This window comes from Streptomyces natalensis ATCC 27448, from assembly GCF_000935125.1.
Taxonomy (GTDB): domain Bacteria; phylum Actinomycetota; class Actinomycetes; order Streptomycetales; family Streptomycetaceae; genus Streptomyces; species Streptomyces natalensis.
The window spans coordinates 167,109-223,512 of the sequence record NZ_JRKI01000018.1 but is presented as its reverse complement, the minus strand read 5'-3'; the positions used below and the strand labels follow the sequence as shown (position 1 = coordinate 223,512).

General features: G+C 68.5%; 52 protein-coding genes and 5 pseudogenes (2 of these 57 only partly in view). 18 read left to right on the top strand and 39 right to left on the bottom strand.

The genetic code is table 11. From position 1 onward, the window contains the following. From SNA_RS13475 to SNA_RS13460, 4 genes are all read left to right on the top strand, one after another. Positions 1–165: the 3' portion of an NIPSNAP family protein gene (locus SNA_RS13475; protein ID WP_030063103.1), read on the top strand. It extends 156 nt beyond the left edge of the window; the window shows 165 of its 321 coding nt (coding positions 157–321); its start codon lies off the left edge, out of view; it ends in the stop codon at positions 163–165. Between the two features lie 57 nt (positions 166–222). After that, complete coding sequence (locus tag SNA_RS13470; protein WP_030063104.1) at positions 223–669, top strand: GlcG/HbpS family heme-binding protein; 447 nt, start codon at positions 223–225, stop codon at positions 667–669. 237 nt (positions 670–906) lie between these two features. Further along, positions 907–1,683: a DUF2306 domain-containing protein gene (locus SNA_RS13465; RefSeq protein WP_063752399.1), complete on the top strand. Its 777-nt coding sequence runs from the start codon at positions 907–909 to the stop codon at positions 1,681–1,683. 41 nt (positions 1,684–1,724) lie between these two features. Continuing rightward, positions 1,725–2,387 (top strand): TetR/AcrR family transcriptional regulator, encoded by a 663-nt coding sequence (locus tag SNA_RS13460; RefSeq protein WP_030063106.1) that lies wholly within the window; start codon positions 1,725–1,727, stop codon positions 2,385–2,387. A gap of 60 nt (positions 2,388–2,447) precedes the next feature. On the opposite strand, the gene SNA_RS13455 is transcribed toward SNA_RS13460, so the two are convergent. Next, on the bottom strand, positions 2,448–2,912 hold the full coding sequence (locus SNA_RS13455) for a MarR family winged helix-turn-helix transcriptional regulator (protein ID WP_198535030.1): 465 nt from the start codon (positions 2,910–2,912) through the stop codon (positions 2,448–2,450). A 178-nt stretch (positions 2,913–3,090) separates the two neighbouring features. Between SNA_RS13455 and SNA_RS13450 the strand changes: the two genes are divergently transcribed. Next, positions 3,091–4,059 (top strand): alpha/beta hydrolase, encoded by a 969-nt coding sequence (locus SNA_RS13450; protein WP_030063107.1) that lies wholly within the window; start codon positions 3,091–3,093, stop codon positions 4,057–4,059. Between the two features lie 342 nt (positions 4,060–4,401). Further along, on the top strand, positions 4,402–4,548 hold the full coding sequence (locus SNA_RS13445) for a hypothetical protein (protein WP_198535029.1): 147 nt from the start codon (positions 4,402–4,404) through the stop codon (positions 4,546–4,548). Between the two features lie 191 nt (positions 4,549–4,739). Here SNA_RS13445 and SNA_RS13440 read toward each other — a convergent pair whose 3' ends face one another. The 4 genes from SNA_RS13440 to SNA_RS43185 form a co-directional block, all read right to left on the bottom strand. Then, a complete protein-coding gene (locus tag SNA_RS13440; protein ID WP_044365135.1) occupies positions 4,740–5,954 on the bottom strand; it encodes an erythromycin esterase family protein in 1,215 nt (404 codons plus the stop codon). A gap of 452 nt (positions 5,955–6,406) precedes the next feature. Beyond that, positions 6,407–6,871, bottom strand: a complete 465-nt coding sequence (locus SNA_RS38275) for a hypothetical protein (protein ID WP_420823475.1) — start codon at positions 6,869–6,871, stop codon at positions 6,407–6,409. Then, complete coding sequence (locus SNA_RS45160) at positions 6,840–7,295, bottom strand: sigma factor-like helix-turn-helix DNA-binding protein (RefSeq protein ID WP_420823481.1); 456 nt, start codon at positions 7,293–7,295, stop codon at positions 6,840–6,842. The genes SNA_RS38275 and SNA_RS45160 overlap by 32 nt, the downstream gene beginning before the upstream one ends. Before the next feature lie 1,179 nt (positions 7,296–8,474). Further along, positions 8,475–9,029: a hypothetical protein gene (locus tag SNA_RS43185; RefSeq protein ID WP_030062783.1), complete on the bottom strand. Its 555-nt coding sequence runs from the start codon at positions 9,027–9,029 to the stop codon at positions 8,475–8,477. A gap of 296 nt (positions 9,030–9,325) precedes the next feature. Between SNA_RS43185 and SNA_RS43785 the strand changes: the two are divergent. Further along, positions 9,326–9,568: pseudogene (locus SNA_RS43785) on the top strand (hypothetical protein); the annotation flags it as partial. 99 nt (positions 9,569–9,667) lie between these two features. Here the strand turns inward: SNA_RS43785 and SNA_RS43780 are convergent. Continuing rightward, positions 9,668–9,943: pseudogene (locus tag SNA_RS43780) on the bottom strand (DUF3995 domain-containing protein); the annotation flags it as partial. Positions 9,944–10,766: 823 nt separating this feature from the next. On the opposite strand from SNA_RS43780, the gene SNA_RS13415 reads away from it, so the two are divergent. Next, positions 10,767–11,432: a rhomboid family intramembrane serine protease gene (locus tag SNA_RS13415; protein WP_157879899.1), complete on the top strand. Its 666-nt coding sequence runs from the start codon at positions 10,767–10,769 to the stop codon at positions 11,430–11,432. A 205-nt stretch (positions 11,433–11,637) separates the two neighbouring features. Here the strand turns inward: SNA_RS13415 and SNA_RS41215 are convergent, their stop codons facing one another. The 4 genes from SNA_RS41215 to SNA_RS13395 all read right to left on the bottom strand — a co-directional run bounded on the left by SNA_RS41215 (position 11,638) and on the right by SNA_RS13395 (position 14,566). Further along, positions 11,638–11,760, bottom strand: coding sequence for a hypothetical protein (locus SNA_RS41215; RefSeq protein WP_420823474.1), 123 nt, complete (start codon positions 11,758–11,760; stop codon positions 11,638–11,640). Positions 11,761–12,021: 261 nt separating this feature from the next. Beyond that, on the bottom strand, positions 12,022–13,200 hold the full coding sequence (locus SNA_RS13405) for an oxygenase MpaB family protein (protein ID WP_044365127.1): 1,179 nt from the start codon (positions 13,198–13,200) through the stop codon (positions 12,022–12,024). Positions 13,201–13,221: 21 nt separating this feature from the next. Then, positions 13,222–14,268, bottom strand: a complete 1,047-nt coding sequence (locus tag SNA_RS13400; protein ID WP_030063402.1) for a polyprenyl synthetase family protein — start codon at positions 14,266–14,268, stop codon at positions 13,222–13,224. Then, complete coding sequence (locus tag SNA_RS13395; protein WP_051877078.1) at positions 14,261–14,566, bottom strand: hypothetical protein; 306 nt, start codon at positions 14,564–14,566, stop codon at positions 14,261–14,263. The genes SNA_RS13400 and SNA_RS13395 overlap by 8 nt, the downstream gene beginning before the upstream one ends. Before the next feature lie 556 nt (positions 14,567–15,122). On the opposite strand from SNA_RS13395, the gene SNA_RS45155 reads away from it, so the two are divergent. After that, on the top strand, positions 15,123–15,587 hold the full coding sequence (locus SNA_RS45155) for a hypothetical protein (protein ID WP_420823473.1): 465 nt from the start codon (positions 15,123–15,125) through the stop codon (positions 15,585–15,587). Then, positions 15,530–16,438 (top strand): transposase, encoded by a 909-nt coding sequence (locus SNA_RS13385; protein ID WP_420823480.1) that lies wholly within the window; start codon positions 15,530–15,532, stop codon positions 16,436–16,438. The genes SNA_RS45155 and SNA_RS13385 overlap by 58 nt, the downstream gene beginning before the upstream one ends. 375 nt (positions 16,439–16,813) lie before the next feature. On the opposite strand, the gene SNA_RS13380 is transcribed toward SNA_RS13385, so the two are convergent. The 20 genes from SNA_RS13380 to SNA_RS13285 form a co-directional block, all read right to left on the bottom strand. Further along, positions 16,814–17,245 carry a DUF5990 family protein gene (locus SNA_RS13380; RefSeq protein ID WP_030063398.1) on the bottom strand — a complete coding sequence of 144 codons (432 nt, stop codon included), beginning with the start codon at positions 17,243–17,245 and terminating at the stop codon, positions 16,814–16,816. A gap of 290 nt (positions 17,246–17,535) precedes the next feature. Beyond that, positions 17,536–18,999, bottom strand: coding sequence for a cation:proton antiporter domain-containing protein (locus SNA_RS13375; protein ID WP_052808904.1), 1,464 nt, complete (start codon positions 18,997–18,999; stop codon positions 17,536–17,538). Positions 19,000–19,261: 262 nt separating this feature from the next. Then, the gene (locus SNA_RS13370) at positions 19,262–20,560 is read right to left on the bottom strand and encodes a benzoate/H(+) symporter BenE family transporter (protein WP_044365122.1); all 1,299 of its coding nucleotides are present in this window, start codon (positions 20,558–20,560) and stop codon (positions 19,262–19,264) included. After that, positions 20,557–21,522 carry a hypothetical protein gene (locus SNA_RS13365; RefSeq protein WP_030063394.1) on the bottom strand — a complete coding sequence of 322 codons (966 nt, stop codon included), beginning with the start codon at positions 21,520–21,522 and terminating at the stop codon, positions 20,557–20,559. The genes SNA_RS13370 and SNA_RS13365 overlap by 4 nt, the downstream gene beginning before the upstream one ends. A 1-nt stretch (position 21,523) precedes the next feature. After that, complete coding sequence (locus tag SNA_RS38270) at positions 21,524–22,687, bottom strand: ATP-grasp domain-containing protein (protein WP_157879898.1); 1,164 nt, start codon at positions 22,685–22,687, stop codon at positions 21,524–21,526. 71 nt (positions 22,688–22,758) lie between these two features. Further along, complete coding sequence (locus SNA_RS13355) at positions 22,759–24,288, bottom strand: FAD/NAD(P)-binding protein (RefSeq protein WP_157879897.1); 1,530 nt, start codon at positions 24,286–24,288, stop codon at positions 22,759–22,761. Between the two features lie 89 nt (positions 24,289–24,377). Then, a complete protein-coding gene (locus SNA_RS13350; RefSeq protein WP_198535028.1) occupies positions 24,378–25,535 on the bottom strand; it encodes an acyl-CoA dehydrogenase family protein in 1,158 nt (385 codons plus the stop codon). After that, entirely contained in the window at positions 25,532–26,005 is a 474-nt protein-coding gene (locus SNA_RS13345; protein ID WP_030063387.1) for a YbaK/EbsC family protein, read from the bottom strand. The genes SNA_RS13350 and SNA_RS13345 overlap by 4 nt, the downstream gene beginning before the upstream one ends. Further along, the gene (locus tag SNA_RS13340) at positions 26,002–27,591 is read right to left on the bottom strand and encodes an amino acid adenylation domain-containing protein (RefSeq protein WP_030063386.1); all 1,590 of its coding nucleotides are present in this window, start codon (positions 27,589–27,591) and stop codon (positions 26,002–26,004) included. The genes SNA_RS13345 and SNA_RS13340 overlap by 4 nt, the downstream gene beginning before the upstream one ends. Then, positions 27,588–28,343, bottom strand: a complete 756-nt coding sequence (locus SNA_RS13335) for a thioesterase II family protein (protein WP_030063385.1) — start codon at positions 28,341–28,343, stop codon at positions 27,588–27,590. The genes SNA_RS13340 and SNA_RS13335 overlap by 4 nt, the downstream gene beginning before the upstream one ends. Before the next feature lie 8 nt (positions 28,344–28,351). Continuing rightward, complete coding sequence (locus SNA_RS13330) at positions 28,352–28,612, bottom strand: acyl carrier protein (protein WP_030063383.1); 261 nt, start codon at positions 28,610–28,612, stop codon at positions 28,352–28,354. 14 nt (positions 28,613–28,626) lie between these two features. Beyond that, positions 28,627–29,580 (bottom strand): chlorinating enzyme, encoded by a 954-nt coding sequence (locus SNA_RS13325; protein ID WP_030063382.1) that lies wholly within the window; start codon positions 29,578–29,580, stop codon positions 28,627–28,629. 280 nt (positions 29,581–29,860) lie between these two features. Then, positions 29,861–30,940 carry a pyridoxal phosphate-dependent aminotransferase gene (locus tag SNA_RS13320; protein ID WP_030063381.1) on the bottom strand — a complete coding sequence of 360 codons (1,080 nt, stop codon included), beginning with the start codon at positions 30,938–30,940 and terminating at the stop codon, positions 29,861–29,863. Positions 30,941–31,005: 65 nt separating this feature from the next. Next, entirely contained in the window at positions 31,006–32,553 is a 1,548-nt protein-coding gene (locus tag SNA_RS13315) for an amino acid permease (RefSeq protein ID WP_030063380.1), read from the bottom strand. 33 nt (positions 32,554–32,586) lie between these two features. After that, complete coding sequence (locus SNA_RS13310) at positions 32,587–32,913, bottom strand: branched-chain amino acid transporter permease (RefSeq protein ID WP_030063379.1); 327 nt, start codon at positions 32,911–32,913, stop codon at positions 32,587–32,589. After that, entirely contained in the window at positions 32,910–33,599 is a 690-nt protein-coding gene (locus SNA_RS13305; RefSeq protein ID WP_030063378.1) for an AzlC family ABC transporter permease, read from the bottom strand. Before SNA_RS13305 ends, SNA_RS13310 begins: the two co-directional genes overlap by 4 nt. Positions 33,600–33,642: 43 nt before the next feature. Further along, positions 33,643–34,272: a 2OG-Fe dioxygenase family protein gene (locus SNA_RS13300; protein WP_051877076.1), complete on the bottom strand. Its 630-nt coding sequence runs from the start codon at positions 34,270–34,272 to the stop codon at positions 33,643–33,645. A 1,391-nt stretch (positions 34,273–35,663) separates the two neighbouring features. Beyond that, positions 35,664–36,083 carry a beta-eliminating lyase-related protein gene (locus SNA_RS13295; protein WP_030063376.1) on the bottom strand — a complete coding sequence of 140 codons (420 nt, stop codon included), beginning with the start codon at positions 36,081–36,083 and terminating at the stop codon, positions 35,664–35,666. Positions 36,084–37,100: 1,017 nt separating this feature from the next. Continuing rightward, positions 37,101–37,754 (bottom strand): response regulator transcription factor, encoded by a 654-nt coding sequence (locus SNA_RS13290; protein WP_030063375.1) that lies wholly within the window; start codon positions 37,752–37,754, stop codon positions 37,101–37,103. Between the two features lie 98 nt (positions 37,755–37,852). Continuing rightward, a complete protein-coding gene (locus SNA_RS13285; protein WP_420823479.1) occupies positions 37,853–39,598 on the bottom strand; it encodes a sensor histidine kinase in 1,746 nt (581 codons plus the stop codon). A 465-nt stretch (positions 39,599–40,063) separates the two neighbouring features. Here SNA_RS13285 and SNA_RS13275 point away from each other — a divergent pair, with 465 nt between their 5' ends. Together SNA_RS13275 and SNA_RS45150 are read left to right on the top strand one after the other, a co-directional pair. Then, positions 40,064–41,674 (top strand): alpha/beta hydrolase, encoded by a 1,611-nt coding sequence (locus tag SNA_RS13275; RefSeq protein WP_030063373.1) that lies wholly within the window; start codon positions 40,064–40,066, stop codon positions 41,672–41,674. Positions 41,675–42,377: 703 nt separating this feature from the next. Next, positions 42,378–42,635 (top strand): annotated as a pseudogene (locus tag SNA_RS45150) (nuclear transport factor 2 family protein); the annotation flags it as partial. A gap of 7 nt (positions 42,636–42,642) precedes the next feature. On the opposite strand, the gene SNA_RS39445 reads toward SNA_RS45150, so the two are convergent. The 4 genes and pseudogenes from SNA_RS39445 to SNA_RS13250 all read right to left on the bottom strand — a co-directional run bounded on the left by SNA_RS39445 (position 42,643) and on the right by SNA_RS13250 (position 45,057). Beyond that, a complete protein-coding gene (locus SNA_RS39445; protein WP_241779627.1) occupies positions 42,643–43,767 on the bottom strand; it encodes an NAD-dependent epimerase/dehydratase family protein in 1,125 nt (374 codons plus the stop codon). Positions 43,768–43,802: 35 nt separating this feature from the next. Next, positions 43,803–44,249, bottom strand: a complete 447-nt coding sequence (locus SNA_RS45145) for a BUD32 family EKC/KEOPS complex subunit (RefSeq protein WP_420823472.1) — start codon at positions 44,247–44,249, stop codon at positions 43,803–43,805. Positions 44,250–44,287: 38 nt separating this feature from the next. Further along, positions 44,288–44,638 (bottom strand): annotated as a pseudogene (locus SNA_RS45140) (aminoglycoside phosphotransferase); the annotation flags it as partial. Next, on the bottom strand, positions 44,635–45,057 hold the full coding sequence (locus SNA_RS13250; protein WP_241779637.1) for a histidine phosphatase family protein: 423 nt from the start codon (positions 45,055–45,057) through the stop codon (positions 44,635–44,637). The gene SNA_RS13250 and the pseudogene SNA_RS45140, both read right to left, overlap by 4 nt. Positions 45,058–45,092: 35 nt before the next feature. On the opposite strand from SNA_RS13250, the gene SNA_RS13245 reads away from it, so the two are divergent. Beyond that, on the top strand, positions 45,093–45,281 hold the full coding sequence (locus tag SNA_RS13245) for a hypothetical protein (RefSeq protein ID WP_241779625.1): 189 nt from the start codon (positions 45,093–45,095) through the stop codon (positions 45,279–45,281). 104 nt (positions 45,282–45,385) lie between these two features. Here the strand turns inward: SNA_RS13245 and SNA_RS38265 are convergent, their stop codons facing one another. Next, positions 45,386–46,030: a hypothetical protein gene (locus SNA_RS38265; protein WP_030063367.1), complete on the bottom strand. Its 645-nt coding sequence runs from the start codon at positions 46,028–46,030 to the stop codon at positions 45,386–45,388. A 534-nt stretch (positions 46,031–46,564) separates the two neighbouring features. Here SNA_RS38265 and SNA_RS13235 point away from each other — a divergent pair. Further along, positions 46,565–47,074: a winged helix-turn-helix transcriptional regulator gene (locus SNA_RS13235; RefSeq protein WP_198535027.1), complete on the top strand. Its 510-nt coding sequence runs from the start codon at positions 46,565–46,567 to the stop codon at positions 47,072–47,074. Between the two features lie 396 nt (positions 47,075–47,470). Here SNA_RS13235 and SNA_RS13230 read toward each other — a convergent pair whose 3' ends face one another. After that, a complete protein-coding gene (locus SNA_RS13230) occupies positions 47,471–48,397 on the bottom strand; it encodes an NADP-dependent oxidoreductase (RefSeq protein WP_030063365.1) in 927 nt (308 codons plus the stop codon). Positions 48,398–48,595: 198 nt separating this feature from the next. Here SNA_RS13230 and SNA_RS13225 point away from each other — a divergent pair, with 198 nt between their 5' ends. Next, complete coding sequence (locus SNA_RS13225) at positions 48,596–49,573, top strand: transposase family protein (RefSeq protein WP_044365101.1); 978 nt, start codon at positions 48,596–48,598, stop codon at positions 49,571–49,573. Positions 49,574–49,628: 55 nt separating this feature from the next. Next, a pseudogene (locus SNA_RS39440) lies at positions 49,629–49,919 on the top strand (tyrosine-type recombinase/integrase); the annotation flags it as partial. Here SNA_RS39440 and SNA_RS13220 read toward each other — a convergent pair. After that, positions 49,867–51,315 (bottom strand): peptidase C39 family protein, encoded by a 1,449-nt coding sequence (locus SNA_RS13220; RefSeq protein WP_044365099.1) that lies wholly within the window; start codon positions 51,313–51,315, stop codon positions 49,867–49,869. The pseudogene SNA_RS39440 and the gene SNA_RS13220 sit on opposite strands and share 53 nt — an antisense overlap. Positions 51,316–51,449: 134 nt before the next feature. Here SNA_RS13220 and SNA_RS41205 point away from each other — a divergent pair, with 134 nt between their 5' ends. Then, on the top strand, positions 51,450–52,049 hold the full coding sequence (locus tag SNA_RS41205) for a uridine kinase family protein (RefSeq protein WP_044365097.1): 600 nt from the start codon (positions 51,450–51,452) through the stop codon (positions 52,047–52,049). A gap of 490 nt (positions 52,050–52,539) precedes the next feature. Beyond that, positions 52,540–54,408 (top strand): AAA family ATPase, encoded by a 1,869-nt coding sequence (locus SNA_RS13210; protein ID WP_044365094.1) that lies wholly within the window; start codon positions 52,540–52,542, stop codon positions 54,406–54,408. 44 nt (positions 54,409–54,452) lie between these two features. On the opposite strand, the gene SNA_RS13205 is transcribed toward SNA_RS13210, so the two are convergent. Together SNA_RS13205 and SNA_RS13200 are read right to left on the bottom strand one after the other, a co-directional pair. Continuing rightward, entirely contained in the window at positions 54,453–55,532 is a 1,080-nt protein-coding gene (locus SNA_RS13205) for a hemolysin family protein (RefSeq protein ID WP_030067222.1), read from the bottom strand. Beyond that, positions 55,529–56,404, bottom strand: partial view of a hemolysin family protein gene (locus tag SNA_RS13200; protein WP_044365091.1) — the 3' portion only. The gene runs 474 nt beyond the window's last position; the window shows 876 of its 1,350 coding nt (coding positions 475–1,350); its start codon lies off the right edge, out of view; it ends in the stop codon at positions 55,529–55,531. Before SNA_RS13200 ends, SNA_RS13205 begins: the two co-directional genes overlap by 4 nt.

The window sequence follows — 56,404 nt, the reverse complement described above, 5'->3', positions numbered from 1 at the left end:
ATCCGCCGGTTCGAGGACGAGGCCCAGAGCGAGGCCCTGTACGCGGCGGTCTACCAGCACGACCGCTGGAAGAACGAGATCGGGCCGGTCGTCTACGGCCTGCTGATCCCCGAGAAGTCCGTCGTCACCCGCGTCACCCCAACCCCCGCCTCACCGTTGCGGTGACCCGGCCCTCACCGCTGCAGCGCCACCAGCACCGCCCAGTCCCGAAGGAAACCCGTCATGACCACTGACACGCTCCAGAAGTCAGCCCCAGCCGCCACGATCACCCAGGCCGCCGCCGGCGCACTCATCGCGGCGGTGCACACCGCCGCCGCCCGGATCGGCTTCACGGCAGCCGTCGCCGTCACTGACCACGGCGGACACCTGATGGCCTTCGACCGTGCCGACGGCGCGCCCTTCCTCGCCACCGAGGTCGCGCTCGACAAGGCCTGGACCGCGGCCTCCTTCCACACCCCGACCCACGTGTGGAACGACTACCTCGCCAACCCGCGCGTCGCGCCGCTGGCCGGCCACCCGCGCCTGATGGCCGTCGGCGGGGGCTATCCGATCACCGAGAACGGCCAGTGCATCGGAGGTATCGGCATCTCGGGCGGCACGTACGAGCAGGACCAGCAGGCCGCCGTGGAGGCCCTGACCGCCCTCGGGTTCGAGCTGCCCGCTCACTGACTGACCACCGGAGTGTCGGTCTGGCCGGCGCCGACCGGCCAGACCGACACGTGCACGATCTGGACCCATGTCACCTCGCTGCGGTCCTCGGGCGGCAATCCACCACCAGATCGGCACCCGCCGACTGCCGATCCATCCGGTCCAGGTGCGTCGACACGTCGAATGCACACTCCCTAATCTGGACGGTGTCCAGATTGATGGTTCTGCACCTCCGCCTTCCCCGAGAAAGGCACCGCCGTGACCACCACACCGACAGTGAAGACCCCGCCCGCGAGCAAGGACAGGGCCACGGGAAAGGGCAACCCCCGGCTCAACTGGACCTTCATGACCGTGCTCTCACTCGCCGTCGCGGGTTACTTCGTCGGCCAGTACGCGACCGCCGGCCTGCAGACGCTCGGCGCCCAGCGCGTCGGACTGGCGAACAACTACGCCCACCGCGCACTGCCGATCCAGATCGCCTTCTACCTGCACATCGTCTTCGCCGGCCTGGCCCTTTCCGTGGGGCCGTTCCAGTTCGTCCGCGCGATCCGCCGACGGTGGCCCGCCATCCACCGCTGGACCGGGCGCACCTACGTCGTCGCCATCGCGTTCGGCTCGGTCGCAGCGTTCGTGATGTCGTTCGTCAGCGAGGCCGGGCTGGTGGGCTTCTTCGGCTTCGGCAGTCTGGCGGTGCTGTGGGCGTGGACCACCTACCGCGGCTACCGCGCGATCCGCGGACACGACGTGGCCGAGCACCGGGCGTGGATGATCCGCAGCTTCGCCCTGACCTTCGCCGCCCCCACCCTGCGACTCTGGCTCGGCCTACTCATCGGCATCCAGGCCCTGATCGGCAGCCATGCGACGGACCAGCAGATGTTCGACAACGCCTACGCCGCCGTCCCGTTCCTGTGCTGGCTGCCCAACATCGTCATAGCCGAGCTCATGATCCGTCGCCGCAACCTGCCGGGTCTGCGCTTCACCCCCTCGGCCGGACAGCGGCGCTCCCAGGTCCAAGCCGCGCCCGTCTCGGAATGAGCTGCTGGCCCGCGGTGAACGTCCGTGCCAGGATCGACGACATGGCCACTCGTTCGACGCGCACCCGCTCCAGCTACCACCACGGAGACCTCCGGGCCGCGCTCGTCGGGGCCGGGGCCGAACTGGCCCGCACGGGCGGGCCCGAAGCGATCGTGCTGCGGGAGGTCACCCGGATCGTGGGCGTGGCGCCCAACGCGGTCTACACACACTTCGGAACGCTGGCCGAGTTGAAGTCCGCGGTCGCCCAGCACGCCCTGCGCGCGATGGCCGCCGCCATGCTGTCGCACCTCGCACAGGTCGACGAGCCCGCCGACGCACGCGAGGCGGCCGAGGTCCACCTGCGCGAAGTCGGCCGCGCCTATGTGCACTTCGCGCTCGACCAGCCCGGCCTGTTCCGGATCGCCATGGACGGCAACCCCGACGGGGTCGGCACCCCGGGACTCGGCGAGAAGCAGTCGGACTCCGCGAGCGAGGACCACCCGAAGCCGGACACACTGCTCATTGCAGCCCTGCGACGCCTGACCGAGGCGGGCCTGCTTCCGGCCGAGGAGACGGACGCGGCCGTCATGGCCAGCTGGGCGACCGTCCACGGCCTGGCCACCATCCTGCTCAACCTGCAGCCGTCCAGGTCCGTCGCCGAGCGCGAGGCCGCCGTGGACGCAGGCCTGCACTACCTGCTGCAGGGTCTCACCAGCCGCGCCTGACGCCGGTGAGGTTCCGACTTGTATGGCTGTAGCGGAACGCGGTCGGGTTGGCCGCGCCAGTCAGCCGGAGGCCGCCACCTGGGCGGTGAGGGTCCGTAGGATCCGCATCGCCTCGCGGTGGTCCTCGGGTGACAGTCCCATGGCGTCACCGATGGCTACGGGGACGGCGCGGGCCCGGACCCGCAGGTCGCCGCCTTCGTCGGTGAGGCTGACGAGGACCGTGCGCTCGTCGTCGGGGCGGCGCTCGCGGCGGGCCAGGCCGGCGGCCTCCAGGCGCTTGATCAGTGGAGTCAGGGTGCCGTAGTCGAGTTGGAGGGCGGCACCGATCTCCTTGATCGGAACGCTGCCGTACTCCCAGAGCACCAGCAGGACCAGGTACTGCGGATACGTCAGGCCGAGGTCGTCCAGGAGCGGGCGGTACCGCTGGGTCACCGCGCGCGAGGCCGCGTACAGCGCGAAGCACAGCTGGTCGTCCAGCAGCAGCGAGTACTCCTGGCCGTCGCGTGCGCCCCGGCTTCCGGACATCGGCACCCCTTCCAGTGATTCCACTGGTCGAGCCTACGGTCTCGAACGGGCAGTTTCAATGTGGGCGATTAGATTGTGCACAATGTAATCGTGCAATAGGTTTCTTTCTCGGCGGCGCCACGCACGGGCCGCCGATCTGGCAGTGCGTCACATCATCTCTGTGTGTGAGGAGTCAGCCATGTCCGACAACATCCCGGCCGCGCCGGTCCTGGAGCAGGCCGCCGCCGCGTTCGCCGCGGCGACGGCGGAGCCGCCGTTCCTGTTCGACCTCGGTCCGGTGGAGGGCCGCAAGGCCGTGCACGAGGTGCAGTCCGGGGAGATCACCAAGCCCGCGGTCGACGAGGAGTGGGTCACCGTGCCCGGCGGGCCGACCGGGTCGGTGCGGACCCGGATCGTCCGTCCCGCCGGAGCCACCGGCGCGCTGCCGGTCATCCTCTACGTCCACGGCGCGGGCTGGGTGTTCGGCAACGCCCACACGCACGACCGCCTGGTGGGCGAGCTGGCCGTCGGTGCCGGCGCGGCGGTGGTGTTCCCGGAGTACGACCTGTCCCCGGAGTCCCGCTACCCGGTGGCCGTCGAGCAGGTCTTCGCCACCGCCCGATGGATCGTCACCGACGGCGCGACCAACGGCCTGGACGCCGGCCGGATCGCCGTCGCGGGTGACTCGGTGGGCGGCAACATGGCCATCGCGCTGACGCTGATGGCCAAGGAGCGCGGCGGCGTCCCGCTGGTTCAGCAAGTCCTGTTCTACCCGGTCACCGACGCGGCGTTCGACACGGGTTCCTACCGGCAGTTCGCCACCGGCTACTTCCTGCGCCGGGACGCCATGCAGTGGTTCTGGGACCAGTACACCACCGACCCGGCCGAGCGCGCCCGGATCACCGCCAGCCCGCTGCGCGCCACCATCGAGGAACTCAAGGACCTGCCCCCGGCACTGGTCGTCACCGCGGAGGCCGACGTGCTGCGCGACGAGGGCGAGGCCTACGCCAACAAGCTCCGCGAGGCCGGCGTCCCGGTCATCGCGACCCGCTACCAGGGCATCATCCACGACTTCGTCATGCTCAACGCCCTGCGCGGCACCCAGGCCGCCGAGGCAGCGATCACCCAAGCCGTCACGGTGCTGCGCCGCGCCTTCGAGGGGGGCTGAGCCCACCCGCCGGTCCTGGGCATGCTGGATCACCGCGTGCCCAGGACCGGCCGCTTGATCACACGTCAGATTTCCGTTGGCCGCCGGTGGCTTGTCCCGGCGCAAACCGGGCTGCGATGTTCGCGCTGCCCGGATCGGACGCACCGGGGCCGGCCCCGCTCTCTCCTCAACCCAGCATCGCGCGTTCCGCGCAGATTGGTTGAACCGTGTCGATAGCCACGCTGATGACCAGCGCTGCCGGCAACCCTCCACCGCCCCGCCGCCGAGCCGGACCGCCCCGATATACCGGAGCACCCCGCCTACCAGCAGATCCTCACCGCCCTGGCCGACACGGGCCGACCGATGCGCGCCCGCGACCTCTGCCAGGCCCTCGACCTGCCGATTCTCCCGAAGAACACCGAAGGCATCCGGTCCAAGCTGAAGCGCCTGGTCAGCCGGGGCATCCTCCTCGAACCCGAACCCGGCTTGTTCGCCCGCCCCGGCGCGTGAGGGCCGTCCCCCGCCCGCGACCAGCGATCCTTCCCCAACCTCAACTACGAAACGGCCAAGAGCTCACGTTCCGCACTCTGATGATCGTGGGCAGGCATACCGACACGCAAAGAGTATGGAGCCTGGACGTGCACGCTCCATGCCTTCTGCCGACCTCGGCGTCGGGGTCGGGGTCGATAGTGGGGTGCTGCTCACGGCAACCATCGCACTGGGGTCACTCGGTGGATGTGGATGAGCACGTCGAATGCATCGGCAAGGGAAGCAACGGCGAGGTGCTCGTCGGCGTCGCGGGACGGGTCGTAGACGCCGCTGATAACGCGCGCCTTCGCCGGTCCGTCCCATCGGCGACGCACCGCTTCGCGGCGCAGATCCAGCCAGTGGGCGGGCAGATCCGTCTCGCCGAGCCTCGCGTCGATCAGATCTCCGGCCGGCTCCGGGACCACGGCGACACCGAGGTCTCCGTGATGGAATCCGATCGCCACGGAGACGTACTGCGCGCCGTACCACTTGCGCAGCAGACTGCCTTCGCTGGGCTGGGGACCACGCTCGGGAGCCAGCGGGCTGGTCACCGCGGTTGCCGAAGTGTGACCGATCCCATCCCAGTAGACCACCCGCAGACCGGTCCGACGCTGGTAATCGCCGATGGCACCAGCCCATACGGCGACATCGTCCGTGGACAACCCTTGCCCGGCGACGCTGCGTTCGTGGAAGTCGACGATCATACGCATCCGCGCCAGGATGCCGTCGGCGTGGTCGGCGTCGAGCAACGACCGGATCAGCGCGAGCGCGTCGCGGGCATGCTCGGCGAACGGGCGCCCCGGGTGAATTCCCTGGGCGCGCTGCACATGCTCCGCGGTGTGGTGAGCTGTCCGGATCGGTGCCAGGTGAGACGCCACCTCCGCCAGCCGTTCCGGGGCCGATCCGCGTACGTGATCCAGGACGGCGTCGTAGTCCTCGGGTTGCGCCTGCACGGGGTTCACGCCGAAGATCCGGATGGGGTCGTTCGGGTGCTCCTGGTTGAACGCCCGGATCCACTCCAATGCCGCGGCCATCTCGACGGTGCGCCAGGGACGCCAGGCGCTGTCGAGGGCGGACGCGGCATCACCTTCGCCTGCGTGCACGTACCTGTTGAGGCCAGCGGCGACGCTGACGCTGTCCTGTATGGCCAGCGCCCGGAACCCGTGTCGCTGGACCAGCCTGCGGAAGAGTTGGTCCCGTACCCCGAAGGTTTCCCGGGAGAATCGCGTGGACTCCCCGATGCCGACGATCGTTGTCGCGGCGGCGATCCTCTCGGCAAGCTCATCGAGCGCGGCGTCGGACAGTGGGCCGACGTCGGCTTGCTGCGGATCGGTCAACCCGGTGTGGGAAGGAAAGGAGCCACGGGGAGCGGCGGTGTCGTTGTTCATGCCTCCCAGGCTCCTACCTAAAGTCCAGTTGAGGTCAAGGAGATTGGTGTGGTCGGGCCTCCGGGTTGGCCCGCGGGGTGTCGGCCGTCACGCCTGTCTGGGGTCAACCATGACGCTCAGCCGGGCCAACTCAACCGCTGAGGGGCCATCTGAAGCGCTAAGTCTCAATCACCCGCCCGGCGTACGACGCTCCGCGCTGCGGCCGGGCAGGACCGGCAGGAGGCGGCCTGGCCGCCTGGGGCCGTGCTGTCCCGGCGCTGGATCGTAGAGCGTCGCGGATCATGTGGGTCTGCCGCAACGTCAGGGACTACGAGTGGTTTCCCAGCATTCCGAGGCCCACCCCCGGCCGCCAGCTCTGCCTGACCTTCGCACCCAGTCGGCCTCAGGCATGGCCGTTGTCGGTGGCGTCCAGGAGGTGCGGGCCCCGACGGGAGTCCGTCGGCTCGTGCAGGTCAGGACGCTCGGCACTCGTGGAGTTGGTCGGCGAGTGCGAGGTCTGGCCACAGCAAAGCGTCGGCCTCGGCAGTGGCTTCGGCCGTGAGGCTCTGGACGGCCGCGGTCAGGGGCCCGGAGAGGGTTCCGGCCTGGATATAGAAGCATTCGGTGTTCCAGCGTTCGGCCGTGATGGCGGCATCGGGTCGTCGCAGGATGCGCAGGGCACGCAGGAACATGAGGGAGTTCAAGGGCGCGGGCTCGGATCTCGGGTCGGGGGCGCTGTGGCCGGGGCGGGATTCGCCGGCGTCGAGAGCGGAAGCCTGGTAGGCCCAGTGGCGGGCGTGACGCAGCTCGCCGCGGGTGATGTAGAGAAGGTGCAGGCATTCGGCCGAGGCCGGTTTGCCGGCGCCTGCGGCGAACTGCCACAGGAACTCGGCCTGCTCATCGCGGTCAGCCAGGTACAGCAGGCAGGCGAAGGTCATGGCGCCGTCGGGGTCGATCTGGTGTGTGGTGGCGAGACCGGTGATGTGCTGTGCAGCGTGCGGGCCGCGGATGGTCCAGGCGGACAGGGCCCGCAACTGGCGGGCTGCCCGTTCGCGGCGAGACGTCGGCGCCGACTGCCCTCCGTAGGGGGGCAGGAGGGGAGCAGGCTGGGGGCAGCCGCCCCATGCAAAGCCGCGGCGTACCGCGTCGGTGAAGCCTTCCTCCAGCTTTCGGCGGGATGCCCTTTCCTCTTCCCCGTCGGGGTCGTCGTCGGGGAAGACGTGGGCATCGTGCTTCGGTAATGCCCATGATGCCGGCGGTTTTGGCGGTGCTGCAGTCGAGGACGTAGTGCAGCACCATGACGTCGAACTGCCGTCCTGGCAGGCGGGCGATTGCCGGATACAGTCCGACGCTGCTTTCCATGGCGGCGAATTCGTCCCGGGCGCCTTCCAGGACTGCGCGGGCGACCCGATGAAAGACGGCCGTCTCGGCCATGGCGGAGTCCCGGCGCTGGGCGATGAGGACGTCGTCGACGGTCTCTTTGAGATGGGCCCAGGCGCTGGCGGCGGGGCCGGCCTCTTCCATCAGGCGGGGCCAGCCCTGCAGGAGACTGAGGAATACGGTGTGGACGACCCGTCCGGCGAGCCGTTCGTCGCCGAGGTGGAGTTCGGCGTACTTGCGGTAGGCCCGCTTGAAGCGGTCATGGAAACCCCAGAAAGCTACCGGGATCCGCGGGGATTCGCGCACGTCTGGCGCCGGCGCCGTCCAGTGTGTCCTTGCCTCGTTCTCGGCCATGTCTCTTCCTCCTCGCCGGTCGCGCGAGGCAGCAGCAATTCCAGGTGCCGGTGGGGCGGGTGGTCGGTGGGCCGGTGGTCAGCCAGTGAGGCAGCCCCCACCCGGACGCCTGCCGCCAGCCCCAGCCTGGCCAGACGCACGGCGTCGGAGGCGAAGACGCGCACAGCGGTGGCTATGACCAGCGCGCCGGTGAGTAGATTGGACAAGAGTGTTTCCTTCCCTTCGTCGGCACTGCCCCGCCCCCACCCCCTGGGGCCTCAACTGGACTGTGTGCCGCAGGACTTCGCTACCCTCGGGGAACAGCTAACCGGCCGGGGGTAGCCAAACGTGGAGGCCGCCTCGGAGGAATTTCAGGTCGGCCGCAACGGCAGCACTCACGCCGCATCCCCTACCAGCCAGTAGACTCACAGCGACAACCCGAACACTTCCCGTGACCAGTGCTTTTCGCTTCACAAATACCCCGTGCACCTCCGGTACCCCTAAAGTGCGCGACCTCCGGTGATCTGCATCACATGGCGTCAGGGCGCGACCGGCTCGACGCCCCCGCGCGTCGCTCTCAGCTCCAGATGCTCGCTGCGGCCGGATCGAGCTGCGGAGGGAGAGGGCTTCCTCGTCCCGTAAGCGTACGGCGGTGGCGAGCATGTCGTCGTTGGAGACCTTCCTGCCGCCGATCGCCTTGCCGTTGGTGCGGGCGGTTCCTGGCCTTCGAGGGTCTTGTCGCGGATGTAGGCCCGGTTCTCGTATTGCTACAGACGGCCACAGATGCCACTTGGCCGTAGCTATGCGAGAACAGGGCCTACAGGAGCTTCAGCTGCCGGCGTCGGTCACGAAGCTGGCGGCGTCGATCTTCGCCAGTTCCTTCACCAGCTGCTCCTGGCTGATGCCCTGCTCCTTGGCAGCTTCGATCTGCTCGCTGGTGGGGACGGGGTCGACGGTGGGCGGCGTGTCGGGGGTGTGAGGGTGGGTGCGGCCGGTGTAAGAGCCGCTGTGCAGCAGCACGCTGGAGCGGCTGACCAGGGTGCTGTTGCCACGGATAGGCAGCAGTTCGTGAGTGTCGGACCACAAGGCGCCAGCGTGGTTCGTGGGCACGTTGTAGGTGACGGCGACGATGCGATTCCGGAAGGTCTGCACGCTGTACCGGCGCGTGTAGCCCAGTTCAATGGAGGTACTGATCGAGGTCTCCAGGCTGGCGGAGGCGCCCATACCCATGAAGCTGGCGCCGGCTTCCACCCCGGTGGTGACACCAACGGTGATGCCGGTGGCCTCGGTCTGGTCGCGCTGAAAGTCGCCGATCAGTTGGCGCATGCGGCCGGGGAGCGGGTCGCCATCCATGATCGCGAAACGTCGCCACTGGTGGCGCATGCCTGCTCTGCGTCGCCTTGGTGGAGCTGCGCGAGGGCGAGGCGTGCGGTGGTGTTCGCGCGGTTGCGGCGGTAGGAGGCAGGGAACGCGGAGAGTGCCCGGTACGAGGCGGCCTCGGCCTCGGCGGGGTATCCGGCGACGTCTTGGACGATCGCTGTGAGGGAGTGCAGCTCAGCCGGGCCATAGAAGGCGATCCAGGACGGCTGCGGATCGGTTATGTCGGCCTTGCCAGGGCGTCTTCAGCGCGGCCGAGGGAGCGCAGGGCTTCGCGCCGGTCGCCGTTGTGGGCGAGGCCGAACCAGGTCGAGCGGTGGTTCGGCCTGCTGACCGACAAACTCATCCGCCGCGGCGTCCACACCTCCGTGAAGGCCCTGGAAGACGACATCACCGCGTGGATCGACACCTGGAACGAGGAACCGCAGCCCTTCACCTGGACGAAAACCGCCGACGAGATCCTCAATTCCCTCGCCGACTACCTGGCCAAAGTCACAACCACCGACACCGCCAGGGGCTTCCCGCTTCATAAGGCGGGAAGCTAACGCTTGCTCGCGGCTACCGCGACGATGCCGCTCAGGGCGGCACAACGGCGAGTACAGGAAAGTGTTCAACCGCTGGAATTCGCTGGCGGCTCCGGAGTTCATGAAGTATCCGCCCAGTCCACGGGCGAGCAGAACCACCGCCAGGCCGTACATGCCCACCAACCGCAGCCAGTCCGGGCCGATCCCCGGGATGGACTCGTTGACCATGAGGGTGAGCACGGCGCCACCGATCAGCGCCAGACCCACCAGAATGGTGCTCGGTGCCGGCGGCATCACGTCATCATCGGTGCCACCAATTGTCTTGGTAAACGTCACTACATCTTTGAACGGCCAGGGGGAGAACGCCCAGATGAAGTGCAACACACCGATTACCATGAGGACAATCGCTAACACTATAGGGACCACAGTGCGGACAATATCCAGTGCCTCCAACTCAGTGCCAAAGCGTGTGCGGCAACAGCACTCCCCCACATGCAGTTGGCCGTAAAGACTCATCTCTCGCGGCACGCGGCGGGGCGCATTCATTTTCTGTTGTAAAGGTAATCACGGGCTGGCTTCGTGTGCATGATGTTACGCGGCCCGGGTGAGGGACACGCGGGTGCGGGGTGCGAGGTGGATCACGTCGGCGCCTCGCAGCAAGTCGGCGCGCATATATGCAAGTTGATTCGAGCCAGCGGGGGCGGTGAAGCCGCGCCAGCCACTCGCAGCGCGGTCGAGGACGGTGAAGGCCAGAAAGACGCACGAGGTCTCGCCGGGGAAGCGGCCGATGAAGTTGACGCGGCGGTGGGTCTCGCCAAAGGTCCGCCCGATGAAGTTGGAGTGCCGGTTTCGCTTGTGGTTCCCGATGACCCCGGCGCACCCAATCCACGGTTATTGACAATGACTCCACAACCAAGCAGAAATAACACTCAGGAATTAAGGCGCAGAACACTAGTGTCCTGGGTCAGAGATTCTTGGGTGGTTCCGCCCCGACGCGCGTGATCCTCCAGCCTTCGCCCAAGACTGCCTGCATCCGGCGTCAGGAGCGGGCCCGCGGCCGATAGCGGCGAACGAAGCGCCATCCGCAAACATCTGGCTCAGGCCGCTGTTGCCCGGCGAGTCGATTCCACCGTTGCCGGCCCACGTAGGACATATGTCATGGCTGTTCCACCACAGGGGTCACTGTTGGTCGGCAGAGTGCGCGCGGCACCATTGCGGCATGAACATGCATACTCTGGTCCTGTACGGCTGCGCGGTCGCTGTCGTCGTACCCGGTTCGCGGCTTGTCATCGACCAGTTGGGGGACCAGCAGGTCGGCCCTGGCCGGTTGCTCGCGGCGCTGTGGCGGCGGCCGGTGCCGAGGGCCGCCGCTGTCCTGGTGGGCGTGATGACAGCGATGGCCGTGGTGCAGACCGTCGTCCCCGGTGTCATGCCCCATCTGGAGCGGGCTCCCCACGGACCGTGGTGGCGGGTGGTAACCGCACTGCTGGTGCAGACGTCGGGCTGGGGGCAGCTCGCTTTCAACCTGGCCGCCCTCGCGGTCGTCGCGCCTGTGGCCGAGCGCAGGCTGGGTGCAGTGTGGATGCCGGTGGTCTTCCTTCTGTCCGGCGTGGCGGCGCACGTGGTGAGCACGGTGGGCTGGAGTGTGCACGGCGGGGGTGACTCGGTGGGGATCTGTGGTCTGGTCGGCGCTCTCGCGACGTCTTATGCGCTGAGAGGTCGGCAACGGCAGCTGCGGCTGTTGTCCGTGCTCGTGCCGGCCGCCGGTGTGGTGCTGTGCCTGATGGAGAACAACCACGGCATCGGCGTGATGACCGGCGTGGTGCTGGGGGCCGCCTTCGCGCTCGTAGCCGAGGGCAGCCGCGAGCGAGCTGTGGCCGTGTAGTCGCGAAACCTGGACATGGCACTGTCGGCCTGATCCGCGGGACAATCCTCAGTGTCCTGCGCCGGAGATTCGTGGGCAGTTCCGCCCGACGTGCGTAATCCCCCAGCCTTCGCCTGAAACTGCCTGCCTGCATCCGGCGTCAGGGGCGGGCCTGCGGCCGATAGCTGCGAACGAAGAACTACCGACAGACTCCTGACTCGGGTCACTAGCCCGCTGCCGTCGCGATGACCTCGTCCAGGACCTCGCGTGTGTAATACAGGTCCTGGATCGAGCAGTCGATCCGGTGACGCTCCGCCTTCAGCTGCTCGACCAGCCACGGTGTCGCCATCTCTGCCGGGCCTCCGTCGTGGTCGCGCATGCAGGGAAGGAGGCTCGCGATCTTGTCACCGCACAGCCCGGTCAGCGGGATCTCGCCGCTCGGCAGTCACGGTGTGAGAGCCGACCCGGCCGCTTGCTGTGGAACTGCGGTTCGTTTCAGTGCCGAGCTGGGCAGTGGCGGCGTCGAGCTCTTTGAGGGCCCCGGGATGCGGGCCCCTTCTCTTCGATGGAGCCCGGCCGTAGCCGGGCTCCATCGAGGTGCGCGGGCCCGTCAGACCACCGTCGACGCCGGGGGCGTCCAGCGGTGGGTGCGGGACCGCTGGGAGCGGACGCCGTACTCCTGCTTCAGCTCCTCCGGGATCGCGTACTGCATGACCCGGCCGCGGGTGAGGGAGGCCAGCTCGAAGGTGGTCAGGAGGCTGCCCGCCTTGTCGAGCGCCCATTCGCCCAGCGGGCTGCTGTCCTCGATGGTCTCCAGGACGTTCAGAACGTGCGGGATCGCCTTGGCGACCGTGTCCCAGGGAGTGCGGGGCAGCTGGAGCCAGTCGCCGATGGTGTCGCCGACCAGGAAGCGGATGGTGGCGGAGACGATCGGATCGAACAGGGTGCCGGGGACCACGTCCTCGTACATCTTCACCAGCTGCTGGTTGAGGCGTACGCCGTCCTCCGACGGGCCGAGGTTGCGCAGCAGGTAGAGGTCGGCGTACTCACGTGCCTCCGTGAGGTTTCTGGGGGCCGCCTCCATGTCGCAGCCCAGGATCGTGCCGACGACCCGCCAGGCGTAGTAGTACGCCTCCGCGCCCTCCTCGCTCATGTGGATGCCCAGGCGGTCCATCGCATCCAGGACGAGGATGGAGAAGCAGATCTGACCGCCGATCATGTCCTCCTGGCACAGGGGGACGCCGTCCTGCGCCACGTCCCAGCGGTCGGAGTGGGTCAGGTGGTAGCGGACCGCGGCGTGCAGCAGCCGGACCTTCTGGGCGGCCGGGATGAACTTGCTGCCCTCCTCGAAGGCGTTGGTCTGCATGAGGTACGTGACGAACTGGCCGGTGTTCGCCATGCGGCGCGAGGGATAGTCCATCGAGTGCGTCGAGGCCAGTAGCCGGGCCACGCGGGGGATGGCGTACGTGGCCGGCATCGCGGCGAAGGATAGGCCGGTGTTGATGTGCGCGGCGTTGTCCATGAAGAACAGCCGGGCGCGCTCCATCAGGTCCCAGTCCACCCAGGAGGGGGGCATGCCGGTGGTCTGGAGGAAGGACGCGGCGGAGGCCGGGAGCGCTTCGGGGAGGTGGGTTCCCGCAGTGCTGAAGAAGCGCATGAGGGTGTTGAAGTCCTGCACTTGTCCCTGTTCGAACATGGCGGCCACGGTCTCGTCCGCCAGCGGGTCGCCCTGCCGACGCAGGGCGTCGAGCGTCGCCTCGGTGTAGCGGGGGGTGGTGGGGGTGGTCATGGTGGATGCTCGCTTTTCTGGTCAGAGGGGGCGGTTGGCCGATGTGGTCGCCAGGTCGCGCAGCGCCGTGTACGTGGCTCGGGGCAGGGGGACGGTCTCCAGTGCCCGGTGCGCCAGTGCCAGCCGTTCGGTGATCAGGTCTTCGACCTTCTGGCAGGCGCCGCTGGTCTCCATGAGGCGCCGTACCTGCGCCGCGTCGCCCTCGTCGAGGTCAGGGCGGCCCACCGTCTTGCTCAGGGCCTGCCGGTCGTCCTCGGAGGCGAGCGAGAGGGTGAGGGCCATAAGCGCGGTGGGTTTGCCGTCCCGCAGGTCGTCGAGGTTGGGCTTGCCGGTCAGGGCCGGGTCGCCGAAGGTGCCCAGCAGGTCGTCTCTGAGCTGGAACGCCTCGCCCAGCGGGAGTCCGTACGCGGTGAAGGCTGCGAGCAGTCGCTCCGAGCCGCCGCCCAGGGTCGCGCCCAGGTGCAGAGGGCGTTCGACCGTGTACTTGGCCGTCTTGTACCGGGCCACTTCCAGCGATTCCGTGACCTGCGGCACTCCGTCGCCCGTGCGCAGCACCTCCAGGAACTGGCCCGCCACGGTCTCGCGCAGCAGAGCCGACCACAGGGGCACCGTGCGCGCTATGAACGCTCCGGGCAGTCCGCACGTGGCGAAGACCTGGCCGGCGTAGCCCATGAGGAGGTCGCCCAGCATCATCGCCAGGGCTACTGGCCTGCCTTGCCCCTGTCCGCAGGCCACGGCCCGATCGGCGAAGGCGACGTGGGCCGTGGGCATGCCGTGGCGTACGCGGCTGTCGTCGATGATGTCGTCGTGTGTGCATGCCGCCGCGTGCACCAGCTCCATGGCCGCCGCCGCGCGGATGATGCCGTCGCAGTCCGGCTGTCCCGCAGCCCGCCACCCCCAGTAGAGGAACGCGGCGCGTAGCCGCTTGCCTTGTTCCAGGGAGCCGCGTAACTGTTCGCACAGCGGCGCCAGGTCGGTCGAGACCTTGAGGAGCTGGGCCGACTCCTGCTCCGCCAGGCGCAGGAGGTAGGCGTCCACGCGCCGTTTGAACTGTTCGGGCTCACCCATCGCCGGCCGCGCTCCGCTGCGCGACGACCTTGCGGGCGAGCATCTCCAGGTAGTTGTCGGAGTCCTGCGTCACGCGGCGGGCCGCCAGTTCGCCGCGGGCGTGCAGCTCCTTCATGCCGTCCGTGAGGAGGTGAGGCAGGTCGGAGCGGTGCGCTGGCTGCCGACCGCGGTCCGCGAGCTGGCGCAGCTGGTCGAAGGCCAGGTCGGCGAGGCCGAGGGCGAGCAGGCCCACCTGGCTCAGTGCCGCGAGGGAGGTGGAGGGCGGCGCGGTGGCGGGGTCCTGGGTGGGGTCGGGCATGCGTCGGTCTCCTGCCGTGTGATGTGAGCCGATAAAGGCCTTATCGCTTGTAACGATCTTCGCGGCGGGAGGGAGCGGATGGTGGGCAATCGTTTTTATGTCCAGAGGGTGGGGTGCGATGGGTGCCTGGCCTCTTGGCGGCGGGGCGGCAGGGGCCGGTGAGCGATCAATGGCTGTGGTGGCGGCAGCAACACCCTCGCGATCTCCCACAGGCTGTCCGGAACGATCCATCCCCACCGTCCGCTCCCCATGTCCAGCACAACTGCCAACTGGCCATGTAGGACGCGGTCTTAGCCTCGATCCACCGGTGTGATGCCTGGGAGATGTGTGGCGGGGACGTGAGAGATGCCTCGTGACTTGTGATGATGGGCTTGTCGAAGGCTTCTTCACGCACGATCGGCGAGGCATCTCGTGGGTGAAAGCGGCCATGCCGTTTCGGCGGTCTCTGTCTGGTTCGACGGAGCGGGTCTGATCGCGGACGCGGGTCTGTTGGCGGTGATCCGGCTGGCGGATTGGGCCCGACCGCTGTGGTGCACCGGGCCGGTACGGTGAGGACATGACGTTACCTGACAGTAGATCAGCCGGCCGTGAGGCGGTGGAGGCAATCACCTATCGCGTGGCGGTGAGCGAGAGGGACAGGTCCGCCGTCATCAAAAGCGAGTTCAGCTCGGACACCGTCTTCGAAGTGGTCGACTCCGAGGACGGGTTCACGATTCGGCCCACTCGGCTGGACCCGCCGGTTCGGAGAAATCTGGTCGCGTATGCCGGGCTGGTCCCGGTGATGCGGCTGGCCGAGCGGTGCGGGCTCGCCCGTTTGACAGCGCAGAAGGTGGCGCTGAGCGGGGCGAAGAACAGCGCGGGTGCCGCAGCGGACGCCAAAGTCACCAGCATCGTGGCCGGCATGGCCGCAGGCGCGTATACGGCCGAACCAAGCAAGGCGCGGAGTACGGCCGGTTCAAGGGCATCCGCACGCTCCACCCGCTGCTCGCTACCATCTGCACCCCCACCTGCCGGCCAGTGATCGCCGCCGTGCGGATGCGACGCGGCAAGGCTGCCGACTCCGGCGGCGCTGCGAAGCTTGTCAGCGAGGCGCTGGCCACCGCCCAGGAGGCGGGCTGCACCGGCATGCGCATCCTGCGCGCGGACTCCCAGTTCTACAACGCCGGTGTGATCGCCGCCTGCCGCCGGGCCGGCGCCCGCTTCTCCATCACCTGCGGCATGAACCCCTCCGTCAAACGGGCTGTCCTTGCCATCCCGGACGAGGCGTGGCAGCAGATCACCTGTCCCACCGCCGTGCCCGATCCCGACACCGGCGAACCCACCTTCGATGCCCAGGTCGCCGAGATACCCGCCTACACCGCGTTCGCGAACCGCAAAAAGAGCTGCCAAGTCACCGCCTGGCTGATCGTGCGCCGGGTCCGTGACCTGGCCAAACCCGCCACCATCGGGGAACAGGGCGAACTGTTCCCCGTCTGGCGCTACCACCCGTTCTTCACCGACAGCCCGGCACCGGTGCTCCAGGCGGAGCGGGAGCACCGCCACCACGCCGTCGTCGAGCAGGTCATCTCCGACAGCAAAGCCTCCGCCCTGGCCCACCTACCCTCGGCACACTTCCACGCCAACGCCGCCTGGCTGAGCCTGTGGGCCATGGCCTACAACCTGCTGCGGGCCGCAGGAACCCTGGCCTCGGCCTTCCACGCCAAGGCCACCACCGCCACTCTGCGCGCTCACCTCGTCCGTGTCCCTGGCAGGATCGCCCGCTCCGCCCGGCGCCTGACTGTGCACCTACCGCAGCGATGGCCCTGGCAGGAACCCTGGACGCAGCTGTTCGCCGCCGTCCACGCATCGCCCGAAGCAGCCCTACATCCCTGACCACTTCGCCCACCAGGGCCCGACCGGAGCCGAAATCGTGGAAGAGCTGGGCAGACCAGCGAATGCCTCCTACCCGAACCCGGCCTTAAACCCCAACATCACGCTCCGCCAACCTCAGAAGATCACTTCACAAGCCGACCGGTGGATCGAGATTTAGGCCGCAGCCCTTGTATGGAAGTCGTCAGCGAGAGCAACCAGCACGGCTCTCAGGTGCGACATCGGGACGTACTGAGGGTTGGGTGTCAGCAGTGGCTAACGCCCGTTGGTGCGGATTCTTGAAATCGGCTGCTGCCCGAGCAGATCGAGCTCGGCGGCGCCTCAGATTCAGGAAAGACCGGTCCGCCGACCGGGCAGTGAGCCGGAGAATCCCGGAAGTCAGGCCGCAGCGGTGGCGGACCATTCGATGAGTGGTGGCCGGACCTGGGCGCAAAGGGGCCGGCCCTTGGCGTCGGTGAGACGTAGGCGTGCGAGCAGTCGTCCGGAGCCCATCGCAGCAACGGCAGTGTCCGGGTCGATGGCGTCGAGCATCAGCTTGGCCCGGCGGAACAGGGTGAAGGTGCCTGCTTCGTCCACGGTGCCCCAGGACAGGAAGATGAACCGGCCTGCAGGGCGGCCCTGGATGTACGGTCCCTTGAGGTCGAGGCCGGCGTCCGTCGGCGTCGCCGTGCACTCCAGCGTCCACGTCGCGGATGAGGCGTCGCCGGGGTGCGGATCGAGCAGCTCGTCTCTGCGGTCCCGCCGTTGGACCGCGACGTGGATGTTGCTGTAGCCGGGGAAGTTCGGGCCCGCGTCACTGATCTCGTACATCGCTACTTTCCGTCGATCTCCATGAGGCGCTTGATGACCTTTGGCTCATTGTCTTGTCGGCCTTGGCGACGATCTACAGTCCGTTGCTGGTGTTCCGGAAGAAGACCCGGCCGCCCTTGCGCACGGGAGGGAGAAGACATCCGTACCGGCCAGGGATTTGCTGCCGAGGCCGAGGTCCTTGACGATGAGTTCGGTCACGGTGCGCCTGCCGGTCACACCGGGGACGGCGTCGGTGGCGATCAGCGGGGCCAGCTGGGCCCCGCATGGCGTGATGCCGCGTGAGCGACGGGTCAGCGGGGCGCGGCGGTCGGCTCCGGGGCTTTGCGGGAGGTCGGGGGCGCCGACCCGGCGGCGGAACAGGGCGCCTCCACGGCATCCGGGCCCAGGAGCCGTAGCAGTGGGCGGGTCATCGCGGTGGTCGCCAGGGCGATGAGCGTGAGGATGCTCAGCAGGCGCTGATCGATGATGTCTGCTTGGTAGCCGACTTGGAGGATGACGAGTTCGGTCAGGCCCCGCGAGTTGAGCAGGACGCCCAGAGCCAGCGCGGGCCGCCATGGCATGCCGGTCAGGCGGGCACTCAGCGCGGGGCCGGCGATCTTGGAGGTGACGGCAAGGACGAGCAGCGTCGCCAGCGCGGCGGCGGTCGGCCCGTCAAAGCTCAGCGCTCCCAAGTCGATGGTGAGGCCGAAGCCGAAGAAGAAGAACGGCAGCAGAATGGTTTTGGCCGTTCCGGCGAGGCGGTCGGCCACTGCCGTGGCCTGCCGGTGCCCGGTGGGCCAGGCGAGTCCCACCAGCAGGGCGCCGATGAGCTGATGTACGCCGACGGCGGCTGTCAGCGCCGACATCGCCGCGACCCCGGCGGCGAGCAGGACCATGGCGGTGGCCCCGCCTCCCTCCGGTTCGCGCCATGGTGTCCCGGCGGTGAGCGGGACGTCGGGCCACCGGGCCAGCAGTTTGCGCAGCGGCCCCAGGAAGAGCGCAGTCACCACAGCGGCGATCAGCACGTTCCGTATCACCCCTGACGGGCCCGCCCCGTGGAGGCCGGCCAGGATCGCGGCCAGCACCAGCCAGCCGGCGCCGTCGCCGACCGCGGCCGCCAGCAGGCTCAGCTGCCCTGGCCGTGTACGGGTCAGCCTCAGGTCCGCCAGAATCCGCGCCAGCACCGGGAAGGCGGTGACACTCAGTGCGCAGCCGAGAAAGAGGGCGAACACCAGTGGGTCGTGAGCACCACCGGTGAAGTACCCGGCCAGCGGGACCGCCGCCGCGGCTCCGGTGGCGAAGGGCACCAGGAACGACGCCTGGCAGACCAGGAGGGCCTGCGCCGCCGTACCGCGCAGTCGCATTCCGCTCAGCTCCCTGCCCACGCCGAACATGAACAGGACCAGTCCGAGCTGGGCGAGCCCGTCCAGCATCGGCAGCGTCTGCTCCGGGAAGAGCCAGTGTGCTGCCCCGGGGCTCAGCCGCCCTAGCAGGGTTGGCCCCAGGGCCAGCCCCGCGCAGATCTCGCCGATCACCCGGGGCTGTCCGAGGCGGCCGGCAGTCAGGCCGCCGAGGTATCCGGCCAGGAGGACGGCTGCAGCGGCGAGGAAGAAGTGACCTACTGTGCCGAGCCCCTGGTCCGGCACGGCGGACGGCTCTCCCGGCGCATCGCCCGCGACCCGGTGCGCGACAAGGCCGATCAATGCCAGGGGCAGCGCCCCGGTCAGGATGACCGCGGCCGTCCTGCGTGGGCTGGTGCGGAAAACGCTCTTCACGCTCAACTTCCCTCGGAGGTTCGTCTGTTCGTTGGGGACCAGCGGGGAGGCCCCACAGGGTTTCCAGGATGTGGCGGGCGGCGGCGGTGCGGGAGAACGGCGCTACGGCGCCAGAAGGCGCCCTGGGGCAGTGACCGGAGGGGCGCCCCACACCGTCGGAGCGGGCCGGGTCGGGCTGCTCCCCCACGTGCTGGACGAGGGCGAGGGCGGGGGCCTTACGGACGGGCGGGGTCAGCTGGCCGGAGCCCCGCCCGTGGCGGACTCACGTCATTGAGGTTGCTTTCACCCCGGCCTTCTCCCCGACGTCCTCCCCGGTCCGGCTCGCCGGTGGCAGTTCCCCGTCTTCGGTTTCCTCCGCCGGTTCCGGCGGCGTTGCGGTGGCCGTCCGCCGCCTCCAGGTGAGGACCACGGCCGCCAGCACCCCGGCGAGCAGGCCCCAGAAGGTGGAACCGATGCCGAAGAGGGTCATTCCCGAAGCGGTGGCCAGGAACGTGATCACGGCGGCCTCGCGCGTGCGCTCGTCCGACAGGGCGGAGGTGAGCGAGCCGCCGATCGTGCCGAGGAGCCCGAGCCCGGCGATCCCCATGACGAGCGAGGCGGGCATCGCGGTGAGCAGCCAGCCCACGACGCCTCCGAAGAGACCAACCACCAGATAGAACACGCCTGCCCATACGGCGGCCACATAGCGCTTACGGGGGTCTCGATGAGCCTCTTCCCCGTTGCAGATCGCGGCCGTGATCGCGGCCAGGTTCAGGCCGAAGCAGCCGAACGGGGCGAGCAGGGCGTTGACGAGTCCGGTCCAGGTCAGCAGGGGCGAAACCGGCGTCTGGTAGCCCGCGTTGCGCAGCACCGCGACACCAGGGAGGTTCTGGGAGGCCATCGTGACCACGTACAGGGGCAGTCCGACGCCGACGATCACATGCCAGGAGAACTCAGGCTGTACGAAGGTGGGTTCTGCCAGGGACAGGTGCAATCCGCCGAGTTTCCACGAGCCTTGGGCCGCGCTGACCGCGACACCGATGAGCAGGGCGCCGATGACCGCGTACCGGGGAAGCCGGCGTTTGCAGAGCAGGTAGGCCGCGAACATGGGGAGAACGACGGTGAGGCTCTCCTGCATCTTGGTGAACAGGCCGATGCCGAACTGCAGGAGTACCCCGGCCAGCAGTGCCGAGGCCAGCGGGACCGGGATGCGGTCCATGACGCGTTCGAACCCACCGGTGAGGCCGCTGAGCAGGATCAGGACCGCCGAGAAGAGGAAGGCACCGACGGCCTCCGCCATCGACACCCCGTGGAGGCTGGTTGCCAGCAGGGCGGCGCCGGGCGTGGACCACGCCGTGACGACGGGGGCCTTGTAGCGCAGCGAGAGTCCCAGGCAGGTGACGCCCATACCGATGCCCAGGGCCAGCATCCACGAAGTGAGCTGATCGTGCGTGGCGCCCGCGGCTCGTGCCGCGCTGACGACGATGGCGACGGAACTGGTGACGCCGATGAGGACGGCGAGAAATCCCGCAGTGACCGCGGTTGCGGGTGCGGCTGAACGTAAGCGGTGTTGCAGAGTCAAGAGCGTGCCTCGTTCCCCACAGATGTCGAAGAGAGTTCGGGTGGCTGGTCCTCCGCGCGATCGCCGTTCCGCCGCGGAGCCGCGGACACAACGGCGAGGACGACCAGCAGCCCGGTGAGCGCGAGACTGACGATGTTCACACCACCGCCCCACAGAGCCTCGGAGAGGTAGGTCATACCGGGCAACGTCGTCAAGATTGTCATGGCCGCCATGGGATGCGCACGTTGCAGGCCGACTTGGAGAACGAAGAGGGGGACGGTGATGGCCGCGACACCCAACAGCGGGATCACCATTGGCGGCACGCCGCTTTCGTGCGGTGAGCCGCCCTGCAGCACGAAGAGCGCACCGGCTCCCAGATAGGTGAGGTGGAAGCGGTGGGCGGTCACGGTGACCGGGTCCACCCCCAGCTCGCCGAGCGCCTTGGAAATCAGGGCGAGCCCGGAGGCGCCCGCCCCGGCAACCATGACCAGACCGAGGCCGGCCAGGGCGGACCAGCCCATGCCCGCGCCGCCGGTGAGGCTCCACGCCAGCGCTCCGCCGACAACAGCGAGTGCCGCGGCGGTGCCCCAGGCGCGGGGCGCCGGGCACTCACCGCCCCTCAGGACGACGGAGATCACGGCGAGCGCGAGGGGGCCCAGTGCGGTCTCGACCCCGCTGGCCAGCGTCGCCGGGACCCAGGCCAGGGAGACGTAGAAACTGACGAAGGTCAGGGCGGTGACCAGGTTCATCAGCCACATCAGCCGGCGCACACGGCGCCGGACGGCAGGGGCCGGGGCCGGCCCGGGAACGGCGGAGCGTGGCCGGCCCCGGCGTACCAGATACAGGGCGGTGAACAGCAGGGCGGACAGCAAGAACCCGGTACAGGACAGCAGGAGACTGCCGCTGGGTGTGAGCCGCCCCGACAGGTAGCCGAAGCATCCCGCCTGCATCAGTACCGACAGCGAGATCAGGACGGCGGGCACGTCACGCTCCGCCCGACGTGACCCGGAAGAAGTCACCGGCGTCCTCGATCTCATGCAGCGATTCCAGCACGCTCTCCAGCAGCGCCGCGTCCTCGTGGACGAGGAATGCGATTCCGCAGGCGCCCGTCGTCAGATAGCGGTCGCGGAGCGTCTCACCGGCCTGGGGCAGACCCGCCACGCTGTGGAAACCGGGCATGCGCCGCAGTGCCCGCAGGCCGTCGACGGCTTCCAGGACGCCCTCGCGGTGGGGCCTCAGGAAGACCTTGGCCACCGTGCGGCTCGGTCCGTAGGGAAGGGCGAAACGGCGCTCGAACTCCTCGGGCCTCAGGAAGCGTTCGACGGTCAGGTGCTGGTGGCTGTAGCCGAAGGCCGCGTGGTAGGGGTCGGGGGCCAGGCAGGGCCCCATCACACGGGAGTTGACTTCGACCAGGCGAGGTCCGTCCGGGGTGAGCATCACTTCGGTGTGCGCGGCGCCTTCGCGGACGCCGAGGGCGTCGAGGCAGGAGAACACGTACTCCACCAGCTCGCTCTCCCGACCGGTGTTCTCCGTGCGGGAGATGATGTGGCGCAGCATAGGAGCGTTGTCGGTGTGGTCGATGCGCTCGGCGTACAGCTCGGTCAGCAGGTGACTGCCGTGCAGGCTGACGGTGTTGACGATGTATTGGGTTCCCTTGAGGAACTGCTGGACGATGACCTCGTGGTTGGTCTCGCCCATGAGGTTGCGCGCGCCGGTGATGGCACCGTAGGCGGCTTCGGCGGTTGCGCGATCCGGGCAGACCGTGCATCCGTCACTGCCCGCGCTGTTGACGGGCTTGACGATCAGCGGGTAGGCGTCCCCCCAGCTGTCCAGGACCTTCCCAAGTTCCTCGGAGGAGGTCACGGTCTCGGTGCGGGCGTGCGGCACGCCTGCCGCGCGCAGTGCCTGGACCATCTCGTACTTGTCGCGGCGGGCCTTGCTGAGCACGAGGTCGTTGTGCTCGGTGCCGAGCAGGTCGGCCAACTCGTCGGCGGGTGAGACCCCGAACTCGCTGGCGGCGATGACGGTGTCCACGCCCAGCCAGGCCAGCTCCCCAGCCGTGGTCTTGCCGTCGTGGAGGAGCAGGCGGGTGGCTGCGGTGGTGTCCGCCTCGTAGGCGTGGCGCAGGTCTTCTGTGTAGACGTGCACGCAGGGTGCACCCTCCTCCCGAAACGCGATGGCAAGGTCGGCGCCGGTGGACACAGGGTTGACGAGCGCTATCACGAAGCGGGCCTTTCCGGGATACGAGAGGGTGCTGTGGCGTTGGTCGGGCCGCTGCGGGCCGCCAGGGCGTCGGGTGGAGTGCCGTCGGGGGTGCGGGCAGGGGGCACGGTGGCCAGGGCCTGGCCGACGGTGCGGGCATGCTGTGCGGCGGCGCGGAGGTAGTTGACGATGGGGAAGCGGGAGCCTGCCGCCGAGCCCACGACCCACATGCGCTCACGAGCGGCGCCCGGGTCACGGACCACCCTCAGGTCGGGTGACACCTGCGCGCTGCGGGCGCCGGGGGCCCCCGGCCCTCCGATGCGCAGCTCTCCGTCCGGGGTGGTGGTGAGAGCGGGGGGCTGGAAACCAGTCGCGCACACGACCCAGTCGATGTGCTCGGTACGGCCGTCACCCCAGTCGATGGTCCAGCCGCCCCCGGGGGCCGGCTCGATGTGCCGGGGGTAGGCGTCGGCGACAGTGAGCAGCCCCGAGTCCAAGTGGGACAAGAGCCGAGAGGCGTTGCCGACGGGAATGGAGGAGATGTAGCGGGACATGGCGGCGCGGTGGGCGGACAGCACCTGATGACGGGCCTGTTTCGGCTGGGCGGGCAGCGCGTGGTTCAGGCCGTCGATGACTTCGGCGATGGTGTCCTGCCACGGAACGCGGCCGGCCTTGGCCAGCTGCGTCTCGTGCCGCAGCCGCTCGTGCACGTCGGCGCGGTCGCTCAGCTGCCTCAGCACTGGCTGGCCGCCGTTCAGAGCCCGTACGAGTCGAAACAAAGGCCGCGCCAGGTCGGCCGAGCCCGCGCCACGGTCGAGCTGCTGCCGCCACACACGGCCCAGTCCGGCTTCGGTGGTGCGGCACAACCGGGTGCGCACGGCGGGCAGTTGGCCCGAGGGAGACGTCATCGTGGTGCGCCGCCCGGCCCGGCACAGGGTGAGCGCGGCGTCGATCGCGGAGAGCTTGGTGCCCAGCACGAGCACGGTCGCCTCCGCGGGGATCGCGCGAAGGCGCCGTATGGGGTACGGGCTGGTCAGCAACTGCGGGGCGGTGGCAGGTGCGCGCAGGGCCTCGGGAAGCCGTGGGGAGGTGCCGCCCAGGGCGATCACCACGTCCGTGGCGTCCAGCGCCTTCCCGTCCTCCAGGCCGACGCGGTAGTCGCCGGGGAAGCCGGTGACCGAGCGGGCACGGCCGCGAACGTGCACGACCTTGATGCCGTCGTGTTCGGCCAGGGCCCGGTGACGCAGATAGCTCTCCCGCGCGTACTGGGTGACGAGGTAGCGAGGCACGAAGTCCTCGCGGTGGACGGCCCACCCGCGTGCCGCGAGGTAGGTCAATAGTTCGGATTCACCCTCGGGGCGCAGCGAGGTGACGTCGACGGAGGTGTTGCACAGCAGCCGCAGGCCGCCGGATCCGAAGGCGGGGGCGCAGCCGATGTCGTTGGGGGCGACGAGATGGAGTGAGGCCACGTCCGGCACCTGGGTGAGGTGAACGAACGTGCTCACCGCGGCGGGGCCGCCGCCGATGACGACCACCTGCCTGCTCACCGTGTGTCTCCTGTGCTGAATCGGCTCATGTGTGGTGTCCGTGGTGGTGGGGCGCGGTCGGGTGGACCGGCGTCAACGGATATGTCATATCAGTGTGTTTCGAAGATCATGTCGCGGAGCAGCTCGCTCGCGCCCGCGGCGATGGTCCCCGCCATCGCATCGCGGTAGAGGCGGGAGGCTGTGGCGTCGTCCAGGTAGCCCCGGGCACCGTGGTACTGGACGCAGGTCTGCGCCGCCGTGACGGCGAGTTCGGTGGCCTTGAGCTTGAGCACCGAGGCGGTGTGGGTGTCGAGACTGCCGATGCTGTGCAGCCAGGCGGCGTGGTAGGCGTAGGTCCGGATCAGCGCCAGGTCGCTGTTCAGCTCGGCGACTCGGTGCCGTACGGCCTGGTGGGAGGCGAGCGGAACGTCCTTGACCTGGTGCTCGCGCACGAAGCGGTTGAGCAGCTCCAGACAGTGGCCGACGCCGCCGACGGCGAGCAGACCGGCCACCAGGCGCTCGAAGTCGAGGCCCTTCATGAGGTGCATCAGCGCCAGGTCACGTCGGCCGACGAGCCGGTCGGCCGGGACCAGGACGTCGTCGAAGTCGACGCGGCAGACATCGGCGCTGCGCCAGCCTGTCATCGGCTGCGCGGTGCGGGTGACGCCGGGGGCATCGGCGTCGATCACCAGCAGGCTGACTCCGGTCAGTCCGCGGTCATGTGACGTCTCCCGGGTCTTGACCAGGGTGACGTAGAAACCTGCCTGGGAGCCGTTGGCGACGTAGCACTTCTGGCCGTTGACCCGGTAGCCGTCGTCCCCAGCCGGTTCGGCACGGGTGAGCAGGTGCCGCAGGTCGGTTCCGGCTCCGGCCTCGCTGATGGCGAGCGCGGCGATCCGTTCACCGCGGCAGGTGGCCGACAGGAGGGTCTCGCGCTGTTCGGCGGTGCCGAACATGCGCAGGTAGGAGGTGGCCATGTAGGCGTGCACGCCGATACCGGCCCGTATGCCCGCGTATCCCGTGCGCCCGAGTTCCTCCAGGAAGACCGCGCTGTGCAGGAAGTCGGCTCCGTCATGGGCGAGTTCGAGCAGTCCGTGTCCGCCGAGGGCGCGCCAGCCGTCCGGGGCGATGTACCCCTGTCGCTCCCAGGTGTCGGCGTGCGGCAGTACGGCCCGGGCGAGCCGGTCCCGTACGCGGGTCCGGGTGGCCTCGTGTGGGCTGGTGAGATGGGGCAGGGACGTGCTGCGGCCCGCCGTCGTCGCGCTCACTTGACTGCGACCACCCGGTGCTCGGGGAGTATGTCGGTGATCTTCCCGGAGATCTTGAAAACGGCGTGTGGGGTGCCGGCTGCCGCCCAGGTCTCCTCGAAGGCCAGCAGGTCCGCGTCGACGAGCAGGGTCAGCTGCTCCTTGTGCCCCAGGGGTGGGACGCCTCCGATGGAGTACCCGGTGACCCGCTTGACGAAGTCGGCGTCGGCCTTGCCGATCGTGCTGCCGAGCTGCTCGGCCAGGGTCTTCTCGTCCACCCGGTTGGTGCCGCTGGCCAGGACCATCACCGGGGCACCGGTCGAGGTGTCCTTGAAGACCAGCGACTTGACGATCTGTGCCTTCTCGCATCCGAGCGCGCGGGCGGCGTCGTCGGCAGTGCGGGTGGAGTCCGGCAGCTCGACGACGGTCAGGTCGAGGCCACGCTCGCGCAGTGTCTCCTGGAACTGCTGGGCACGCTTGCTGATGTTCATGACGTGGCTCCTGTCGGTTCGTGGGTTTCGAGGGTGGCAAGCAGAGCCCGGCGGTCCACCTTGCCGGTGGCCGAGAGCGGCAGGCCGTCGGCCAGATGGATGCGGGTGGGGACCATGTACTCCGGAAGGCTCCGGCGCAGGTGCTCCCGTATCGACTCCGCTGTGCAGTGGTCGCCGGTGGGCACGACGAAGGCCAACAGTTCCTTGCCACCGGTGGCGTGGGGGCGGACGGTGACATGGCTCTGTTTGACATCCGGGTGGCGGCCGAGGTGGTGGGCGATCTCGCCCAGCTCGATGCGGAACCCGTTGATCTTGACCTGGTCGTCCAGACGGCCCTGGAAGACGAGGTTCCCGTCCTCCGAGAGATAGGCGCGGTCGCCTGTCCGGTACAGCCGCTGCCGGGCTCCGTCGATCTCGTACTCGACGAACCGCTCGCGTGTGACGTCCGGCATTCCCAGGTACCCCGGGGACAGCCCGGGGCCGGCCAGCAGGATTTCGCCGGTCTCGCCGGGGCGGCAGAGTCTGCCGTCGTGCACGAGGTAGGCGCGCGTGTTCTGGATCGGGCGCCCGATGGGCAGGCTTGATTCGCCCGGTTTCAGCGCGCGCACAGGATAGAAGGTGGCGAACGTGGTGCACTCGGTGGGCCCGTAGACGCTGACCAATCGGTCCGGACCGTAGGTGTCGAGGGCCTTGGCGATGTGCGTGAGCGAGTGCGCCTCGCCGCCGGTGAGGATGGTTTCCACGTTCTCCAGAGTCCGTGGAGCCTCGTCCACCAGGGTGTTGAACAGCGCCGTGGTGAGGAAGACGGTGCTGACGCCGTGCGTGTCCACCACGCGCTTGAGCTCGGAGAAGCGCATGAACGCCGAGGGGTACAGCACGCAGGTGCCACCGGGCAGCAAGGCGCCCCAGATCTCGAACGTCGCGGCATCGAAGGAGACCGGCGCAAGCTGGAGCAGTGTCGTCTCCTCGCCGAGGCGGGCGTAGCGGGCCCCGAAGACCAGGCGCGTGATCCCGCGGTGGCGGATCGGGACCCCCTTCGGCCGGCCTGTGGAGCCCGAGGTGAAGTTGATGTACGCAATGTCATCGGGCGAGATGCGGACGTCGGGGTCAGGAGGGTTGCCCCTGAGCAGGTCCCTGTCCACCGGCGTGACGCGGTGGCGGGAGAGGCGCTCGGTGAGCGTGCTGCGCTGCCGGGTCAGGACCTGTGCACAGCCGGCACTCTCCAGGAGGCCGTTCAGCCGCTCATCGGGCCAGGAGGCGTCGAACGGCAGGTAGGCCGCACCGCATTTGACCACGGCGAGCAGGGCGACGATGAGCTCCACGGAGCGGTCCAGGCTGACGCCGACCGTCTGTCCGGGGCGCAGGCCGTCCTTGCGCAGCCGGTCGGCGAGGCAGTTCGCCAAGCGGTTCAGTTCGGCGTAACTGACCACCGTGCCGCGGTGAATGACAGCGATCGCCTCGGGCCGCCGGGCAGCGCAGCGCTCGAAGAGCTCCTTGACGCTGCTGCCGTCGGGGTACGGAGCGGACGTGCGGTTGAGTTCGCGGTGCGGCTCGATCGCCGCTTCGTCGTACGTCGGCGTGTTCATACGTCCCCCTGCAAGCGTGAGTTGATGACGTCCAGCAGCTGCGGGCGGTGCGTTTCGAGGAAGAAGTGACCTCCGTCCATTTCCAGCAGCTCGCTCGCCTGTCGTGTGAACCCCTTCCAGCCGGCCATGCTTGCGTGGTCGTCGATCGGGTCGGTGCGCCCGTACATGGCAGTGAGGGGAGTGTCCACACCTGTTCCATGGCGGTCGTCCCACAGTTCCGCGAGTCGGATCTCGGCGTGGATGGCCGGCAGGAAGAACCGCATCATGAAGGTGTTGTCCAGGATTTCCGCGGGGGTTCCGCCCATCCCGCGCAGCGCGTCGATGAATCCGTTCTCGGACATCTCATGCATGTATGGGCGGCGCTGCGACTGGTCCGGGCTCCTGGAGCCGGAGATGAAGAGCCGGCGTGTCATTCCCGGGAATGTGGCCGTGGTCAGCTGAGCCAATTCGTAGGCCAGGCGGCCACCGAAGCTGTGGCCGTATAAGGCGTGTGGTTCAGCCACGTGGTGCACCAGTGCGTCAAAGGTGTCCTGGAGCAGGGTCTCCCAGTCCTGGTAGTGCGCTTCCTTGATGCGTTTTCCCCGGCCGGGCAGCCTGACGGCGAGAAGCTCTACATGGTCACTCAAACCATCCGACCAGGCCCTGAACAGATCGGGGCTTCCTCCGGCGTAGGGAAAACAGATCAGTTTGACACTCGGCCGCTTGACGGCCTGCTTGAGCGTGATGACCCACTTTTCTTCGTCAGGCTGCATCGCCGGGCCTAGCTCTCGCTCGTGACGGGTGCGCGACCGCTGTTTGCCAGAATGCATGCGGCGATTTCGCGGACGGTGCTCCTGGAGAAGAGGTCGTCCGGCGGCAGAGCGTCCTCACCGAACGTTTCCTCGGCCTGAGAAATGATCTTCATGGCCGCCAGGGAGTTCCCGCCGGCTTCGAAGAAGTCGGCGTTCACGTCAGCGGCCCGCAAACCGATCTTCTCGCACACCGAGAGCACCCAGCGCTCGATTTCCTCCTGCGCTTCCATGACAGTCACTGTTTTCAGCCCTCCTGACGCACGGGGAATTTGAATCCATTGACGGTGCTGTCGACGAAACGATTGTAGCCGTACTCGTCCTTGCCCGAGACCAGCACGTTGCCGAATTTGTCGAGGCTCGCCTTGCCGCCGAACTCCTCGAGGCCCTCGGAGTAGGGGTAAACGCGGACCTGGGTGGGCAGGTAGCGCCCGGCGAAACCGAGCCGCATCTGGTCGGTGAGGCCGCTGTGCGGGTGCGACGCGTGCATCAGCGTCGACCAGAAGATGATGAACTGACCCTGCCGCATGACCTGCGAGACGGCCTTGGACTCGTCGGGCTGCCAGTCGGGGTCCTTCTGCAGCTGGCGGTAGTCATAACCGAAGAAGCCGCGCTTGACGCCGTTCTTGTCCAGGCTGTTGATGGCATCCGGGTCGTACTCCATGACCTTGGACTCGTCGTAGTTCATGGAGGTGTGGGTGCCGGGGATGAACTGCAGGCAGCCGTTCTCGACCGAGGCTTCCGTGAACGCGGTCCACACGGTAATGGTGCCGCCGAAGTCGGAGTCCTCGGGCCAGAGGATCTGCGGGTACTTCGAGCCGGCGACGTTGGAGAAGTTGTCGGCCTGGTGCCAGTCGGTACCCTCGTCACCGGGGTACTTCGGGAAGAACTCCGAGCGCCAGCACATAGTGTTCGGCCCGAGAATGCTGGAAACCCGGTCGGCGATTTCCGGGCGGGTGATGTGCTCCGCGAGGAAGTCGACGTCCAAGTGGCGGTCGTAGTTGGCCAGGTTGGTGTTCCCGGACACCGCCTTGTCCTGCTTGTAGATCGCCTTCTTGGTGTTCAGGAGCTTGGGACGGAGAGCCTGGAGGTTCGCCTCCATCTCGTCCTTCTCGTAAAGGTCGAACGGGCCGATAAAGCCGTCCCGATGAAATTGTTCGAGCTCTTCCTGGCTAAGGGAAAATACGGTTCGCTGTGCCATTGCTCATCTCTCGTCATCTGCGACTGCTGGGGCGCAGGGAATTATTGAATGACTGCAACTGCTGTACTGCGAGCTGCAGGGGAAATCATTTCCCCCACCCGCTGATCCGAGTCCAACACAAGGTGATGATCTTCGTCAACGGGTATCCAGATTCTGGATCGGGCATGCATATTGCCGCGCCGGGGACCGTTGAATGCCCCTATGGAATACCCGTTTGCACGGGACGGGAGGAGAGGGGACGAGGCTGTGCGCCGATCGGACTGACCGGCCCACCGCATTGTCAGCGAGCACTGTGCATCTTGGATATCAGCTCGCCCAGTCGGCCGAGCCCCTCGTCGAGCACCTCGGCGGGGCGGGCGTAACTGACCCTCAAGCCCGCCTCGGAGCCGAAGACCTCGGCAGGCATGACCAGCACGCGCTGTTCGTCGAGGAGCCTTTCTGCGACGTGCTGAGAGGATGCCGGGATTCGGAGGTTGAACCAGGCGAAGGGTGTGCCGGCGGGGCGCACCAGTTGCATGTGCGGGGCGTGTTCTTCCGCGAAACGGAGCAGGCGACTCAGTCCCTCGTCGACGAACTCGTGGTACCGCTGCACATGCCGGTCCCGGTCCTTCAGCACGTCCACCGCGACGCGCTCCCAGACCCAGGAGTTCGACACCGTGGTGTAGCGCTTGTAGTTGACCATCGCCGCGATGATGTCCGGCGTTCCGATGGCCCACCCGATACGCAGCGCCGGGAGCCCGTACACCTTCGAAAGTCCGGAAACGGACAGTGCCTTGGGATAGCGATGCACGACGGATTCGGCGAAGTCCAGGAGGTATTCCTCGTCGTTGACCACGATCAGGTCGTGCGCCCGTGCGACGTCGAGCAGGACCGTCCAGTCGCGTTCGGTGAAACGGTAGCCGGAGGGATTCCCGGGGCTGTTCAGTACCAGCAGCTTCGTCTTCGGAGTGATCAGCCGGGCCAGGGCCTCTGCGTCGAAGGGCTCGCCCGGCGTCATCGGCAGGACGGACACCTCACACCCGATGTGGGAGGGCACCTCCCACGATTGCTGCCAGCCCGGACTGGTGGTCACCACGTGGTCGCCTGCCCTCAGGACGCTGCGGTAGAGCAGATAGAGCGCCTCCTGCGCACCGTGCGTGATCACGATGCTGTCCTCGGACGACGGCCGCTGATACAAGCCGGCCACTGCTTCCCTGAGCTCCGGTATGCCCCGGTCGATGCTGTAATCCAGCTCCCAGTCGGGGTCGAGCTCGATGTCGCGCAGCCGCTGGAACTGCACGCCGCTCTCGGCGAGGTCGATGTCGTAGCGGCCGCGCGCGTCGGCGAACAGCCACTGCTGGATGGAGTAGGTGGCAATCATTGTTCCGCTCCTGTAGGGGAATTGACGTGGTCATCGGCCCGGGGACAAGGCCGGGATGCGGGGTGCTACTTGCCCACGGGCACGTCCGATGCACCGGTCCCCTCCGCGGCCCCGGCGCCGGCCTGCTCCCGCTGACGCTCACCCAGGACGGAGTGGCGCATGCCGTAGGCGAAGTAGATGAACGTTCCGATGGCCATCCAGACCAGGAAGCACAGCCAGGTGAACACGCTCAGGTTGACCATGAGCCACAGGCACGTCAGCGCGGCGAGGACAGGCACCAAGGGCACCAGCGGCGTACGGAACCCGCGCGGCAGCTCGGGCCGGGTCCTGCGCAGGACGATGACGCCGATGGAGACCAGGACGAACGCCGACAGTGTGCCGATGTTGACCATCTCCTCCAGCTTCTCGGCAGGGGCGAAGCCGGCGACCGCCGCCACCACAACGCCCACCAGGACCGTGGCCCGCACGGGCGTGCCCCTGGAGCCGGTCACCGCGAACTGGCGGGGTACGAGCCCGTCACGCGACATCGCGAAGAGCACCCGGGTCTGGCCCAGCAGCGTCACGATGGTCACGGTCGTCAGGCCGACCAGCGCGCCGACGGCGACGACCGTGGCTGCCCAGTTGACGCCGAGGTCGGCGAAGGCGGTGGCCATGGTGGCCTTGGTGCCGTCGGGCCTGTTTTTCAACGCCGTATACGGGCGCATACCGGTGACCACAAGGGACACGGCGATGTAGAGGGTGGTGACGATGGCGAGCGCCGTCAGGATGCCCCGGGGCATGTCCTTCTGCGGGTTACGCGTCTCCTCGGCCGCGGTGGCGATCATGTCGAACCCGATGAAGGCGAAGCACAGCAACGAACCCGCGGCCAGCACGCCGAAGATTCCGTAGGTGCTGGTCTGGCCGCCGAACACCAGAGAGAACAGCGACTGGTTGTCGCCGCTGTTGCCGGCATCGGGCGTTGCGGACGGCGGGACGAAGGGAGAGTAGTTGGCGGGGTCGATGTGAGAGAAGCCGACCACGATGACCAGGAGCACCACCGTGATCTTGATGGCGGTGATGACCTGGTTGACCCGGGACGACAGCTTGGTCCCGAGCGCGAGCATGGTGGTCAGTACCGCCACGAGCAGGACCGCCGCCCAGTCGAACGGCACACCGCCCACGTCAACCGTCGTGGGCAGGTTCGTTCCCGTGACCAGTTCGACGCACTGTTTGAGATAGGTCGACCATCCCTTGGAGACGACCGCGGCCGCCAGTGCGAACTCCAGAATGAGGTCCCAGCCCAGAATCCAGGCCACAGACTCCCCGAAGACGACGTAGGAGTACGCGTAGGCGCTTCCCGCGACCGGGACGGTCGAGGCGAACTCGGCGTAGCACAGGGCCGCCAGCCCGCAGGGCACCGCGGCGAGCAGAAAGGAGACGGACACGGCGGGGCCGGCCATGTTGCCGGCGGTACTCGCCGCGAGCGTGAAGACGCCGGTGCCGATGACGACGGCGACCCCGAAAACGGTCAGGTCCCACGCGGTGAGGACCTTGCGTAACTTGGTCCGCGGCTCGTCAGTATCGGCGATCGACTGCTCGATCGATTTGGTGCGTAAGATGCCGTAGCGCGACATTGAAGTCCATTTGCTGTGCGTGAAGTGGGGGATTCAGCCGAGGATCTGGCTGAGGGCGAGATAGACCCCGGTGCCGGCGAAGATGGCCAGTAGCGGGTTTCTCCGCCAGTGGTGGACCGCCGACGTCACCGCGATACCCACGATGCTGGGCAGGCCGTACGGCGACGCCGTGAAGTCCACAGAGCTCACCGTGTAAAAGACGAGGATGAGCATCACGCCGCCGGGCATGACCACACCGAGGTATTGCATGAGGTCGGTGTCGGCGATTCGCCTCAGGGCCACGAACAGCAGTCCGCGCAGCGCGAATGTCACACACGTGATCACCAGGATGGCGCTGAGGATGTAGACGTTGTTCGTCATGTGACGTCCCCTGTCGCCTTCTTGCGCCGCAGTGCGAACCAGCCCAGCAGCATGGCGACATACACGGTGAGCGCGACCGCCAGGAAGCTCCTCTCGCCGAAGCCGAGGGCGGCGAAGCCCGCCGCGAGCCCCATGACGGTGGGAGCGGAATCCTTGCGCTTGTAGAAGCAGTCCTGTGCCAGCACCACAAACAGGGCCGTCAGTACGAAGCCCAGCCCGTCGATGGACGCCGGAAGGGCGAATGACAGCAGAGCGCCGATTGCGCTGCCGGACACCCAGTAGGCATGGCTGAGCAGTTGGATGAAGGTCAGACGGTTGGCGCTCATCTCCTGACGTGGAACCGTAGCCATCAGCGAATAGGTCTCGTCGGTGAGCGCGAAGGCTCCGTAGACCCGCCGGCCCCAGCCCCGCAGCAGGTGCATGGGAAAGGACAGGGCGTAGAAGACGTGACGGAAGTTCACCGCCAGTGTCATCACCGCGATCTGAAGCAGCGGAGTACCCGCCGTTATCAGTCCCACGGCGAGAAACTCCATCGACCCGGCGAAGATCAGCCCGGCTGACAGCGGGGCCCAGTACCAGGCGAGTCCGCTGTTCACCAGGAGGATGCCGAATGCGGCTCCGAGCGGTGTGTAGCCCATCGCCACGGGGACCGTGTCCCGCAGCGCGCGCCTGAAATCGGCACGCACGGCCCCTTCTCCCCCGGCCTCGGGTATGCCCCGGTGTGCGGTCTCAGTCATTGGCCTTGACGGTCACCACGATCACGTCGCGGCGGGCCTGACCGGGGAGCTTGGGAGTGAACGGGGAGACGTAGTGCTTGACCGCCTTGTCGTCCAGAACGAGGGTCTCACCGGGATTCATCGGCCGGTCGAAGACGATGATCTCCTCGTTCGTAGCGTCCGCGATCATGGAAGTGCCACCGTTGACGTTGTCCTGGGCGACCGCGGTGACCGCCACATAGTCGAAACCGTCGTGGTGGAAGCCCTCCGGTGCCGGGTAGCCGGTGTGCTCGTCGTCGGCGATGACACGCATCTGGTGGACGCCGATGGTCAGTTCCTCGGCATCGAACATATTGCGCTTGCCCGGGTCCGCCATGAGCTGCTGGACGAACTCCTGGGCTTCGCTCCCCAGCGGCGCGAACCTGCGTTGCATGCCGCCCGCGTAGCCGTTGATGTCCTCGCTCTGGAAGAACTCCCCCTCCCCGCCCCACAGGACCTTGTCCCCCTTGACGCGCCCCTCTCCGAACGCCCGGTAGCGGAAGACGAAGTCGCCCTTGAGGTACGGGTCCGGGCTCAGCCGCCCGAAGCTGTCGAGTAGCGGCTTGGAGATCTTGTCGATGTTGTTCGTGACTGTGTAGTACACCGTGTTCCCCGTGAACAGTCCTGCGGAAGCAGAGTTTTGTTGAAGTCGATACGATTAAGTCGGCGAGGCGGCCGGACGCTCCTGCCGGATCGCCGACATTGCCGATCCGCTTCCATGGGGAGCCTCGCAAGGTGACCCGCGAGGCTCCCGGCCGGGCACAGGAGATTCCGTCAACTCGTACTCATTCGACGCACGTTGACGAACTGCCTTAACCCGTGCCGGAGCGACCCGAAGGCCGCGAACGCCCCCGAGGGGGAGTTGGCGTGCGCAGGGCGCACTTTCCTGGCCGTGCAGGCCTGCAAAACACCTGGCAGGAGAAGTGCCCTACAGGCTCTTGGCGGCCATGGATGAGTGACTTTAACTCGCGGAACCAAGATCAACAACCCCGATAAAGTTTCCGAACCCACCGTCGTGGACTGCGCGTTCCGGTGCACATAACCAAGGCACGCCGGTTGACCCGAAGGCATATAGAGGCCAGACCCCGTCATGCTTCACCGGATACCGCGGGGCTGTCGGCACCTTCGAGACATGGATCACACGAGGAGGTTCTTGCTGCCAGCTCGGCAGCTCCGTTTGGATTCGGAGGTGACCGCTGGGCGTTGTCGATTAACTGCCCGGCAGAAGAGCAGTATTCACCGGGGGAACGGCGTGCTGGTAGACAACTCTGTTGCGATGAAGGGCAGTTACCTTCTGGATGCTGACTCCGCTTGCACCACTCGGGGCTCAGGAGGATCGCCGGGGGCTGCCCCGCAATGGATCCAGTGCCTCTGCGCCAGGGCGCCCCGACGCGGAGGGTGTCCACACTCCGGACGGGGTGGCCCAATAGCCCAGCCCTTTGTCATGATCTTCGTGTGAGTGACGACCAGCGCACAGCTCCGTCGAGGGTCGCTCCTCGTCCGACATACGACCGACGAGGAGCGCAGCCGGTTTCGCATGGCGCTGAGCGGAGCGCGGGCACGGCTCTTTGGCCTGTGGCCGACGGCGTCTTCGGTGAATTCCCCATGGATGACGCCGCCTTGGGCCTCTGACATAAGGCGTGCGAGGGCTCCCGCGCCGCCACGACCGCTTTTGATTTCCTTCGACGACACGGCGGAGTTCCGAGGCGAGATCACCCACGCTGCGCCATGTCCTTACGCACATAACCGAGGAGCACTTTTGCATGCCACAGACCCGTCAACGGGCTCAGTCCACAGATGCGAATAGACGGGATACTGCCCCATCGGAAGCTGCTTCCGCACGGGTAAAAGACGGCTGGACCATTTGACTGCGGCCCGACGCAAAGAGGAGGCCGGCATGAGACGTGGCGAGTCTCATGCCGAACGACGGGCCTTCGCAACGGTCATGTGGGAATTGCGCCGGATGCGCCCCTGAATTAATCCGCATGGCATGCCTCAGGAGAGGGCTGGCACAGCCTTGTCCTGGTGAGTGCCGGCCGGGCGGACGGGGTATCGGCCCTTCCCTTCTCGTAGACGGTGAGCCCCCGAGAAAGGCGGAGGGGTACCGTAGTGCTCCCGCACCGCCGACTCGAACGCGTAGAAGCTTCGGGAGCCGTCGTAGGACTCGTCGCCGAGCATCACCCCGGCCCACTGGCGGTCCGGCATCGCACCGGTGCCCGAGTCGGTACAGAGGTCGATGTACACCATTTCGGACGGCAGTAGTCCGAGGTTGTATCCGGCGTCGACCAGCGCCGCCCGGCGTTCCTCCACCGTGGTCAGGCGCAGCGGCTCGACAGCCTTGATCCGCCACGGCTCCGCCGGATGCCGTAAACCATGGGAGCCGTCACGACTCCCACCTGCGATCGGAGTACCCACAGAGATCCTTCCTCTTGGCACCAATCGGAGGACGACGCGCCCCGCCAGCCATGCCGTTCTCCTGCGGGACTTCGCCTCCCCCACCAACGACGATCACGGCAACGGTCGGCGGGTGCCACCGTTGTTACGACCGAGCCAGGAGAGCGAAGGACGCCTCGATGCACGGCCGGTCTGCGTTTGCCGGACATGGAGCGTGCACCACCGCGCGCCCGTGCTGCGTAGGGGGCGAGTACGGCTATTCCAGAAAAGGGCTGGAAAATGTTCACGTCTGCTCTTCTTTGCCACGATAGAGGAGGGCGGTTGTTCGAAGAGCTGGAGATGCGGGGCGGATTCAGAGGTCGAACCCGCGGCGGTTTCTGCCGAGCCGGAGCTGGCCCGAGACGGACGTCAGGGAGGAGGGCCGGCCTTGCGTGTTCGACCGAACATGATCTCGAGCGCTGGTCGACCAGCATCGCGCACGCGCTCTGCGCTCCCTTGAACGTGCTCACTACATACAGCAAGGACACGATCACGCGGACATGGTCCCAGTGGACCCACCGCACCCCGCTCACCTGCGGCGACGACTTTTCGAGCGGGACAGGCCCTTGGACGCCGCCCAGCGGAAACAGGATCGGAACGGAGTCCAAGAGCCCACTGCGTGTCCCACCCGTGTACGCCGCCCACGAGCCCGGTGGGTACGGTGAAGAACGTCTTTCCCGCACTGAATGACTCACGCTCCATCAGATCGGCCAACTCCCCGAAACCAGCGCCTGCCCTGCGCCGCCGGAGGGCAGTGACAGCGAAGGCGACCAGCAACGCGGTCCCGGCACCGAAGAACCCCCACCACAGGACACTCGCCGCGAAGTCCATGCTTGCGCCTCACAGGCGTGGGCAGCCGCAGTGGTCAGCAGACGGCAGCGACTGGGCGGGGGCACCGACCACGTGCGCTGCACGGAACGACAACCGCCTGCAACGGCCGGACGATCACGACGAAGGCGCCCCAGTCGGCTCGGTGCTGGGCGGGCGGGCGCGCGGCGGTCAGCTTTCCAGGCCCGCGTCCCGTGACAGTAGTGCCGCCTGTACCCGGTTCTCGCAGTCCAGCTTGGCCAGGATCCGGCTCACATATGTTTTGACCGTTGCCTCGCTCATGTGGAGTCGCTGCCCGGCGTCCGCGTTGGAGCGGCCCTCGCCCAGGAGGGCCAGGACCTCCAGTTCGCGGCCGGTCAGTGTCTCCAGCCGGCGGCGTGCCTGCTCGGCGCGGAGCGTGGTCCGGCTGGATGCCAGCGAGTCCACGACGTGGCGGGTGGCGCCCGGTGACAGGTACGCCTCGCCGGCCGCTGCGGCGCGCACGGCGCGGATGAGTTCCGTGGGTGCGGAGTCCTTGAGAAGGAAGCCCGCGCTGCCCTCGGTCAGGGCGTGCAGCACGTTGTGCTGGGCACCGAAGGTGGTGAGGATCAGTACGCGGGTGTCGGGGACGGTCCGGCGCAGTTCGGCCAGGGCCGTCAGCCCGTCCATGACCGGCATCTGGATGTCGAGCAGCGCCACATCGACGCGCTGGGCGCGGGCCAGTTCGATCGCCTCGCGGCCGTTGGCCGCCTCGGCGACCACGTCGATGTCGTCGGCCGAGGTGAGAATCATCCTGATGCCCGCCCGAATGAGCGGCTCGTCGTCCGTGACGAGAACCCTGATCACGACTCTCCTGCGCTGTTCCGAGCGGTCATCCCGCAGCCACCTTGACAACATCATCCCCGGAGCCGCCACCCACCCGGATGGCAGGGCCCCGATCCCCCTCAGCTCCTGACCTCGAACGACTTCTTCTCGATCAGCTCGCCGCCCTTGAAGCAGAACCGGAACACCGGCTCCATGTTCCAGCTGCTGCCGCTCTCGGTGGACATCAGCGTGAGGCACTTGGCCCCCTTGGGCTCGGGCGGCGCGCCCTTGTCCAGGCCGTGGGCCAGGACCGAGTTCCCGTGGGGCAGCTTCTCTCGGACCGCCGCCTCGGACTGGCCCAGCTTCACCGCGTCGTACTGCTGCGGATTGATCGCGGCCTTGTCCGACTCGTCGGCCAGGAAGAGCGCGGCGACGCCCACGGCGACCACCGGCAGGACCACGAAGATCAATGCCGCAACCCCGCAGCCGATGGCCATGCCTCTTCGCTTCTTGTTCCAGTGCATCGCCTTGACCAGTTCCTTCGGCAGGCCGACCCCGTCGATGACGAGATCGCCCTCGCTCGGGGAGCCCGCCGGGACCTGCTGCCGGAAGCCGCTCGTAGGACCGCCGAACGTGGTCTGCGCACCTTCCGGTGAGCGGCCCGGGGCACCGCCCTCCGGCGAGGTGTACGGCAGCACGCCCGCCAGCCGGAAGCCGCCGTCCGCCGCCGGGCCGGCGTGCACCATGCCTCCGATGAGCCGGGTCCGCTCCCCGAGCCCGGTCAGCCCCTGACCGCCGCTCACCACGCTCCGTCCGCTGTCCGCCGTCCCGAGGGCGGGGCCGTTCACGACCTCCACGACCAGCGCATCCGGCTCGTACCGCAGCTCGATGGTGATCGAGGCGCCCGGGGCGTGCTTGTGGGCATTGGTCAGGCCCTCCTGCGCGACGCGGTATGCCGCGTGATCGGCGGTCGGGGCCAGCGGGCGCGGCTCGCCACAGCGCCGCAGCTCCACGGCCGTACCCGCGCTCCGGGACGCCTCCACCAGGCCCTCGATGCCGGCCACCCCGCGCGACGGCGCCGTGGCGTCCTCCTCGCCCATGGCTTGAAGGGCACGGGAGGCGCCCCCGTGCCGGGGATTCTCGGTGCCGTCCCGCAGCAGCCCCACCACCTCGCGCAGCTCGTGCATCGCGGCCACCGACGCCTCGCGCAGCACACCTACGGCCTGCCGCTGCCGTCCGGTCAGCTCCCGGTCCACCTCCAGCGCGCCGGCGTGCACCGAGATGAGTGTGAGCTGATGGCCGAGGCTGTCGTGCATGTCCTGGGCGATGCGTTGACGCTCCCGCAGCCGGGCCTGGCCGGCGATCATCGCGCGTTCGCGCAGCAGCTGGGCGTTGTACTCCCTAAGGGTGTCTGTCAGCGTGCGGCGCTGTGACCAGTAGCGGCTGATGAGGCCGGGTACGACGATCATGACCAGCAGCGTCGGGGCGCCGACGGCAAGGGCCAGCAGCAGGGGGAGCTCTCCCTGCAGGAGGGCCAGGCCGAGGCTGAGGAGGTATGCGGCGGTGAAGGCGCCGGCCGCCTTGCTGATCCCGTCGATCCGCCGCCCGGCCGACCAGGCGGCGACCAGGATCAGTGGGGCGAGGCCGTCGAACTCGGCCGAGCCGATGGCGGTGATCAGAAGTACGGTCGCGGGAAGGACCCGGCGCAGCGGTGACAGGAGCGCAGCGGCCAGGGCCACCGCGACGATCCGTACGGTGCCGCCGCCGTCCAGGGCCTCGCTCGCCGCCGCCAGCAGCCCGAACACCGCGCCCAGCAGCGATTCGCCCACGATGCGCCAGGGAGTCCACATCCCGGGGGCGAACAGTGCCCTGCCCGGACCGGTCATCCGCCGGGGCGCCGAGCGCAGCCATGCTGTCAGCGCGTGGCGAGCCGATGCCACCGGGTCTGTACGTTCCACACGAGTCACGCGGCCACGTTAGGCAGCCACAGCCGGACACCGCACCCGCCATTGGTCGCGACGGTTCACGACGAAAGTCGCACGGGCGCTGTCGTCCGGCACCGCTGCCGTCCGGAAACCTGCGCAGCCAAAGCGACTTTCGTTGGGCCGGTCGTCCTGCGGGGTGATGGCTGATCGGCCCCTGAGGCTGATTACCGGGCCACGATCCGCTGCCAGGCTTGGGGCATCGGCCCAGCACCGGCAAGGAGCGTCACCCCCCCCCCCGTGATCAGCGTGATCAGCCGGTGGCGCGGATGGCCGGTTCCCCGTAACCCACCAAGCCGCCACCGGCCGCCCGCGGAGTCCGTTTGCTCCGTCCTCTTCGCGTCCGGTGTCATAGATCGGAATTGCCTCATGCCCATAGCTGCCCGAAAGGCCGTACGGGTCGGCGCGCTGAGCGCGGCCGCCGTACTGGCCGTCACCACCGTCGTCGGATGCAACGGCAACAAACCCCTGAAGACCTCGCCCGGGTCCTCGTCGGCCGCGAACGCCTCGTCGTCGCGTCCCGGCCCCGTCACAAGCGCCCTGCCGACTTCGCTGACCGGGCAGAAGCTCAGTTGGAAGCAGTGCGCGGCGCCGACTTCCGCGCAGGGCGGCGGTAAGGCCCCGGGCGGCGAGTGGGAGTGCGCCACGCTCAAGGCACCGCTGGACTACGTCAAGCCGGGCGGCGAGACGATCGGCCTCGCGCTGATCCGCGCCAAGGCCAAGGACCAGGGCCACCGCATCGGTTCGCTGGTCTTCAACTTCGGCGGTCCCGGCGGCTCCGGCATCACCACGCTCCCCGGCCTCGCCAAGGACTACGACACCCTGCACTCGCGCTACGACCTGGTCAGCTTCGACCCGCGCGGTGTGGGCGCCAGCGCGGGTGTGAAGTGCCTGGGCGACAAGGAGACCGACGCCGCGAGCGCGGTCGACGGCTCGCCGGACGACGACGCCGAACTCAAGGCCGCGACTACCGCCAACAAGAAGTACGTCGAAGCCTGCCAGCGCAACTCCGGCAAGACGCTTCCCCACGTGGACACGGTGAGCGCCGCGCGTGACATGGACCTCATGCGCGAAGTCCTCGGCGACAAGAAGCTGAACTACTTCGGCATCTCGTACGGCACCCAGCTCGGCGGCGTCTACGCCCACCTCTTCCCCCACAACGTCGGCCGCTCGGTGCTGGACGCCGTGGTCGACCCGGCCAAGGACCCCCTCCAGAGCGCCCTCGGCCAGGCGAAGGGCTTCCAGCTCGCACTGAACAACTACATGAAGGACTGCGCCACGAAGGGCTCTGGCTGCCCGACCGGAAAGGGCGGAGCCGAGGGCAACCAGAAGCTCGCCGCACTGCTGAAGAAGCTCGACAAGCACCCGCTGCCCACCAAGGGCGGTCGCAAGCTCACCCAGGACCAGGCGCTCACCGGCATCGGAGCCGCGCTCTACAACAAGGAGAACTGGGACACGCTGACGATAGGGCTGGGCGAGGCGATGAAGCTCGGTCAGGGCAATGTGCTGCTGGCGCTCGCCGACAGCTACAGCGGCCGTGACGAGCAGGGCCGCTACAGCAACTCCAACGCCGCGAACCGTGCCATCAGCTGCGTGGATACCAAGCGGCGCTACACCGCCGACGATGTGAAGGCGAAGTTGCCTGAGTTTCGCAAGGCTTCCCCGGTCTTCGGCGAGTCCATGGCCTGGGGTCTGACCGGCTGCACCGACTGGCCGGTCACCGGCAAGAGTGACAAGACCGAGGTCAGCGCCAAGGGCTCGGCCCCCATCGTCGTCATCGGCAACACCGGCGATCCGGCTACTCCGTACGAGGGCGCCAGGAAGATGGCCAGGGAGCTGGGCGACGGCGTGGGCATCGAGCTCACGCTCAACGGCGAAGGCCACGGCGGCTACAACACCGGCAACCCCTGCCTGAAGAAGGCCGTGGACGGCTACCTGCTCGACGGCAAGGTCCCGGCAGCCGGCACCACCTGCTCATAACCCCGACCCCATACGACGTGCCGAGGGCCGGACCGCCTTCCGCACGGACACCCCCGGCGAATGCCCCAGCCCCGCCCCAGCGGAACCAACCGGTACAGCGGGGGCGGGGCTGGGGGCAGTACGAGGTGGTGAGCACACCGCCTGGCCATGACCGCCATAGAGACCGGTAAGACCTCCTGCGACCCGGACTATGCCCCCAAGAAGGCCAACGCCGAACACCTCTAAGCGATCGCCGACGCGGAGTCATACCCGATGAAGGCGAGCCCGAAGCCGTGTTCTGCCTGGACGAGTTCGGCCCGCTCGCCTCCAGCCCCACGCGTACCGGCAGTGGACCGAGCGCGGTGAACGGCACACGGACCCGGGCCGGGATCCCAGGGCAGGCTTCGCCGGAACCGCCGTACGGGGTCAGACAACGGAACTGGACGTGTGACCTGCGACGCCCCCCTCGAATCCGGCCCCACGACCACATGTCCGGACACAAAGCAAGGGAATGGTCCGCGTCTCACGTGATCTGGTCCGATTCGCCGCCGGTCTCAGGTGGCCTGTCAAGGCTGACCACCACGACAGCGACCCGCTGGGGTGCGGCGGAGAGTGATTCGCCTGCGGCGGGGGCGGCTGAGCCGTACTGTCGCTCACCAGAGCCCAGGCTGGAGGAATCGTGCCGCAGACACCGAGGCAGTTACTGGAGTGCTTTCAGCAGGCGATGCTGGACTTCTCGCCGGATGCGCTGGCTGACTTGTTCGCCGAGAACGCCGTCTATGAGTTTCCCTTCCTTGCCCCGCGGCGGGAGGCGTCCCGCTACGAGGGCCGAGAACAGATCCGTGCGGGTTTCACCCGTGCTTGGGCTTCGCCGTATCCGTCACCAGTGGCCGGGTTCCGTGAGGTACGGGTGCACGACACAGCGGACCCGGAGCTGATCATCGCCGAGCACGAGTTTGACGCTGTCAACCACGCCACAGGAGAGAGCTTCACGTCCGGGTTCGTCCTCTTCCTGCGGGCCCGCGGAGCGCAGATCGTCCACGTGCGGGACTACGCCGACGTTCTGAGACTCTCAGCCGGCTTCGGGCAACTTCCCCAACTGTTCGAGCAACTGCAGAACTCCGACCCTTCGTAAGGCTCGGATGGCGGACCGCCCAGGCGTGGTTTCCGTTCGAAACAGCCCAGACAGACCAGATCAACTGGGATGGCCACAGGCCTCTGCCCTTCCCGGGCCAGATCAACCGAGATACTCGGCGTCCCCGTGTGTTGTCGGCGTGGATCTGGATCTCCCGGCCGGCGAGGTTGTTGGCGATGTTGATGACGTCGATCAGCGAGGCGTTGGCTCCGCCGCCGACGTTGACGATGCCTGTGTCGATGGGGGCGCCCGCGGCGGCGATGGTGGCGGCGACGGCGTCGTCGATGTACGTGAAGTCGCGGCGCTGGTGTCCGTCTCCGTACAGGCGCAGTGGCTGCCCTGTCATCGCGGCGTGGAGGGCGCGGTGGGTGAACATGTCGGGGCGCTGGCGGGGCCCGTAGACGGTGAAGTACCGCAGGGCGATGACGCTGGTGCGGCAGTCGGCTCGGGAAGCGTAGGCGAGGCAGAGCTGTTCCTCGGCGAGTTTGGTGACTGCGTACGGGGAGGCCGGTCGGGGCTGATCACCTTCGACGCTGGGGCCGCCGTTGGTGGGGCCGTAGACGCTGGAGGAGGAGGCCACGACGAGCCGGGGGACGTGCATGCGGGTGGCGGCGTCCATGAGCCGCGGGGTGGCGAGGATGTTGGAGTTGACGTACTCGCTGAACTGCGGACCCCACGAGGGCCGTACACCGGGGACGCCGGCCAGGTGGAAGATCACGTCTGCGTCGATGAGGAGTGGATCGATGGCGCACGTGAGGAGGTCCGCGGTGATGTGCATGTAGCCAGGGAGGCTGTGCAGTGCGGCCATGTTGGCGGCGGCTGTCTGATCTCTTGCTGGGTCGCGGCGGTCGACACCGATGACCGTGGCCCCTGTCTGGAGCAGGGCGTGAGCGAGGTGGGATCCGATGAAGCCGGTCGCGCCGGTCACCAGCGCGCGCCGGGGGCTCGATGTGGTCGCGGCCGTGTGGCTGTCTGACACGGAACTCTCCAGTGGTGGGTTGGCGGGTGGGGTGGTCAGCTCAGTTGGGCCAGGACGGTGTGCCCGTGGGCGCTCAGGACGGCGTCGCCCTGTTCGTGACCGCGGACGATTGCGGTGACAGCTTCGATGGCGCCGAAGCGCTCCAGGAGCCGTTGTTCGGTATCCGTGAGGCGACTTCCGTAGCCGGTGAAGAACGCCTCACGCAGTTGAGGGGCCGCCTGCCAGTGGCGGAACTCGAGTCGGGCGAAGTCCCGGATGCGGGCGTCGCGTCGCATGTGCTCGAAGTCGAAGGTCCAGAAGCCGACCCCGACGTGCCAGTTCCTGGGTTGGTAGTCGAGGTGGCAGATGGCGCTGTCCATGGACGTGCCGACCAACTTGTTTGCGGTCTGCAGGAGAAGGCTCCGCTGGGTGCCCGATAGGAGGTCCGTGCTGTCGGCCCTGGTAACCCAGCTTCGGAAACGATCTGCCAGCGCGGCTCCCATGTCTCCGGTGCCACGACGTTTGTCGCGTGGTGGAGACCGCGAAGTGCAGCTCCGGCGTCGTGGTGTGCTCGCTCCTCCTCGTCCGAACCGGGCAGCAGTGTGTCACCGCTTCGGCCAGGCACTGCGGTGAGCAGGAGGGTGTGCGTCGAGTCCTGGTGGCCGACTAACTCGGGGGCGTGGTCTTGGAGATGGCGTCTCCACGTCAGGTAGGCATGCGCCTCTTGGACGTATCGGGCCTGGCTTCTGTGCTGCTTGGCGAAGTAGGTGTTGCTCCGGCTATCGACGAGCTGGAGGAGGTGGGGCGGGAGCGTCGGGTCGGCAACGATGCTGACAGCTCCGACCGCCTCGCGCGCGAGTTGGATGCGCGGGTCGGCGTGAGCTGTGCTCATGGCGTCGTTCCCGCTGCTAATGCGGCGAGGTGGGCGGTGTCGTTGTGCCGGTCGAGCATCCAGCGGCGCTGGCCGAGCCGGTTGTGGTGGTGCTGCCAGCGGGTGACGGAGGCATGGGAGACGTTGAAGCCGGCTTCCGTCATCGGCCCAAGTCCGAGCAGGAGGGCGTGTGCGGCGAGGATCGTTTCGCCGTGTGCGGCGAACAGGACGCGGCCGCCGTCGTGGCGGGCGATGAGGTCGTAAAGGAACGCTTCGGCTCGCTGGAGGTAGCCGTTCCAGGTGTCGGATCCCGTGGCCCAGGGTTGGTCTGGGTGGGCATGCGGTCCGCCGTTGGCCGTGGTCTTCACGTAGTGCCAGGGCTTGCCGTCGGCCGCACCGTGAACGGGGCCATCGAGGCCGGGATCAACGAGGGGGCTCAGCCCGCATCGGTGAACTCCTCGGCCACATTCGCGACTTGGAAGCCGAATGGACCGAGGAGACCATCCAACGGATCGTCGCCGAGCACACCGCCCTCAAGCAGCGCGTCCGCCAGCTCACGGCCGACAACCGCACCCTCGACGAGCGGCTGAAGGCCGCCCGGTCCAACCTCCGCTTCCAGGACCGGCGGGTCGCCGACCTCGAAGCCCAGATCGCGGGCACCTGACAACCCGGTGCAGAGCCGCTATGTCCGGCCCGATGGCCACGGGGATACCGTGGTCTCGGGCCGGACAACATGGCAGGCTCCTCGCATTTGCGACGCCTGTCGGGTCAGCCGCCGTAGCCGTCATCGGTCGCCCGCTTCCGGTGACGATCAGGGTCGTAGATCGCGGTGAGAAACGGCGTGATTCCCAGGGCATAGAAGCCGTACTCCAGCTGCTGGTACCACGCTCGTTCGCTCTCAAGCTCCTTGGACACCTGAACGGGTACTCCGCCGGTGTGGTCGCCGGTCGACACCATGACCACGAACGACGTGCCCTCGTCTGCTGGGTCAGACGGATTAGCGATCACCGTGAAGTCCCAGGTTGCTGCGCCGAGAACGTCCGAGCCGGCATCCAGGCGCCGCAGGATGAACGTCGGCTGTCGCAGCAGTACTCCGGACTGTGCCCGGATCGCCATCGTCTTCTGTCCCACGATCCGCCAGGGTGGCTCCGGGCGCGTGTGGTGAACGTCGGAAAAGAGTTGGTCCCGCAGTTCCGAGTACCTGGCGGCTGTCTGGGCGAAGGCCCTTGTGTCCTCGGCCAGTTGGCGTCTGGAGTCGCAACTGTCGAGCAGACTGCCCAGTGAGTGCAGTCTGCCCCGGATCCATGGCTTGAGGAAGCGATCAAGGGCACCCAGCCGGTAGGCGTCCTCGGCAGACTCAGCAACCAACAGCGCACCACGCGCCAGAGCCTGATATCTGTCTGCGAGCTCCATCGACTCCCCTCCCCGAGACGACAATCACCGCTCACCGTATCGATCAACAAACCGACAGCGAAGGCTGATCGGACAGAACCCGACGGCCCGTTGCAGTGCCCCGTTCCCGGCACCCTTGTCGACAAGCAGCGCGCCGATCTGGTGACGCATACCGCGCAGCGGCGAGCCAAAGTGGCAGGACAGCGTCATCGACAGATCCTCGGAGGACACCGCAGGAGACCTGCAGGACCGCCGCTGATGGAGATATATGAATCACCTCACCCGGCGCTCGGTGGCGACCACGGAGTTGCTCACCTGAAATCCCAGGCACATAGTCGCCGACCTGCACGAGGCGTGGGATGGACGATCATGGCGGCTCCGATGCCCTTGGTGCCGCCGGTGACTAGGGCGCGCCGACCTTCGAGGGATTCGTTGATAGAGGTGGTCACGGTGTGGTCCGTTCCGGGGCGCGGGCCTGCGAGGCACCACCCCTCTCGTCACTGCTAAAATAAAAGCTAGTAACTTCGATTTTAGCAGTAACTGGGGATGGTTGCCATGGCGAGCCGGATCAGGCTGGAGGACCGCGAGTGCCCGCTGTCCACGACGGTGGAGCACGTCGGCGAGTGGTGGACGCTGCTGATCCTCCATGACGCCTTCGACGGCTACACGCGCTTCGACCAGTTCCAGGAGAGCCTGGGCATCTCCTCCAGCATGCTCACCACCCGCCTGAAAACCCTCGTCACGGACGGACTACTGGAGCGCAGGCCATATCAGACCAGCCCCGTCCGCCACGAGTACGTACTCACCGAAGTGGGGCGCTCCCTGCGACCGGTGATCGTCGCCCTGGCCGCCTGGGGCAACTCCCGCCTCGCACCGGACAAACGCAGCATGATCCTCGTCGACGCGAACAGCGGAGAGCAGGTCGAGCCCGTGGTCGTCGACGCCAAAACCGGCCGCCGGCTCGACGACAGCGCCGCGTACGTCTTCACGGCGGGCCCTGCGGCCAGCGATGCCATGCGCAACCGCTACGCGAAGGGACCAACACCCCCGGCGGAAGGAGCTTAGAGCACGCGAAGTCGGTCCGTGCAGAGGTGCTGGCTCGCTGCCTTGCCACGACGTGACGGAGGTGGCCGTGACGCGACTCCGGAGGGGACGAGCCAGTCAGGGCAGAAATGCGCAGCATGAAGCACCGTGCCGAGCAATCCACGGAATAGCACACCCGAAACGCCAAGCGGCCGAACGGCCCGGCGCCCCACTGGAGTTGTATTCGCCACACTTCCCCAGTCCGTTGGAACCCGATCAAGCGGGGCGAGGAGCGACACTGGCCGTTTTCAAGAATCGCCATCACCGCCAACACCGAGACTGCTCGGACGAGTTACGAGTAGCCCCACGATTAGAGGACGGTCTGGCCCGAGCCGCGGTTCTGTCTACCCGGGCCGGTCCGCGGCCAGGATCAGCTGATCAGGGCACGAGTACGATGCGCCCGCGCAGGCCGCGCGAGGCCAGGGCGTCGTGGGCCGCGGCGGCTTCCGCGAATGGCATCGTCCGGTCCACCCGCAGGGTGAGACCGCCGACGTCCGCGAGCGCAGCCAACTCGGCGAGCCGCACCGTGTCGCTGTGTACCTGGATCTGCGAGATCCGGATCCCACGCTCTGCTCCTGGACCCGCGCCGCGAACGCTGACAAACGCGCCGCCGTCTCGCACTGCACCGATCACTGACCCACCCAAGGCGGCTGCATCGATCAGCCCGTCGACTCCGCCGGAAACGGCTGCGCGGATCGCGGCGGTGGGGTCCTCGGAGCGCGGAACGAAGATGTCGGCCCCGAACTTGCGCACAAGCCCCTCGTCCTGCGGCCCGGCGACGGCGACGGTCCGCAGACCGCGCGCGACCGCCAGTTCGACAAGGTAGCCGCCCACGGCGCCTGCCGCACCGGTGATCGCCACCGTGGCGCCGTCGGCCGCGCCGAGCAGGTCCAGGGCCTGCCAGGCAGTGAGTCCGTTCAGTGGGAGTGTCGCCGCCTCGATTGGACTTGCGTGCCGGGGCGCGGCGGCGACCGCCGTGGCGGGCAGGACGACGTACTCGGCATGCGTGCCCGCCTGGGTGTCTGGCCAGTCGGACAGGCCGATCACGGCGTCGCCAACCGCGAAGCCACGGACACCGCCGCCCAGGGCGTCGATGGTGCCCGCGACATCGAGACCGGGAATGTAGTAGTCCTGTACGGGGACGCGCGAGGCCAGGGCGCCGGACCGGATCAAGGCGTCGGCGGGGTTCAACGCGGCCGCCGCGACCCGGATGCGGATCTGACCGTCACCTGGCTCAGGGGCTGGCACTTCGGCGACGCGGAGCACGTCGGGGCCACCATATTCGGACACGATGACAGCACGCATCTTTACGTCTTCTCTCTGAAGGTGCCCTGACCGGGCAGGTCCCGGCAGGCTGTCCCTGGAACCTGGACGACTGGCTTCTCATTCCGTCGGGGCGGCATGAAAACCAGTCATCTCATCAGGCGGTCGTGTCGGTAGTGGACACGCGTGACCCATGCCCCGGTGTCAGGACATGAACAGCCGAGCGGGAACATTCAGAGTGTGAAGTCAAATTGGGCCCGCGCGGCCTGCTCCGATGCTGCGCTGTGCGGGATCTCCAAGGAACACCTGGGGGCCCTGATCGCCGAGTTGGCCGGTCCGTGGTCGGCGGCCCGGGAAGCCGGGCAGGACGAACGGCGTGGTCATGCCCGGATACGGGCGGCCGGGGCGGGCCCTGACCACCGGCTGGTGTTCACCGATCGGGTGCTGGTGACATTGGTGGCGCTGCGCTGGCAGCTGTCCCACCGAGTGCTGGCGGTGCTGTTCGGAGTGTCCGGCTCCACGGTCGACCGGTCGGTGGCCGAGGTGCGTCCGCTGCTGGCCGCGCGCGGTTTCGCCGTCCCGGACCGGCCCGGGATCCGGCTGCGGACCCTGGCCGACGTGTTCTCCTATGCCGAGCCCGAGGGGATCACGCTGCGGATCGACGGCACCGAGGTCCAGGTTCGCAGGCCCAAGGCACACCGGCCGGGACGGCGGGCGTTCGTCTCAGGCAAGAAGCGACAGAACACTGAGAAGGCCGTCGTCATCAGCGACGGGCAGGGCCGGGGCTTGTGGCTCGGCGCCATCCGGCCCGGGCGGATGCACGACGTCACCCAGGTCCGTAGCGAGGGCATCGAGGAGCAGCTGCGCCTGCACCCCAATGTCCGGGCCGAGGTCGACTCCGGCTGTCAGGGTCTGGCCCGCGACTTCCCCGGACAGGTCAGCGCCCCGCCGAAGAAGCTGGGCCAGGATACCGGGCCGGGCGAGCGCAACTTCTACGACAACACCCGCCACCGCCATTCCCAACAGCGGATCATGGTCGAGCACGCCATCGCCGAGCCGAAGCAGTGGCGGTCACTGCAACGCTGGACCGGCCGCCGAGGCGACCTCCCAGAGGCCATGGCCGCGATCGGCGCCCTGGTCTCAGACCGGGCCGCCAGGCGCATGACCCTCCGCAAGCCAAGCGCCGAGCTGGTCCTCGCCGGCCCGACGGCCTGCTGATCAACCCCCGAGCCGAACCGCCAGGCCGGCACGCCCCGACCGCAATCGTGGGGCTACTCGTAAGTCCTGGGACCGCGCCCTCAAACGCCTCGGCCTTCCCGACTACAACCCGCACGACCTCCGGCACAAGTGGGCCACCGTGCCCCTGAGCAACGGTGTGCCCATCCACGAGGTGTCGCGGTGGATGGGCCACAGCTCCATCAAGATCACGGTGGACCGGTACGGCCACCTCACCCTCGACGGCAGCGAGCGCTGCCGTCAGGTCATCGAGGCCACCTTCGGGGTGCACATGCTCAGCGGATTCCCAGCTCCGCGAGTACCCGGTGCTGAGTTGGTGCTGGCTTAGCCGGGAAGTAGAGGTAGCAGACACCTCCGGAACCGCTCTTGACCTGGCCCTTTGCGTCGTACCGCTTCGTCCGCAGCCAGATGTTCTCGAACTCCCGCCGCCTGTACACCCGCCGGACAGCAGCATCATTCGGAGACGCCGGGTCGTTCGCGATGACATCGCCGGACGGGGTGAAGCCGATGACGGTCATCAGATGGCCGGCGGTGCCGTAGCCCGCGCCGTCGAGTTCGGATTTGAGGAAGGACTGGGACGTTATGACCGGGATTCCGGCGTGGACGAGGCGTTCGGCGTCCGTGAGGGAGGCCAGGCGGGTGATGACGGCTTCGAGGTTGCGGTAGGTGGCGGCGTAGGCGGCGTTGAAGGGCCAGTTGCCGCAGCCTTCGTACTGGTAGTCGTAAGTGTGGCGGGCGGCCTGGCAGACCTGGGGGTCGGTGTAGGCGGGGTTGACCCAGGCGAGGTCCTCGGGGGTGGGCCTGCGGCCCCAGGACTCGATGATCATCTGGGAGGAGGTGGGGCTGCACCAGGCCTCTCCCCCGTTGTCGTACTCCGGGTACTGGCCCTTGTGGATCTCCTGCGAGTAGCGGGGTACGTGCAGCTCCCGGCCCACCCAGGTGGGCTCGGACGGCGGTACCTCGAAACGGTCGGGGATGTCGGAGCCCATGGCGCCGAGCCGCCAGACGGTCGGGGTGAGGCGGGTGCCGGGCCGGCGGTGGAGGGTCACCCGCAGCTGGTACGCGACCAGGCGGAGGCCGCTGGACGGATCGTCGACGGCGAAGGTGTCGGTGGAGATGCTGCTCCTGCCGTCCTTCTGGTCGTCGACGGAGGTACGGCGGATGTCGCCGTCGCCGTCGCCGGACGTCCACCGGCCCATGACGTACCAGGGGGTCCGGCCGCCGCCGCTGTAGGTGCCGCGCAGTTCGACGGCGATCCAGGTGCCGGACGGGGTGTGCGCGTTCCAGGACGCGACGGCCTCGGTGGCCGGGACCTTCAGGGTGTGGGCCGGGCTGGTCCAGGTGGCGTACTCCCAGGCCATGGTCTTGTGGGTGTGCGGGTCCTGGTAGTCGACGGTGCCGACGGGCCGGGCGATACGGATGCCGGGGCGGGCGGCGTGGGCGACGGAGGTGCCGCGGTGGCTGCCGGTGTGCCAGTCGGCGGCGGTGGTCCAGGCGTGATAGTCCACCAGGCTGTTCGGATGGTCCACGAGGTTCTTCGATCTGCGGGGTGCGGCGCTCCGGCCGGTGGCGTCCCCGGCCCGGCCGGTGGTGGCGCCCCCGGCCCGGCCGGTGGCCGTACGGGGCTCATCGGCGGCCTGGGCCAGGGCCACGGGGGCGGCGACACCCGCCGCGGCGGCGAGTGCGGCGGCCAGAACGGTGCGCCGGGGCGCGGAGCTGGTCATAGGTGGTCCCCCAGTCGGCCTACGAATGGCGGTCAATGGCCCAACTATCGCTGCTTCCCGCGCCCTTCGGCCAGCGGTTCGGCGCGCGTCGCCGGAGGAAATATTGGTGTGGACCACTGGCGTACGCTGGTGGGGTGGAAGCGGATCCCGTGGACGAGGACCTGACGGCGCTGGCCGGGCGGCTGCGGGCGCTGCCGGCCTCCTGCGGGCCGGTCCGGCTGATCGCGGTGGACGGGCATGCGGGGTCCGGCAAGAGCACGTTCGCCGGGCGGCTGGCGCAGGCGCTGGGCGGGGCTCCCGTGATGCACACCGATGACCTGGCCACCCATGAGGAGCTCTTCGGCTGGGACGAGCGGTTCCGGGAGCAGGTGGCGGCGCCGCTGTCCCGGGGGGAGTGCGCGCGCTACGAGGTCTATGACTGGGTGCGGCGGGAATTCGGTGAGCGGCGGGAGCTGGCGCCGGCGCCCGTGGTGCTGATCGAGGGCGTCGGCACGGGTCGCCGTGCGCTGCGCCCGTATCTGGCGTGCCTGTTGTGGATGGAATTGGCCCGCGAGCACTCCTGGGAAAGGGGGCAACTCCGTGACGGGCCGGACCTTTCGGCCTTCTGGGATGGCTGGATCCGTGCGGAGCGCCGGCACTTCGCGGCGGATCCCTCGCGTCCGTACGCCGATCTCCTGGTGCACCAGGGGCCGGTGGGGTACGAGGTGTGCCTGGGACAGTCCGGGCGATCGTGATCACCCCCGGATTTGACGCTCCGTAACCACCCACGAGCCGGAACGGCGAGGACAGCGACAGGGTCTTGCCGACTGCCCAACTCGGCTTGACCTAGGGGGCGTACAGGACTTACGTTCTCAATGTGCGGTTCAACGGACCGCCCGCAGATGCGAAGCCCCCGGTTGTTCCCCCGTGATCGGGGGCTTCGTTCTGCGTGAATCCTTCAGGGGAGCCGTTCCGCGGGCCGTCCAAGGCCGCCCGCTCCTCACCCTCGGTCACCGCACTCTTCGCGCCGTTGTCCTGTGCCGTCCCGGCCGCGCTCCCCCGCGCCGCCCTCTTCGGCCCGCACCGATCTCGCGGGTACCATGCGAGTCTGTGCCTGCGCGGAACCCGTACCGCCGTGCGCGCGGCGAGGGGAACGCCCGCCCGCCGTACGCCGGTTGGGGCCGCCGCGGCCCGGCACACACCCGGCGGCGCACACCTCGGGGGGACGTTTTGTGGGGGGACGGGATGGACGTCGGCACGCAGGGCTCGCCCGCCCCGGCCGAACTCGCCTGGCTGCGCGCGGTCGATGCGTACACCGTGGGCGCGTATCCGCAGGCCGAGGAGGAGTTCCGCACCGCGGTCGGGCTCGATCCCACGATGGCCGACGCCTGGCTCGGCCTGCACGCGCTGCGCGCCGACACCGCCACCGCGCTGCTGCGGATGCACCAGCACCGCGACCGCTTCGGCGAGCAGCGCACCCGCCACCGCCGCACCCTCAACTCCTGGTACTGGCTGGGCTGGTGGGTGCAGCCGGTGCTGGAGACCGGCCGCGATCTGCTGCTCGCACACGCCTCCCACTGGCTCGACGGCCGCCATGTCGCCGAGCTGGACCAGGCGTTGGCCGGCTGTCCCCCGGTCGACACCGACCCCCAGGTCCGCTTCCTGCACGCCTGCCGCGCCTATCTCGTCAAGGACTGGGACCAGCTCGTACGGCACACCGAACCGCTGCTGACCGATCCGGTGCTGGGCATCGAGGCGGGGCTGTTCGGCGGGATGGCACGCGTACGGCTGGAGATGTACGCGCAGGCCGAACCGCTGCTGGCCACCGCGCTGATGCGCTGCCGCAGCGAGCAGCCGCAGCGCAAGGAGCTGCGGTACTGGCTCGCCCGCGCGCACGAGGGCACCGGCCGCAGCGCCGCCGCCCTGCCCCTCTACCGTGCGGTGCACCGCGTCGACCGGGCCTTCATGGACACCGCGGCGCGGCTGGCCGCCATCGCCGAGTCGGACGGGCTGGACGACGGCCCCAATCTCGCGGCGGTCTCCGCCTCCGGCGCCGGCCAGGAGGCGGTGGGCGATCTGGACCCGCTGGCGCCGCTGGACCCGGTCGACGGGCGCGAGCTGCTGGCCACCGGCGATCCGGAGGGTCCGGCGGAGGCCGGTGGGCCGCCCGGCGGCGAGGCCGTCGTACGGGCCAAGGCGGCGACACCGGGCCCGCGCGGCGCCGAGCGGCTGCCCACCGGGCCCGCCGATCCGGTGCTGCTGGAGAGGGCGCTGGCCGAGCTGGAGCGGATGGTCGGCATGGAGCCGGTCAAACGGCAGGTGCGGGCGCTGTCGGCGCAGCTGCGGATGGCACGGCTGCGGGCGAGCCAGGGACTTCCCGTTCAGCCGCCCAAGCGGCACTTCGTCTTCTCCGGGCCCTCGGGCACCGGCAAGACGACCGTGGCCCGGATACTGGGGCGGGTCTTCTATGCGCTGGGGCTGCTCGGCGGCGATCATCTCGTGGAGGCGCAACGGGCCGATCTGGTGGGCGAGTTCCTGGGGCAGACCGCGGTCAAGGCGAATGAGCTGATCGATTCGGCGCTGGGCGGGGTGCTGTTCGTCGACGAGGCGTACAGCCTGTCCAACTCCGGCTACAGCAAGGGCGATGCCTACGGGGACGAGGCGCTCCAGGTGCTGCTCAAACGCGCCGAGGACAACCGCGACCGGCTCGTCGTCATCCTGGCGGGCTATCCGGAGGGCATGGACCGGCTGCTCGCCGCCAACCCGGGCCTGTCCTCCCGTTTCACCACCCGCGTCGACTTCCCCAGCTACCGCCCGCTGGAGCTGACCGCGATCGGCGAGGTGCTGGCCGCCGAGAACGGCGACCACTGGGACGAGGAGGCCCTGGAGGAGCTGTGCAGCATCAGCGGCCATGTCGTCGACCAGGGCTGGATCGACGAACTGGGCAACGGCCGCTTTCTGCGCACCCTGTACGAGAAGAGCTGCGCCTACCGGGACCTTCGGCTGTCGACCTGGCGCGGCACCCCGACCCGCGACGACCTCGCCACACTGCGGCTGCCGGATCTGATGCAGGCGTACGGGGAGGTGCTGTCGGGGCGGGGGCCGGAGGTCTGAGGGCGGTGCGGGGACGGCCGCGAGCCGGGCCGTCCCCAGGGTGCCTACCCCGCCAGTGCCGGGTCCTCCTCCAGGGCGGCACGAGGTTCCGGCGTCCGGCGGTGGGCGGGGTCGCGGACCTCGCCCACCAGCATTTCCAGGACGTCCTCCAGGGCCACCAGCCCCAGGACCCGGCCACCGGCGTCGGCGACGGCGGCCAGGTGGGAGGCGGCACGGCGCATGGCGGTCAGGGCGTCGTCCAGGGGGAGTTCGGCGCGCAGCGTGGCCATCGGGTGCCAGACGCGCTGGGGTACTGCGCGGTCGCGTTCCTCCAGGTCGAGCACGTCCTTGACGTGGAGGTAGCCCATGTAGATGCCGCCGGGCGCGCAGACCGGGAAGCGGGAGTAGCCCGTTTTCACGGTCAGTTCCTCCACCTGGCGCGGTGTGACGCCGGTGCCGACGGTGATCAGGGCCGCGCGGTCGAGGAGAACGTCGGTGACGGGGCGGCTGCCCAGCTCCAGGGCGTCCGACAGGCGTTCCTGCTCCTCGGGCTCCAGCAGGCCCGCCTGGCCGGAGTCCTCCACCAGATGGGTCAGCTGCTCACTGGTGAAGACCGCCTCGACCTCGTCCTTCGGCTCGACGCGGAAGAGCCGCAGAATGCCGTGGGCGCAGGCGCCGAGGAGCGCGGTGACCGGCCGGCACAGGCGGGCGAAGGCGACCAGGGTGGGGCTGAACCACAGGGCGGTCTTCTCGGGCGCCGCCATGGCGAGGTTCTTGGGGACCATCTCGCCGATGACGAGGTGGAGGAAGACCACCAGGGCGAGGGCTATGACGTAGCCGAGGGGGTGGATGAGGGCTTCGGGGAGGTGGATCGCCTCGAAGGCCGGTTCCACGAGGGCGGCGACGGTCGGTTCGGCGACCGCGCCGAGGGTCAGGGAGCAGACGGTGATGCCGAACTGGGCGGCGGCCATCATCTGCGGGAGGTTCTCCAGGCCGTGCAGCACCTGCCGGGCCCGTTTGGAGCCGTCCGTGGCCAGCGGCTCGATCTGGCTGCGGCGTACGGAGACGAGGGCGAACTCGGCGCCGACGAAGAATCCGTTGGCGAGGACCAGGAGTATCGCGAACATCAGCTGGGCCAGGCTCATCGCGCCACCTCCGCGGCGAGCGCTGCGGAGGGCACGGCGGCGGTGGCCGTCCGTACGATCCTTATCCGCTCGGCGCGATGGTGGGAGACCAGCCGGACCCGCAGCCGCCAGCCGTCGAGTTCGGCGGTGTCGCCGGGGGCGGGGATCCTGCCGAGTATGTGTGCCACCAGTCCCGCCACCGTCTCGTACGGGCCGTCGGGGGCCTCCAGGCCGATCCGCCGCAGCGTGTCGACCCGGCAGCCGCCGTCGGCGTCCCAGGCGGGGCGGCCGTCCTCGGCCGGGGCCTGGCCCAGTTCGGGGAGGTCCACCCGGTCGTGTTCGTCGCGGACCTCGCCGACGAGTTCCTCGATGATGTCCTCCAAGGTCACCACCCCGGCTGTGCCGCCGTACTCGTCGACGACCACGGCTATCGGCTGCTCGCTGCGCAGGCGCGCCAGGAGCGGCTGGACGGGCAGGGTCTCGGGGACGAGGAGCGGCGGTACGGCGATCCGTACGGCGGGGGTGCGCAGCCGCTCCTGGGCCGGGATGGCCAGGGCGTCCTTGAGGTGGACCATGCCGACGACCTCGTCGAGCCGGGTGCGGTAGACGGGGAAGCGGGACAGTCCGGTGGCGCGGGTGAGGTTGACGACGTCCTCGGCGGTGGCGGACGCCTGGAGGGCGCTGACCCGTACGCGGGGCGTCATCACGTTCTCCGCGGTCAGGTCGGCGAGGGAGAGGGTGCGCACGAAGAGGTCGGCGGTGTCCTGTTCGATCGCACCGGCCTGGGCGGAGTGCCGGGCCAGCGAGACCAGCTCGCCGGGGGTACGGGCGGAGGCCAGCTCATCGGTCGGCTCCACGCCCAGGGCGCGCACCAGGCGGTTGGCGACGGTGTT

Excerpts from the sequence above, each read along its gene's own strand:
- SNA_RS13320 (WP_030063381.1), bottom strand. The coding sequence starts at position 30,940 with ATGATTGCCACCTACTCCATCCAGCAGTGGCTGTTCGCCGACGCGCGC.
- SNA_RS13205 (WP_030067222.1), bottom strand. The coding sequence starts at position 55,532 with ATGAGCCTGGCCCAGCTGATGTTCGCGATACTCCTGGTCCTCGCCAAC.
- SNA_RS13220 (WP_044365099.1), bottom strand. The coding sequence starts at position 51,315 with ATGACCAGCTCCGCGCCCCGGCGCACCGTTCTGGCCGCCGCACTCGCC.
- SNA_RS13460 (WP_030063106.1), top strand. The coding sequence starts at position 1,725 with ATGGCCACTCGTTCGACGCGCACCCGCTCCAGCTACCACCACGGAGAC.
- SNA_RS38275 (WP_420823475.1), bottom strand. The coding sequence starts at position 6,871 with ATGACCTTCGCCTGCCTGCTGTACCTGGCTGACCGCGATGAGCAGGCC.
- SNA_RS13210 (WP_044365094.1), top strand. The coding sequence starts at position 52,540 with ATGGACGTCGGCACGCAGGGCTCGCCCGCCCCGGCCGAACTCGCCTGG.
- SNA_RS13345 (WP_030063387.1), bottom strand. The coding sequence starts at position 26,005 with ATGAACATCAGCAAGCGTGCCCAGCAGTTCCAGGAGACACTGCGCGAG.
- SNA_RS13340 (WP_030063386.1), bottom strand. The coding sequence starts at position 27,591 with ATGAACACGCCGACGTACGACGAAGCGGCGATCGAGCCGCACCGCGAA.
- SNA_RS45145 (WP_420823472.1), bottom strand. The coding sequence starts at position 44,249 with ATGGGAGCCGCGCTGGCAGATCGTTTCCGAAGCTGGGTTACCAGGGCC.
- SNA_RS13235 (WP_198535027.1), top strand. The coding sequence starts at position 46,565 with ATGGCGAGCCGGATCAGGCTGGAGGACCGCGAGTGCCCGCTGTCCACG.
- SNA_RS13335 (WP_030063385.1), bottom strand. The coding sequence starts at position 28,343 with ATGCAGCCTGACGAAGAAAAGTGGGTCATCACGCTCAAGCAGGCCGTC.
- SNA_RS45160 (WP_420823481.1), bottom strand. The coding sequence starts at position 7,295 with ATGGAAAGCAGCGTCGGACTGTATCCGGCAATCGCCCGCCTGCCAGGA.
- SNA_RS13230 (WP_030063365.1), bottom strand. The coding sequence starts at position 48,397 with ATGCGTGCTGTCATCGTGTCCGAATATGGTGGCCCCGACGTGCTCCGC.
- SNA_RS13315 (WP_030063380.1), bottom strand. The coding sequence starts at position 32,553 with ATGTCGCGCTACGGCATCTTACGCACCAAATCGATCGAGCAGTCGATC.
- SNA_RS13450 (WP_030063107.1), top strand. The coding sequence starts at position 3,091 with ATGTCCGACAACATCCCGGCCGCGCCGGTCCTGGAGCAGGCCGCCGCC.
- SNA_RS43185 (WP_030062783.1), bottom strand. The coding sequence starts at position 9,029 with ATGCGCCACCAGTGGCGACGTTTCGCGATCATGGATGGCGACCCGCTC.
- SNA_RS13330 (WP_030063383.1), bottom strand. The coding sequence starts at position 28,612 with ATGGAAGCGCAGGAGGAAATCGAGCGCTGGGTGCTCTCGGTGTGCGAG.
- SNA_RS13440 (WP_044365135.1), bottom strand. The coding sequence starts at position 5,954 with ATGAACAACGACACCGCCGCTCCCCGTGGCTCCTTTCCTTCCCACACC.
- SNA_RS13470 (WP_030063104.1), top strand. The coding sequence starts at position 223 with ATGACCACTGACACGCTCCAGAAGTCAGCCCCAGCCGCCACGATCACC.
- SNA_RS13380 (WP_030063398.1), bottom strand. The coding sequence starts at position 17,245 with ATGTACGAGATCAGTGACGCGGGCCCGAACTTCCCCGGCTACAGCAAC.
- SNA_RS13400 (WP_030063402.1), bottom strand. The coding sequence starts at position 14,268 with ATGGGTGAGCCCGAACAGTTCAAACGGCGCGTGGACGCCTACCTCCTG.
- SNA_RS13455 (WP_198535030.1), bottom strand. The coding sequence starts at position 2,912 with ATGTCCGGAAGCCGGGGCGCACGCGACGGCCAGGAGTACTCGCTGCTG.
- SNA_RS13395 (WP_051877078.1), bottom strand. The coding sequence starts at position 14,566 with ATGCCCGACCCCACCCAGGACCCCGCCACCGCGCCGCCCTCCACCTCC.
- SNA_RS38265 (WP_030063367.1), bottom strand. The coding sequence starts at position 46,030 with ATGGAGCTCGCAGACAGATATCAGGCTCTGGCGCGTGGTGCGCTGTTG.
- SNA_RS13325 (WP_030063382.1), bottom strand. The coding sequence starts at position 29,580 with ATGGCACAGCGAACCGTATTTTCCCTTAGCCAGGAAGAGCTCGAACAA.
- SNA_RS13275 (WP_030063373.1), top strand. The coding sequence starts at position 40,064 with ATGCCCATAGCTGCCCGAAAGGCCGTACGGGTCGGCGCGCTGAGCGCG.
- SNA_RS41215 (WP_420823474.1), bottom strand. The coding sequence starts at position 11,760 with ATGGCGACACCGTGGCTGGTCGAGCAGCTGAAGGCGGAGCGTCACCGG.
- SNA_RS13310 (WP_030063379.1), bottom strand. The coding sequence starts at position 32,913 with ATGACGAACAACGTCTACATCCTCAGCGCCATCCTGGTGATCACGTGT.
- SNA_RS13445 (WP_198535029.1), top strand. The coding sequence starts at position 4,402 with ATGCGCGCCCGCGACCTCTGCCAGGCCCTCGACCTGCCGATTCTCCCG.
- SNA_RS13405 (WP_044365127.1), bottom strand. The coding sequence starts at position 13,200 with ATGACCACCCCCACCACCCCCCGCTACACCGAGGCGACGCTCGACGCC.
- SNA_RS45155 (WP_420823473.1), top strand. The coding sequence starts at position 15,123 with ATGACGTTACCTGACAGTAGATCAGCCGGCCGTGAGGCGGTGGAGGCA.
- SNA_RS13415 (WP_157879899.1), top strand. The coding sequence starts at position 10,767 with ATGAACATGCATACTCTGGTCCTGTACGGCTGCGCGGTCGCTGTCGTC.
- SNA_RS13285 (WP_420823479.1), bottom strand. The coding sequence starts at position 39,598 with ATGACCGGTCCGGGCAGGGCACTGTTCGCCCCCGGGATGTGGACTCCC.